General features: G+C 64.9%; 39 protein-coding genes and 3 rRNA genes (1 of these 42 running past the window's edge). 25 read left to right on the forward strand and 17 right to left on the reverse strand.

Annotated elements, in window-relative coordinates; genetic code table 11:
- The first annotated feature begins 175 nt into the window (after window positions 1–175).
- From KHZ24_03215 to KHZ24_03230, 4 genes are all read left to right on the forward strand, one after another.
- Window positions 176–1,551: ribosomal RNA gene (locus tag KHZ24_03215) — 16S ribosomal RNA — on the forward strand.
- Window positions 1,552–1,818: 267 nt separating this feature from the next.
- Window positions 1,819–4,632: ribosomal RNA gene (locus tag KHZ24_03220) — 23S ribosomal RNA — on the forward strand.
- Between the two features lie 129 nt (window positions 4,633–4,761).
- Window positions 4,762–4,878 (forward strand): 5S ribosomal RNA (rrf, locus tag KHZ24_03225).
- The 16S, 23S and 5S rRNA genes sit together here, the layout of an rRNA operon.
- A gap of 291 nt (window positions 4,879–5,169) precedes the next feature.
- Entirely contained in the window at window positions 5,170–7,140 is a 1,971-nt protein-coding gene (locus KHZ24_03230) for an FAD-binding protein (GenBank protein MBS5450208.1), read from the forward strand.
- Between the two features lie 82 nt (window positions 7,141–7,222).
- Here the strand turns inward: KHZ24_03230 and brnQ are convergent, their stop codons facing one another.
- Complete coding sequence (brnQ, locus tag KHZ24_03235; GenBank protein MBS5450209.1) at window positions 7,223–8,605, reverse strand: branched-chain amino acid transport system II carrier protein; 1,383 nt, start codon at window positions 8,603–8,605, stop codon at window positions 7,223–7,225.
- 165 nt (window positions 8,606–8,770) lie between these two features.
- Between brnQ and KHZ24_03240 the strand changes: the two genes are divergently transcribed.
- Complete coding sequence (locus KHZ24_03240; GenBank protein MBS5450210.1) at window positions 8,771–9,112, forward strand: ArsC family transcriptional regulator; 342 nt, start codon at window positions 8,771–8,773, stop codon at window positions 9,110–9,112.
- 164 nt (window positions 9,113–9,276) lie between these two features.
- Window positions 9,277–9,984: a ferric reductase-like transmembrane domain-containing protein gene (locus KHZ24_03245; GenBank protein MBS5450211.1), complete on the forward strand. Its 708-nt coding sequence runs from the start codon at window positions 9,277–9,279 to the stop codon at window positions 9,982–9,984.
- Between the two features lie 298 nt (window positions 9,985–10,282).
- Here KHZ24_03245 and KHZ24_03250 read toward each other — a convergent pair whose 3' ends face one another.
- From KHZ24_03250 to KHZ24_03265, 4 genes are all read right to left on the reverse strand, one after another.
- On the reverse strand, window positions 10,283–10,708 hold the full coding sequence (locus tag KHZ24_03250; GenBank protein MBS5450212.1) for a hypothetical protein: 426 nt from the start codon (window positions 10,706–10,708) through the stop codon (window positions 10,283–10,285).
- Between the two features lie 148 nt (window positions 10,709–10,856).
- Entirely contained in the window at window positions 10,857–11,756 is a 900-nt protein-coding gene (locus KHZ24_03255; protein ID MBS5450213.1) for a DUF364 domain-containing protein, read from the reverse strand.
- A 116-nt stretch (window positions 11,757–11,872) separates the two neighbouring features.
- A complete protein-coding gene (locus KHZ24_03260) occupies window positions 11,873–13,066 on the reverse strand; it encodes an ABC transporter substrate-binding protein (GenBank protein ID MBS5450214.1) in 1,194 nt (397 codons plus the stop codon).
- A gap of 535 nt (window positions 13,067–13,601) precedes the next feature.
- Entirely contained in the window at window positions 13,602–15,431 is a 1,830-nt protein-coding gene (locus KHZ24_03265) for an FAD-dependent oxidoreductase (GenBank protein ID MBS5450215.1), read from the reverse strand.
- Between the two features lie 223 nt (window positions 15,432–15,654).
- On the opposite strand from KHZ24_03265, the gene KHZ24_03270 reads away from it, so the two are divergent.
- Window positions 15,655–17,118 (forward strand): helix-turn-helix transcriptional regulator, encoded by a 1,464-nt coding sequence (locus KHZ24_03270; GenBank protein MBS5450216.1) that lies wholly within the window; start codon window positions 15,655–15,657, stop codon window positions 17,116–17,118.
- 94 nt (window positions 17,119–17,212) lie between these two features.
- On the opposite strand, the gene KHZ24_03275 is transcribed toward KHZ24_03270, so the two are convergent.
- Window positions 17,213–18,637, reverse strand: coding sequence for an amidophosphoribosyltransferase (locus KHZ24_03275; protein ID MBS5450217.1), 1,425 nt, complete (start codon window positions 18,635–18,637; stop codon window positions 17,213–17,215).
- 580 nt (window positions 18,638–19,217) lie between these two features.
- On the opposite strand from KHZ24_03275, the gene KHZ24_03280 reads away from it, so the two are divergent.
- Entirely contained in the window at window positions 19,218–20,315 is a 1,098-nt protein-coding gene (locus KHZ24_03280; protein MBS5450218.1) for a hypothetical protein, read from the forward strand.
- Between the two features lie 33 nt (window positions 20,316–20,348).
- Here KHZ24_03280 and KHZ24_03285 read toward each other — a convergent pair whose 3' ends face one another.
- The gene (locus KHZ24_03285) at window positions 20,349–21,968 is read right to left on the reverse strand and encodes a hypothetical protein (protein MBS5450219.1); all 1,620 of its coding nucleotides are present in this window, start codon (window positions 21,966–21,968) and stop codon (window positions 20,349–20,351) included.
- 236 nt (window positions 21,969–22,204) lie between these two features.
- Here KHZ24_03285 and KHZ24_03290 point away from each other — a divergent pair, with 236 nt between their 5' ends.
- From KHZ24_03290 to KHZ24_03340, 11 genes are all read left to right on the forward strand, one after another.
- Window positions 22,205–24,166 (forward strand): FAD-dependent oxidoreductase, encoded by a 1,962-nt coding sequence (locus tag KHZ24_03290; protein ID MBS5450220.1) that lies wholly within the window; start codon window positions 22,205–22,207, stop codon window positions 24,164–24,166.
- 669 nt (window positions 24,167–24,835) lie between these two features.
- Window positions 24,836–26,908 (forward strand): acyltransferase, encoded by a 2,073-nt coding sequence (locus KHZ24_03295; GenBank protein ID MBS5450221.1) that lies wholly within the window; start codon window positions 24,836–24,838, stop codon window positions 26,906–26,908.
- A gap of 172 nt (window positions 26,909–27,080) precedes the next feature.
- Entirely contained in the window at window positions 27,081–28,040 is a 960-nt protein-coding gene (locus KHZ24_03300) for a magnesium transporter CorA family protein (protein ID MBS5450222.1), read from the forward strand.
- 111 nt (window positions 28,041–28,151) lie between these two features.
- The gene (locus KHZ24_03305; protein MBS5450223.1) at window positions 28,152–28,904 is read left to right on the forward strand and encodes a hypothetical protein; all 753 of its coding nucleotides are present in this window, start codon (window positions 28,152–28,154) and stop codon (window positions 28,902–28,904) included.
- 9 nt (window positions 28,905–28,913) lie between these two features.
- Window positions 28,914–29,135: a helix-turn-helix transcriptional regulator gene (locus tag KHZ24_03310; GenBank protein MBS5450224.1), complete on the forward strand. Its 222-nt coding sequence runs from the start codon at window positions 28,914–28,916 to the stop codon at window positions 29,133–29,135.
- A gap of 234 nt (window positions 29,136–29,369) precedes the next feature.
- Window positions 29,370–31,163 carry an ABC transporter substrate-binding protein gene (locus KHZ24_03315; GenBank protein MBS5450225.1) on the forward strand — a complete coding sequence of 598 codons (1,794 nt, stop codon included), beginning with the start codon at window positions 29,370–29,372 and terminating at the stop codon, window positions 31,161–31,163.
- A 192-nt stretch (window positions 31,164–31,355) separates the two neighbouring features.
- On the forward strand, window positions 31,356–31,715 hold the full coding sequence (locus KHZ24_03320) for a YccF domain-containing protein (protein MBS5450226.1): 360 nt from the start codon (window positions 31,356–31,358) through the stop codon (window positions 31,713–31,715).
- 1 nt (window position 31,716) lies between these two features.
- The gene (locus tag KHZ24_03325; GenBank protein ID MBS5450227.1) at window positions 31,717–32,295 is read left to right on the forward strand and encodes a GNAT family N-acetyltransferase; all 579 of its coding nucleotides are present in this window, start codon (window positions 31,717–31,719) and stop codon (window positions 32,293–32,295) included.
- Window positions 32,296–32,484: 189 nt separating this feature from the next.
- A complete protein-coding gene (gene ettA / locus KHZ24_03330; GenBank protein MBS5450228.1) occupies window positions 32,485–34,164 on the forward strand; it encodes an energy-dependent translational throttle protein EttA in 1,680 nt (559 codons plus the stop codon).
- 591 nt (window positions 34,165–34,755) lie between these two features.
- The gene (locus KHZ24_03335; protein MBS5450229.1) at window positions 34,756–36,381 is read left to right on the forward strand and encodes a hypothetical protein; all 1,626 of its coding nucleotides are present in this window, start codon (window positions 34,756–34,758) and stop codon (window positions 36,379–36,381) included.
- Between the two features lie 300 nt (window positions 36,382–36,681).
- Window positions 36,682–38,760, forward strand: a complete 2,079-nt coding sequence (locus KHZ24_03340; protein MBS5450230.1) for an FAD-binding protein — start codon at window positions 36,682–36,684, stop codon at window positions 38,758–38,760.
- A gap of 112 nt (window positions 38,761–38,872) precedes the next feature.
- Here KHZ24_03340 and KHZ24_03345 read toward each other — a convergent pair whose 3' ends face one another.
- Entirely contained in the window at window positions 38,873–40,828 is a 1,956-nt protein-coding gene (locus KHZ24_03345) for an FAD-dependent oxidoreductase (GenBank protein MBS5450231.1), read from the reverse strand.
- Between the two features lie 262 nt (window positions 40,829–41,090).
- Here KHZ24_03345 and KHZ24_03350 point away from each other — a divergent pair, with 262 nt between their 5' ends.
- Window positions 41,091–42,572 (forward strand): hypothetical protein, encoded by a 1,482-nt coding sequence (locus KHZ24_03350; protein ID MBS5450232.1) that lies wholly within the window; start codon window positions 41,091–41,093, stop codon window positions 42,570–42,572.
- Here the strand turns inward: KHZ24_03350 and KHZ24_03355 are convergent.
- The 4 genes from KHZ24_03355 to KHZ24_03370 form a co-directional block, all read right to left on the reverse strand.
- Window positions 42,559–43,911, reverse strand: coding sequence for a hypothetical protein (locus KHZ24_03355; protein ID MBS5450233.1), 1,353 nt, complete (start codon window positions 43,909–43,911; stop codon window positions 42,559–42,561). The two genes, KHZ24_03350 and KHZ24_03355, sit on opposite strands and share 14 nt — an antisense overlap.
- Entirely contained in the window at window positions 43,908–44,402 is a 495-nt protein-coding gene (locus KHZ24_03360; protein MBS5450234.1) for a sigma-70 family RNA polymerase sigma factor, read from the reverse strand. Before KHZ24_03360 ends, KHZ24_03355 begins: the two co-directional genes overlap by 4 nt.
- A gap of 730 nt (window positions 44,403–45,132) precedes the next feature.
- Window positions 45,133–46,140, reverse strand: coding sequence for an ADP-ribosylglycohydrolase family protein (locus KHZ24_03365; GenBank protein ID MBS5450235.1), 1,008 nt, complete (start codon window positions 46,138–46,140; stop codon window positions 45,133–45,135).
- Between the two features lie 166 nt (window positions 46,141–46,306).
- Complete coding sequence (locus KHZ24_03370) at window positions 46,307–47,269, reverse strand: carbohydrate kinase family protein (protein MBS5450236.1); 963 nt, start codon at window positions 47,267–47,269, stop codon at window positions 46,307–46,309.
- Between the two features lie 401 nt (window positions 47,270–47,670).
- On the opposite strand from KHZ24_03370, the gene KHZ24_03375 reads away from it, so the two are divergent.
- The 5 genes from KHZ24_03375 (at window position 47,671) to KHZ24_03395 (ending at window position 52,629) form a co-directional block, all read left to right on the forward strand.
- Window positions 47,671–48,114 (forward strand): hypothetical protein, encoded by a 444-nt coding sequence (locus KHZ24_03375; GenBank protein MBS5450237.1) that lies wholly within the window; start codon window positions 47,671–47,673, stop codon window positions 48,112–48,114.
- Window positions 48,102–48,650, forward strand: coding sequence for a PIN domain-containing protein (locus tag KHZ24_03380; GenBank protein MBS5450238.1), 549 nt, complete (start codon window positions 48,102–48,104; stop codon window positions 48,648–48,650). Before KHZ24_03375 ends, KHZ24_03380 begins: the two co-directional genes overlap by 13 nt.
- 149 nt (window positions 48,651–48,799) lie before the next feature.
- Window positions 48,800–49,330 carry a hypothetical protein gene (locus KHZ24_03385; GenBank protein MBS5450239.1) on the forward strand — a complete coding sequence of 177 codons (531 nt, stop codon included), beginning with the start codon at window positions 48,800–48,802 and terminating at the stop codon, window positions 49,328–49,330.
- Entirely contained in the window at window positions 49,327–50,265 is a 939-nt protein-coding gene (locus KHZ24_03390) for a hypothetical protein (protein MBS5450240.1), read from the forward strand. Before KHZ24_03385 ends, KHZ24_03390 begins: the two co-directional genes overlap by 4 nt.
- Window positions 50,266–51,261: 996 nt before the next feature.
- Window positions 51,262–52,629 carry an ATP-binding protein gene (locus tag KHZ24_03395; GenBank protein ID MBS5450241.1) on the forward strand — a complete coding sequence of 456 codons (1,368 nt, stop codon included), beginning with the start codon at window positions 51,262–51,264 and terminating at the stop codon, window positions 52,627–52,629.
- Window positions 52,630–52,649: 20 nt separating this feature from the next.
- Here the strand turns inward: KHZ24_03395 and KHZ24_03400 are convergent, their stop codons facing one another.
- From KHZ24_03400 to KHZ24_03420, 5 genes are all read right to left on the reverse strand, one after another.
- Window positions 52,650–53,954, reverse strand: coding sequence for an amidohydrolase (locus KHZ24_03400; protein MBS5450242.1), 1,305 nt, complete (start codon window positions 53,952–53,954; stop codon window positions 52,650–52,652).
- A 167-nt stretch (window positions 53,955–54,121) separates the two neighbouring features.
- Window positions 54,122–55,087, reverse strand: coding sequence for an ABC transporter ATP-binding protein (locus KHZ24_03405; protein MBS5450243.1), 966 nt, complete (start codon window positions 55,085–55,087; stop codon window positions 54,122–54,124).
- Window positions 55,088–56,230, reverse strand: coding sequence for an ABC transporter ATP-binding protein (locus KHZ24_03410; GenBank protein ID MBS5450244.1), 1,143 nt, complete (start codon window positions 56,228–56,230; stop codon window positions 55,088–55,090).
- On the reverse strand, window positions 56,231–57,169 hold the full coding sequence (locus KHZ24_03415; protein ID MBS5450245.1) for an ABC transporter permease: 939 nt from the start codon (window positions 57,167–57,169) through the stop codon (window positions 56,231–56,233).
- A gap of 52 nt (window positions 57,170–57,221) precedes the next feature.
- Window positions 57,222–57,671, reverse strand: partial view of an ABC transporter permease gene (locus KHZ24_03420; protein ID MBS5450246.1) — the end only. 525 nt of this gene lie beyond the right edge of the window; 450 of the gene's 975 nt are visible here — the last part of the coding sequence; its start codon lies off the right edge, out of view; it ends in the stop codon at window positions 57,222–57,224.

The raw sequence follows: 57,671 nt of genomic DNA on the forward strand, positions 1-57,671 counted from the left end.
TCGCGCAACGGCGGGGCCCACGGGCACCGCGGGGCGCGGCGAACCTTGAGAGCCGGATACTGCGAGAGCAGAAGGTCGATTTAGACGACGGTAAGGAAGCTAGCTTATTTGCTTGCGAAGCCCGCCGGGAGGCCCCTCGGGGCCGCGGCGCGGGGGAGGCCCCCCGCGAGACGCTCGAACGGAGAGTTCGATCCTGGCTCAGGACGAACGCTGGCGGCGCGCCTAACACATGCAAGTCGAGCGGTGACCAGCCCCTCGGGGCTGCGATCAGCGGCGAACGGGTGAGTAACGCGTGGGCGACCTGCCCCCCTCACGGGAATAGCCCGGGGAAACCCGGGGTAATGCCCGATGCCCCCGGGAGAGCGCATGCCCTCCCGGGGAAAGCCCAGGCGGAGGGGGATGGGCCCGCGTCCCATCAGCTAGACGGCGGGGTGACGGCCCACCGTGGCGACAACGGGTAGCCGGGCTGAGAGGCCGGACGGCCACATTGGGACTGAGACACGGCCCAGACTCCTACGGGAGGCAGCAGTGGGGAATATTGCGCAATGGGGGAAACCCTGACGCAGCGACGCCGCGTGCGGGACGAAGGCCCTCGGGTCGTAAACCGCTTTCGGCGGGGACGAAGTTGACTGTACCCGCAGAAGAAGCCCCGGCTAACTACGTGCCAGCAGCCGCGGTAATACGTAGGGGGCGAGCGTTGTCCGGATTCATTGGGCGTAAAGCGCGCGTAGGCGGCCCGGAAAGTCGGCGGTCCAAACCCGGGGCCCAACCCCGGGGCGCCGCCGATACTTCCGGGCTCGAGTCCCGCAGGGGATGGCGGAACTCCCGGTGTAGCGGTGGAATGCGCAGATATCGGGAGGAACACCGGTGGCGAAGGCGGCCATCTGGGCGGGCACTGACGCTGAGGCGCGAGAGCCGGGGGAGCGAACAGGATTAGATACCCTGGTAGTCCCGGCCGTAAACGATGGGCGCTAGGTGTGGGGGGCAACACCCCCCGTGCCGAAGCCAACGCATTAAGCGCCCCGCCTGGGGAGTACGGCCGCAAGGCTAAAACTCAAAGGAATTGACGGGGGCCCGCACAAGCAGCGGAGCATGTGGCTTAATTCGAAGCAACGCGAAGCCGCCGCGTGTTGCCATCAGGCTATGCTGGGCACCCGCGCGGGACCGCCGGCGTCAAGCCGGAGGAGGGTGGGGACGACGTCAAGTCATCATGCCCCTCACGGCCGGGGCCGCACACGTGCTACAATGGCCGGCACAGCGGGCTGCGACGCCGCGAGGCGGAGCGAATCCCACAAAGCCGGCCCCAGTTCGGACCGGGGGCTGCAACCCGCCCCCGCGAAGCCGGAGTTGCTAGTAATCGCGGATCAGCACGCCGCGGTGAATGCGTTCCCGGGCCTTGTACACACCGCCCGTCACACCACCCGAGTCGTCTTCACCCGAAGTCGCCGGCCCAACCCGCAAGGGGGGGAGGCGCCGAAGGTGAGGGGGGCGAGGGGGGTGAAGTCGTAACAAGGTAGCCGTACCGGAAGGTGCGGCTGGATCACCTCCTTTCTAGGGAGCCCGCAGCGGGCGAACGAAGAAGAGAAACCAAGAACCAAAGCTTAATTGTCGACGCCGCGGGGGAGCCCCCCGCGCCGCGCCCGGCGGGCGTCCGCCGCCCGGCCTTCCACGACTCTCGCGGTACCCGGCCCTGGGGGCTCGCCCCCGGGCACCTTGAGAGCCGCATAGCGACGAGAGGGAAAGAGATCTTCTCAGATTCGACGGTCATTTTTTCAACGGCCAGGGCACATCATGTGCCCGCGGCGCCCGGCCCGAGGGGGCCGGGGTGTCACGGGCGCGCGGCGGATGCCTAGGCACGGGGAGCCGATGAAGGACGCGGCAAGCCGCGATAGTCCCGGGCGAGGCGCACACGGCCTTCGACCCCGGGGTCTCCGAATGGGGGAACCTGAGACGCGAGGGCGTCTCGGCCCGAGGCGAACACATAGCCGAGGGCTCGGCAACCGGGGGAACTGAAACATCTAAGTACCCCGAGGAGAGGAAATCAAGAAGAGACCCCCCGAGTAGCGGCGAGCGAAAGGGGGCCAGCCCAAACCGGCGGGCGCTGACAAGCGCGCGGGCGTTGCCCCGCCGGGGTTGAGGTGCGCGTGCGGGGGGACCGCGAGCCCCCCGCCCAGTCACAAAGGGCGGCGCGAGCCGAACCGGCCGGGAAGCCGGGCGCCACAGGGTTAGAGCCCCGTAGGCGAAGCGCCGCCCCTGGGCACGCGCCACCAGAGTACCGCCGGGCACGTGAAACCCGGCGGGAAGCAGGGGGGACCACCCCCCAAGGCTAAGCACTCCCCCGTGACCGACAGCGGACAAGTACCGTGAGGGAAAGGTGAAAAGCACCCCGGGAGGGGAGTGAAACAGCGCCTGAAACCGCGCGCCCACAAGCAGTCGGAGCGGCCGTAGCGCCGTGACGGCGTGCCTATTGAAGAATGAGCCAGCGAGTCGCGGCCGGCGGCGAGGCCAAGCTAGAGGCGAGCCGCAGCGAAAGCGAGTCCGAACAGGGCGACATCGAGTCGCCGGCCGCGGACGCGAAGCCGGGCGAGCCACCCCGGGGCAGGCCGAAGCGGGGGTAAGACCCCGTGGAGGGCCGAACCCACCGGCGTTGAAAAGCCGGGGGACGACCCCGGGGTAGGGGTGAAAGGCCAATCAAGCCCGGAGATATCTCGTTCTCCCCGAAACAGCTTTAGGGCTGGCCCCGGGACTTCCCGGCCGGCGGTAGAGCACCGGATCCCCTAGGGGGCCTCGCAGCCTGCCGAAGGGAACCGAACTCCGAACGCCGGCCGGCCACATCCCGGGAGTCAGGACGCGGGAGCTAAGTTCCGCGCCCGAGAGGGAAACAGCCCAGACCGCCCGCCAAGGCCCCAAAGTCCGTGCCGAGTGGCAAAGGATGTGCGCCTTCGCAGACAGCCAGGACGTTGGCTCAGAAGCAGCAACCCGTCCAAAGAGTGCGTAACAGCTCACTGGCCGAGTTGGCGCGCGCCGACAATTCACGGGGCTAAGCACGGCGCCGAAGCGGCGGGCTCGCCACGAGGTGGCGAGCGGTAGGGGAGCGTCCCGCGCGCGGCGAAGCCGTCCCGGCGAGGGGCGGTGGAGCGCGCGGGAGCGAGGATGCTGGCACGAGTAGCGAGAGCTGGGCGGGAATCCCAGCCGCCGGAAGCCCGAGGTTTCCTGGGGAAGGCTCGTCCGCCCAGGGTCAGTCGGGGCCTAAGGCGAGGCCTGAGGGCGCAGCCGATGGACAGCGGGTCGACATTCCCGCACCGGCGGCGCGCGGCAAAGACGCGAGGCGGTGACGCCGGCGACATGCGGGTCCGGGTTCTGGACGTCCCGGTCCCCGACGCGCGGGGCGGCGGAAGTGAAGCACTCCGCCGCGAGCCCCGCGCCAGGGGGGAAGCGAGTGCGCGAACCCCGCGGAAGGCCGGCCTAGAAAAGCCGCTGGCGAGCGCGCCGCCGCCCGTACCGAAACCGACACAGGTGGGCTGGCAGAGAATGCCGAGGCGATCGGGTCAACCGCGGTCAAGGAACTCGGCAAAATGGACCCGTAACTTCGGGAGAAGGGTCGCCCCCGCGAGGGGGCCGCAGCGGATGGGCCCAGGCGACTGTTTACCAAAAACACAGGACTCTGCTCAAGCCGAAAGGCGACGCATAGGGTCTGACGCCTGCCCGGTGCCGGAAGGTCACGCGGAGGGGTCAGCCGCAAGGCGAAGCTCCGAAGCCAAGCCCCGGTAAACGGCGGCCGTAACTATAACGGTCCTAAGGTAGCGAAATTCCTTGTCGGGTAAGTTCCGACCTGCACGAAAGGCGCAACAGAGGATAGGCGGGAGGCGAAGATGCCCGGGCGCCAGCCCGGGCGGAGCCGCCCTTGGAATACCGCCCCCGCCTCCCCGGCGTCCTAACCCCCGGCCGCAGATCCGGCGGGGGGACCGTGCCAGGTGGGTAGTTTGACTGGGGCGGTCGCCTCCCAAAGAGTAACGGAGGCGCGCGCAAGGTCCGCTCGGGACGGTCGGCAACCGTCCTTTTGAGTGCAAGAGCGCAAGCGGGCTTGACTGCGAGGCACACGGGCCGAGCAGGTGGGAAACCAGGCTCTAGTGATCCGGCGGCCCGGCGTGGGACGGCCGTCGCTCAACGGACAAAAGGTACTCCGGGGATAACAGGCTGATCTTCCCCAAGAGTCCACATCGACGGGAAGGTTTGGCACCTCGATGTCGGCCCATCGCATCCTGGGGCTGGAGCAGGTCCCAAGGGTATGGCTGTTCGCCATTCAAAGCGGTACGCGAGCTGGGTTCAGAACGTCGTGAGACAGTTCGGTCCCTATCCTCCGCGGGCGCAGGAGGGCTGAGGGGGGCTGTCCCTAGTACGAGAGGACCGGGACGGACGGACCTCCGGTGCACCGGTCGTCAACCAGTGGCGCAGCCGGGTAGCCGCGTCCGGTCGGGATAAGCGCTGAAGGCATCTAAGCGTGAAGCCCGCCCCGAGATGGGCCCTCCCTTCGGTAAGGCCACACGAAGACCACGTGTTCGATAGGCGGCAGGTGCAAGCCCCGCGAGGGGTTGAGCCGAGCCGCACTAACCGGCCGAGCCCCCGAGCCCCCAAGCGGGCCGAGGCGCCGCGGGCCGAAGACCGCAAGAGAAGAGAAGAAGCACGTCCCTCCGCCGCTGTGCGGCCCCCAGGGCGCCCGAAGCGGGCCCCGAGGGCGCGATCGAAGAGCGCCGCGCGCGAGCCGGCGGTCCTGGCCCCGGGGGCACACCCGGTCCCGTACCGAACCCGGAAGTTAAGCCCGTGGGCGCCGAGAGTACTGCGGCCGCAGGGCCGCGGGAGGGTAGGGCGCCGCCGGCTCGCGCGAGGCGCTGGCGCCGCCGGCTCGCGCGAGGCGCTCTGCGCGCCGACAGAGCAGAGACGCACAGGAGGGGCCCCGCGAGGGGCCCCTCTCGCGTTTCGGGGGGCTGTGCGCGAGGTCGCCCCGCCGTGCGTCGCCCCGTATTGCCTTTTGCTTCCCTTTCTCGTTATTCTTTCGTGTAAGGCAGAAATGGAGAACTTTTTGGCCCGTGCATCGAAAGGCGTTTGATACTCCTTCCGACTGGGCTGCCTTTTCATTTCTGTCCACGTCAACATGAGAAGGGGGCTTGTATGTCGTACGCTGATCGTTCTCTTACCTCTGTTTCGCGACGCACTTTTGTTCAGGCTGCTGGCGTTGCTGCCGGTGCTCTTGCTCTGGGCTCCATTGCTTCTGGCGACGCAAGGGCAGCAGAGAAATCTTCCTCAGATGACTCGCCTGCTCTGCCAAAGGACGGCACGTATACGACGTCTGCGTCGAGCTTTGGCTGGACAGGCCCGATGGTCTGCGATGTTACGTTTAAGGACGGCAAACTGACCGATATCCAGGTCGTGTCTGAGACGGATAGTGCAACCGGCGAGTGGTTTGCTTCTGCGCGCGACCTGCTCATTCCCCGCATCATTGAGAAGCAGTCTATTGCGATCGATGGCATTGCGGGCGCGACTGTTTCCTCAAGTGCCATCATGATGTGCGTTGCTGAAGCTCTTGATGCTGCTGGCTGCACGGACAATGAGGCATGGCACGGTGATTTACCTGCTGAGGAGAAGGCGACCCAGAAGCTCGACGGATATGACGTCGTTGTTGTTGGCTTAGGAGGTTCCGGCATTCTGTCGTTCTGTGCGGCAGCATATAACGGGGCCAAGGTTTTTGGCATGGAAGCCGCTGGTAAGGTAGGTGGCGACTCTGCTTGCACCTATGGGCCCATGGCGCTGAACAGCGAGTATCTCAAGGCCCTGTATACCGAGGGCAAGGACTACATCGATGAGGCTGATGTCTACGACACGTGGATGTCCTATGTTGAGTCTGATGAGAAAGCCGATGTCATCTCCGAGGCTGTGCACCGGTCTGGTTCTTCGCTCGACTTCTTTAATGAGAACTTCGGTTTCGAGTTTGAGGGGCGCGGCCTTCTCGGTAGCTTTGTTCGCCCTGACTGGGATAAGCTGTGGTGCGTCTACTCGGCGGATGACGGCAACACGTCATGGAACGCCCTGGGCCCCAACAAGACGTTCCAGTTTACGCGTGCGCTCGATAGGGCTATCGAACTGAGCCCTGACTCTTCCTATCAAACGGAGCTTCGCGCTGAGGAACTCATCATTGATGAAGCGGGTATTGTTACAGGAGTGCGTGCGACGGCATATGACGGCACGCCGTATGAGGTCTATGGCAAGAATATCGTACTTGCTACGGGCGGCTTTATAGGCAACGCCGACATGATGACCGAATATCTTGGCGCTCCTACCAATACGCTGGGCGTCACGCTCAACAACGGCGCCGGTATCCAGATGGGCCTCGCGGCGGGTGGCGCGCTCTTTGGTATGAAGGCGCTCCCGATGATCCATATCTCTCAGGTTGCGAACATCATTCGCTCCGACGAGCTGACGGCTGACCAGAAGGCCGTGCTCACCGCGCTTGCTCTGACGACCGAGAAGCCGATGGTGACGATCGCAGGCGAGCCGTGGGGCGTCCCCGGCGACGATGGAACAGCCGTAACCGATGTCGTGTATGCGCCTGGCTATCGCTATTATGTTGTATACACGCAGGCTGATATCGATGGGCTCAAGGAGAAGGGCCTGTCCGAGACGCAGGCGACCCTCACGTCGATGTTCATCAACCAGGGCGGCGCGCTCCCTGCGGCGGGGACGCCTGTCTCTGACATCGATGACATCCTTGCTGTGGGCGAGAAATACCTGAACGTTCTCTCTGGCGAGGGTGCAGCCGGTCTCGCAGGCGTGCTTGATATGGATGCCGCCACGCTTGAGGCGACGCTGACAGATGCAGGTGTTGATCCGACCGTAAAGCTCTATGCAGTAGCGTGCTGCGGGTATGCATATGCGACGGTGGGTGGTCTCAACGTCGACGCGAATATGAACGTGCTGCGGGAGGATGGAACGCCGATCGAGAACCTCTACGCTGTCGGCCAGGACTCTGAGGGCACTTGCAACGCTGACGGCAAGCCTTACACGCCTTGGGGCGGCCAGGCGCAGTCGTGGACGTTCGTTTCCGGTCAGATTGCGGGCACGAAGGCTGCGGGTGCCGAGCTATAGGAACGCGATGAAAGGGTGACGTACGAGAGCGGGGCGGTTCCCAAGGGGCCGCCCCGCTTTTGGTATCTTGCGTGTGCCGACGTTATTCCTCGCTCTCCGGCTTTGCCGACACGGGCTTTCCGCGCGAGAGCAGCATGCCGATCACCAGGAAGACGACAGTGGGGATGACCCACGCCATGCCGATGTCGGCCAGGGGCAGCGCGTCGAGCGGTGTCCACAGGCCGGGTGCGAAGGCGTCGCGCAGGGCGTTGATCACGCTGACGACGGTGGCAGCGCCTACGGCCAAGGGCCAGGACAGGCGGAATCGGTCGAACAGGCGGTGTGCCATGCCCATGAGCACGAGCACGATGGCCGGCGGATACAGCGCGCCGAGCAGCGGCATGGAGAACGCCAGGATTGCGTCGAGTCCCAGGTTCGAGACGAGGCAGCTGAACGCCGCGAACCCGATGGCCCAGGCGGCGTAGGGCACGCGCGAGAATGTCTCGGCAAAGTATGAGGCACAGCAGCTGATGAGTCCCGTGCACACGTTGAGGCACGCCAGAAGGAATATGGCGGCAACGATGATGGTGCCGACAAGGCCGAAGTGCGCGTTGGCGGATGCCGTGAGCACGGCGGCACCGTTTGTGACGCCAGGCATGTCGGGCCCCATGGCGACGCCCACGAACGCGAGTCCGCAGTAGACGAGCGCCATGAGTACGCCCATGAACAGGCCGGCCTTGGCGATTTCTCGTGTGACGCCTCCGGTGCTGGTCACGCCCATCGTGCGGATGTTCTGCGCGATGACGATGCCAAATGTCAGCGATGCGAGCAAGTCCATCGTCTGGTAGCCCGTCAGAAAGCCCTGCACGCCTGCCGCGCTGTCGTATGGCGCGACGGCCGGGGTCGCGTCGGGCCGCGGCGTGAACAGGGCTGCGCCCACGACGAGCACGATCAGGATGATGAGTGCCGGCCCCGTGATGCGGCCGAGCAGGCGCGAGATCTTGCCCGGCTTCATGGCGAGTACGGTTGCCACAACGAAGAATGCCACGGAGAACGCCGCGCGCACGATTTCGAGCGGGGCCTGGTCGGGCAGTAGGGGCACAAGCATCTCAAACGACGTGGACGACGTACGGGGGATGGCGAGACATGGTCCGATGGACAGGTAGATGAGGATGACGAACACGGAAGCGAACGCTGGGTGAACGCGCCCTCCGAGCTTCGTGAGATTTCCGGCAAGGGCCGTCGCGATGACGCCCATGACGGGCAGGCCGATTCCGGCGACGAGGAAGCCCGCCGTGGCGGCGACGCTATCGGTGCCGGCTTGGGCGCCGAGCAGCGGAGGCAGGATAAGGTTGCCTGCGCCGAAGAACATCGAGAACAGCGTCATGCCGACGACGAGGCCCTGTGCGAGGGATAGCGAGGAGCGTGTGGCTGGGGTGGTTTCGGTATCCGATACTGTCTGATGAACGGGTGTTGTGCTGGTCATACGAAGCTCCCTGTCGATGCTGGCTGCGAAGGGGTGGGGTGAGTAGAGATTCGATAACGTCATGCAAAAGCGATGATAGTACAATTTCGAAGACGATGACGAGATACCGCATCTGAGCTGGGCGAAAGGCCACACGCAGGGCGGACGGATGGTGAAGGGGCAAGCGTGAATATTCAAATCTTCGGCACGAAGAAAAGTTTTGACACCAAGAAGGCGGAGCGCTACTTCAAGGAGCGTCGCATCAAATACCAGTTCATTGACCTGCGAGAGAAGGGGCTGAGCAAGGGGGAGCTGACCTCGGTGGCCCAGGCGGCGGGCGGGCTGGACGCCCTCATCGATCCCAAGGCAAAGGACGAGGACTTCCTCGCGCTGCTGCGCTACACCCCGGAGGCCATGCGCATGGAGAAGGTGCTCGAGAATCAGTACGTCCTGCGTGAACCCATCGTGCGCAATGGCCGTCAGGCCACGGTTGGCTATCAGCCTGACGTCTGGAAGGGGTGGGAGTAAGGCAATAAGCCCGCCGGGCTTCTCCCGTCGCTGTCCGATGGCATCAGGACTGGTTTTGTCGCATGACTTCGGTATACTGCACAATTATGTGTAAATGATTTGATTCGGAACCATTTTTATCCGAATATGCCGAGGTCTTGCAAGAGGCGGGAGGGGGAGTCCACATGACGTTTCTCGTGGTACTGCTGGTGACAGTGGCGCTTGTCTGCGTACTCAAACAGCCGATCAAGCGATGGCCGTTGCTGTTCTACGGGATTGCAGTTGCTCTTGTCGTGCTGTTTATTGCCGACACGTACCTGACGATTCCGCGTTTTATTCACCAAGGGCTGCTTGTTCTCATACATAGGTGCATGCTTGCGACGGCGCTGTTTGCTATCGTCATGTACATCGGGGCGCTGCCGCATGGTTCGAAGGCGCGCGGCTATCTGATGCCCATCCGCGGCGAGCTCTCTGTCATCGCATGGATTTTATCGCTGGGGCATGTGGCGATGTATATCACGCCGTACGTGACGATGGCGTCGCGCGGCCTCACGGGGGCGAACGCGCACATTTTCCTGTCTCTCGCAGTAGCCCTTATCGTGTTCGTCCTTCTCATCCTCTTGGGCGTCACGTCGTTTGCCACGGTGAAGCGTCGCATGAAGGCGCGGTCGTGGAAGCGTCTGCAGATGCTGGCCTACCCGTTCTTCGTGCTCGTGTACGTGCACCTGATGATCATCCTGCTGCCATCGGCCCTGCTGGGTGGTAGGACTGCTCAGGCAAGCGTCGTCGTGTATTCCGTGCTGTTCATTGGGTACATCGTGCTGAGGATCTACCGAGCTGTGCAGGATCGCAAGGACGCGGCCATCTCGGTGGCGGGATGCGAGGCGGCGTAATTTGACAAGGTTCAGTCGGTGGCTGCCGAACCTGAGCTCAAGCAGGCTCGGCAGCTCTTGCCATTGCCGCGCGAGCGCTGTTTTGTGGCCGAGAATCGAACTCGTGAACGAGCCTCTTGCGCGGGGCTACCCAATTCGCTGACGTTTTCCCAGGTGGCCCGTTTGGGTGCGAGGGTTTCGTGCCTCCAGGGTGCAAGCGAGGTATTCACGAGTCAGGTTTCTGGCCGTCGATGGCGCCGAGATCGGCAGCGAGCCACCTGTCGCATGCTTTGCGGGTAGGTGTCCCCGCTATGCTGGCTTACGATGAAGCGATGAGGTCGGCACGCAAGGAGCTGACGCGGTTGATTGCGGTGCCGACGTTCTCGCGTGCGGCGTTGATTTCCTGCTGAACGGCGATGTCGACAACAAAGTTGTCGAAGAGGAAGTCGGCAAGCGTGAGGAAGTCGCCCATCTCGATGTGCAGCTGATTTACCTCGGCAACGCTGGAGAGCTCGCGTGCGAACCGCTGCACGGACTCTCGTGCTCGCTCGAGACATGCGCGAGCATCGTTTATACGGCGGTGCTTCACAAACGTGCCGATGGCGCCAAGTCCCATTATGTCCGCCAGGCCCCAGCTGGAGGCGCGATCCAGCTTGTCACGGGCTTCACGAAGGCGCTCGAGGGCTTCGTCGGCAGCAGCGATGGCCTCTTTGATCCCGCCACTCCGGTCGTTAGAAACTGACAAGTCGGAGCTCGACACGGCTGGCCTCCTTGCTTTCTCGGGGGCGGTGGCCGACGCGGGCTTCTCGCACCCTCGGAAGACGGCTGTCATCGCGCTCATTATGTCGTCCCTGCAGGCGCTGCGATTATGCGGCGGGCTCTGTGCCGAGAGATTAGCGAACGGGAAGAGGGTTGGCCATTGCGCCGCGGTACCGTTCGGCAAGGGCTGCGCTGGCAAAGAGGGCGACGGGCTCGAGATGGGTCGAGAACTGCCGGGTGAGACCTCCCTCACCGGTGATGCGCTCGACGGCTTGGGCGTCGGTGACGACGTTGCCGAGGATGGCGTCGACTCCGGCGGCAAGCAGGGCAGGGCTAAGCGTGGAGCTCGGGCCCCAGACGACGGTTGTCGCGCGTTCGGACAGCTCGAGTAGCCGAGGCATTGTCTTGTTGATAAGGGCTGACGCCGTGATGAATGCGAAGTCCTGGCTGGGTAGTACATACTCGCAGGCGGGATCGGGCAAGTCGCCCTCCCTGGGTATGCGCTCGAGTATGGTGAGCTCGCATATGTGGGCGAGGCGCTCAGCGAAGGGTGCGTGACCGACGAGGCAGACGCGCCTGCCGTGCACCAGTTGCTCGAATCCGCCAAAGATGCCGGTGCGCTCGCCAACGATGACACGGGGGTTATCATTGGTGGTGGGGAATGCCTCGGGCCGGTTCACAACGGCATTTATGGCAGCAAGGCCAAGCGACGCGTCGGCGAAGTTCCAGGATTTCACGTCGGCCATGAGCTCGGTTAGGGGCGTGCCAGCAAGATTTCCGCAGCGGGTGGGATGCCTTCCGGAGGGCTCGTCGAGTGTGAGCGCGAGTCCAATGGTGCCGGCTGCAGGTGCGTCCTCTGAAAGCGCGTCCAGCGCCGCCCGAACGGTTGTCCAGATGGGGGAGATGCGAGCGGCCGTCACGGTCGGCGAGTGATTGATGGCTGCGGCTTTGTCTTCCCCTGTGGAACCCTTGGCGGGGGCGTGCGACATTTCGCGGCGTGCTGCCTCAATCAACGCGTCGTATAGCTCCCACATCGGGGGCGCCCCCTTTCGAGAGAGCGGGGCAAGGGGGCGGCTACGCGCGTCCTCGCCCCGCTCTCGGGCCTTTAGCGTTTTGGATGAGGTGGGCCGTGCCCGCCTTCTCGCTCGGCTTATTTGTTCTCGCTTGCCGGCGGCTGGTACGTTAGTACGCGCTGTGCCTCGTCGTCGGTGAGATCGTAGCCGTAGAACTCATGGAAGAAGTCCTTGACCTCGGCCACCATGTCCAGGTCTTCAAAGAGGTCGGGGTGCAGATCCTTCGCGATCTGCTCCATGAGCAGGAAACAGTCGGAGCAGTAGTCGGTCGGGCCGAGGCCGTGCAGGTTGACGAAGACGTTGCCATCCTGGACCGCCTTGATCGGCGCGAAGTTAGGATCCTCGGTGACGAGCTCCTTGTTGTCGACGCGCCCCATGACAATGTGGGAGGGATTCCACTGGATGATTTGCTCCATCGTGACATCGACCATCGTCTGGTCGAGATCCTTCGTCACGAGGTCACCGCCTGCCATGTCTACGAGCCAACGCGTGTTGGAGACGCCGCCGTGTGCCGTCGTGGCTTCCGGGCCGCGGACGTAGTAGACGGTTGGCAGATCTTCTTTGGCGATCTTGGATGTCTTGCTTGTGATGAGCTCGGCGCGCTTGTCCACCCAGTCGCACCAGCGCTTGGCACGCTCGATGGCTTCGCCGCCAAAGACCTCGGCCACGCCGGTGATCTCGTGCTTCTTGAACGTGAGGAACTGCTCCCAGTTCTGCACGCCGCTGTTGGCGACCTGCGTCGTGAAGACGGGGATGCCTAGGTCCTTGATCTTTTCGATCGTGTCGGGATAGGAGTCCCAAAAGAATACGACGTCGACGCCGGCGCTCGAGAGCTCTTCGAGGTTGGGCTCCTGCGCATTCTCAACGGCGGGAACGTTGGCATACGCAGGGCAAACGACCTTGGACCAGCCTGACTGGCCGTTCTTGTTGCCGGTGAGGGCGACTTGGTCCCACGCGCCGAGCATGATGACGGACTCAAAGCTCGGGTGCACCATGACGGCGGCGTGCTTGATGTCGACCGGCAACTCGACGTCGATGCCGGCGAGGTCGTTAACGACGTGGGTGCCGCCCGCCTGCCCGTCTTGGGCATTCGAGCCTGTGGGCGCGTCCTTGGCGTCGGACGTCGAGTCTGCGGCCACGGCGAGGGCGGGGACGACGAGGGCCGCGCCTCCGAGAGCGGCGATGCCTCCGACGAAGTTTCGCCGGCTGAGCTGGTGGCGCTGCGTGTGGCTGGCGTTGACGTGGCCGTTTTGGCTGTGCTGATTGTGCATGCGAATCCCCCTTGGACGAGGTGCTCGTCCGGCGGTTGTTTGCGGTCCCCAGAGCGAACGCCGCCGGTCATGACGCCCTGCAGTATACGACTTCTTGTGAGAACAGATATACCTTTTGGGAGAAAAGCGACCAATGGGCCAGTGCGGACTCGGTAGCAACTCTTTTGATGGCAGCGGTCAAGTTCTGGTGGCTCGGGAGGGACTCCGGTGGCTCCCGAGGCCTCTCTTTGTCGAGCCGGTGTCGTTTGGCGGGCAAGAATCGAGCTCGTGAACTATCCCCTTGTAGGAGGCGTCGCTGGCGACAGCGTTTCCCCAGGTAGCGCATTCGGGTGCGGGGCGATGGGCCTTTGCGGGCGCAGCGGGGGCGTGCACGAGCTCGCTTTCTGGCCGCGAATCGCGTCGGGATTGACGAAGCGCATGAGGATGTCGAGGGGCGCGGTGGTCGGCAGTCCCGGCTCCTGCCGGCTCACCGTCACCTCGCCCCTCGAAAGGGTCCTGCTTATGCTGTATATGCTGGCAGCTTGTCGACGTCCGTCTAGAAGCTCTGCGCGATGTGTTCGGCGGCAATGCGGCCGCTGTTGAGAGCCGTCATGATGCTGTAGCCGCCGGAATACAGCTTGGACATGATGTTGCCGCCTTCGCAAACCTCGCCCACGGCGTAGAGGTTTTCGACAGGTTCACCCGCCGACGTGACCGGCTGGCAGCTCTCGTTGACCTGCAGACCCACAAGACCGCCGATAACGCACGGAACGATCTCGCCAGCGTAGAACGGTGCCGTGCGCACGGGATACATGCTCTCGGCTGGCGTGCCAAAGACGCTGTCGGCGCCTGCCTCGCTGTCGGCGTTGTACGTCTCTACGGTTGCGACGAGTGCGTCGGCGTCGATGTCGCATACTTCGGCAAGCTCCTCGAGCGTGTCGGCACGCTTGACGTTGCCTGCCTCGACCCACTGCTCGAACGTTTCGGCGTTCTCGCTGTCGGCGTCAATGATCGCGAAGAGGTGGCCGTTCGGTGCCTGTGCGATGTTGTATGCGAACTCGAACTCGTCGCCCGACTCGTCGCCCACACGCTTGCCCAGCTCGTTAACGATGACGGCATGCCGGCCACGATATGCGTTGTTCAGCGAGCTGAAGATTCCGTTGCGCGCGTCCGTGCCGAAGTAGAGCAGGGCGCCCTCACCGCAGTGTGGGATGTCGAGGTCGGCGGTCATCGCAAAGGCATCGCCCGTAGAGCCTGCGGTGCACCAGGGGATGTAGCTTGGGATGAGCTCCCCGTTGATCTCCTTCATCGCATCGGCGTTCTGAACGAAGCCGCCGCAGGCGAGCACGGTCTTCTTTGCGTGCACGACGTAGGAGGCGTCGCCTTCCTTCACACGGACGCCCGCAACGGCGCTGCCGTCCATGACGAGCTCGGTCGCGGCCGCTCCGCAGCGGATCTCGACGCCAAGCTGGCGCAGCTTTGTCTCGAGGAAGTCCGCCAGCGCATGGCCGCCCTCGTTTGTGAGGGCACGCGTCGAGCCGTCGGGCTGGCGCAGCTGGATGTGGCCGGACGCACCGACCGTCTGGTAGCTGTGACCGGAGCGGCTCTGCACGCCGCCGGTGCTCGTCGTGAACGGGCCGCCGAACTCGACGAATTTCTGCACGGTGTCGACGCTCTTCGAGGCGATGGCCAGGGCGAGCGGCTCGTTGACGCCCCAGGAGTTGCGAACGCGCAGCAGATCGACGAGGTCCTCTGCCGTGCTGTGGCAGCCCGAGACGTCGCTTGCCCTCAGCCCGTCGATGACGGATGTGCTGCCACCTGCCAGCGCCGTCGAGCCACCGGCGAAGTCAAGCTTCTCGAGCACGAGCACGTTGAGGTCGTTCTTAACGCCGTCAAACTCGGGGCAGACGAGCTGGAGCGCGCACGTCATGCCGGCGCCACCCGCGCCGACGATGACGACATCGACGTCCTCGTCGGCGCGTTTGACGGAAGCGGTCGGGGCCTCGACGTCAAATTGGTCTGCCAGCCCGAGCCCCTCGAGTGCCTCGCGGACGGCTGACAGGATGGCGAGTGAGGTGAGCGTGGCGCCGGACACGGTGTCGACGTTGGTGGACTGTGCTTCGACGATGCGGGCGGGCATGAGCTGGATGGCGGTTTGGCCGGGGCCGCGCGACTCGATGTTGTCGCCGCACAGGATGGCAGAGATTGCTCCGTTCTCGACGACGACAGCTACGGGCACGTCGCCTTTTGCGCCAATGCCGGTGCCGAAGCCAACTTGAACGCCCGCACCCGCCTCGCTTGCCAGCGCAGGCAGGGCGGCGAATGCGGAAGCGGCCAGGCCAGTTGCGGCAAGGCCGGAGATGAGCGTGCGGCGGGTCAGTTCCATTGTTGTTTCTCCTTGAGGTAGTGAGACCGGTCGATTTTCTGGTGGCCTCGTTTGACACGTGCTCGGAGCACCTCGGATCGCCCTGCGGGGCGTGCTCGGCGCTGTCTCTGTGATACGATGAATCCCGGCTCGTCGCTGTCCGCTGAAACGGGCATTTCTATCGGCCTGTCGTGTCCTACGAAACGTTCGACAGCCTTTACCTGGGAGAATGCCAATGACAGCCATGCAAGATGTGCGAATGATTCCCGGCGAGCTACCGTTTCTTCTGGCATATGTGTGCTTGGGAGCGTGGACGGCCCTCGCTATCAACATGCAGGCCATTCTGGATCCCCTGGCGAAAGGCGCCGATTTCGGCCTGACGCTGTTGCTGGCGTGGATGTCAGGAAGGTTTGCTTGCGCTGCCCTGGTGTCCCTTCTTGGAGGACGGACGTTTTTGCGTTTCGATCGCGCCGTGCTACAGGGCGCGTCGCTTGCGTTCGTGGAGCTGGGGACGGTGATGCTGGCATGCGCCGCAAATGGGTGGCTCGGCTCGCCTGCCCTGACGTGGGTCGGGGCGGGTGTTGCCGGGGCGGGAATCGAGCTGGCAAACCTGCTGTGGCTTGAGCTTCTGTCGCGCGGGAGTTTTTCCTCGGCTCGGGTGGTCATCATCGCGGATGCAGGCTTCAAAGCGCTCGTCTCTACGATGGTTTTCGTGCCGCTCGGTATCGCACTTGCTGCGTGTCTTGTTCTGCCTGTCCTTGGGGCACTGTGTTACGTTCGCGTGCTACGTTCTCGTGGCCGCAGCGAGGAGACGGTCGTCGCAGCTGATGGGGCGCAGTATCGCCTTTCGTGGAGGACAGCAGTTCCCGTTGGGGTTGGCGTGGCGCTGCTGTACTTCGGTTCGCATGTCATGCAGGGTTTTCCGGTCGAGCCTGCACTCGGATCGATGCCCGCAGGTCTTGAGTTGTGGTCTGTCGTCGTCGGCCGGTGGGTCGCGCTTTTTGTGCTTGTGCTGCTGCTCACCTGGGCTGACGAGATGCGCTTCGAGGTGCTCTTTTCTGGGGCAGCTCTCGTTGCGATCGGTGGCTTTCTCGGCATTCTGTCCGATGCGATGCCTCAGGGCTACGCTGTGTTTTGCGCACTCACGATGGCGGCATGCGTTGTGGCAGGCAAGGCGTTCGATCTCGTCATGGTGTCGGTTTCTGGTCACGCCAACGTGCCAGCCTTGCGCGTACTCGCGTTGGGAGAGGCTGTTGTCAGCGCCAGTCACCTGCTCAGTATCGTTGCAGCAATGGTTCTGGCTGATGTCTTGACGGGTGCCGATGCGGCTGGAACGCTCCATATCGTATGCGTGGCGTGCGTTGCACTTCTGGCGGTTTCGGGTATGTGGCTGCTGCGCGATCGCGTCATCAACGCGTTTCTGTGGGAGCGCGGGGGCGCCGAGGCGGGTGAGGATACCGGCGTGGATGGATGTCGGAGCGTTGCGGAGAGCGGTTCGCGCGCTGTGGAGCGCTTGGCGCAAGAGCACGGCCTGTCTGGGCGGGAGACGGAGGTGGCAGCCCTTCTTCTGGCGGGTCGGAGCATCCCGTATGTCGCGGACGAGCTGAGCGTGAGCGAGTCGACGGCCAAAACGTATGTTGGCCGCATCTATCGAAAGTGCGATGTCCACAGCCGGCAGGACTTCATTACGCTGGCGCATTGCGGGTAGAGGGCGGCGCCAAGACGTGAAAGGGGCCGCGCCAGAGCTGATGTGCTCGAACGCGGCTCCTTTCGTGAGGATATGCTGGGTGCGCGGGGACTTCCTACTCCCGCCCGGTCCAGCAGTACGTGCAGACCCTCTCGCGGTCGATGCCGATGGCCTCGAGCATGCCGTCGAGCGACTGGTAGCTCAGCGAGTCGAAGCCCATCTGCTCGCAGATCGTCTTGAGCAGGCACTGGCCGCGCTCCGTGCGGGCGTCGGCGTACTCGTCGAGGTGCTGCTGGCCCCCGTCGCCCTCGAGCTGCTGCACGACCCGGCGCGCGATGAGGTCCATGTCGGACTTGCCGCTCGAGAAGCTCAGGTACTTGCAGCTGAACATGATGGGAGGGCACGCCGAGCGCATGTGGACCTCGGCCGCGCCGGCCCCGTACAGGAAGTCGACCGTCTCGCGCAGCTGCGTGCCGCGCACGATGGAGTCGTCGACGAACAGCAGCTTCTTGCCGGCGATGAGCTCGGGCACGGGAATCTGCTTCATCTTGGCGACGTGGTTGCGAACCTCCTGGTTGGCGGGCATGAACGAGCGCGGCCACGTCGGCGTGTACTTGATGAACGGGCGGGCGAACGGCGCTCCGCACGCGTTGGCGTAGCCGATGCCGTGGGGCACGCCGGAGTCGGGCACGCCGGCGACGTAGTCCACCTGCGGCAGCACGCCGCGCTCGGCCTCGTCGCGCGCCATGATCTCGCCGTTGCGATAGCGCATGACCTCGACGTTGACGCCCTCGTAGTTCGAGTTGGGGTAGCCGTAGTACACCCACAGGAAGGCGCAGATGCGCATCTGGTCGCGTGCGGGCGAGAGCACCTCGCAGCCGTCTGGCGTGATGCGCACGATCTCGCCGGGGCCCAGCTCGCGCTCGGTCGTGTAGCCGAGCTTCTGGTAGGCGAACGACTCGAACGCCACGCAGCGGCCCTGCTCGTCGCGGCCCACGAGCACGGGCAGGCGGCCCATCTTGTCGCGCGCTGCGATGATGGCCCCGTCGCGCGTCATGACGAGCAGCGTGAGCGAGCCGTCGATCTTGTCCTGCGCGTGCCTGATGCCCTCGACGAGGTCGTCTTTCTGGCTGATGAGCGCGGCGATGAGCTCCGTGGAGTTCACGTCGCCCGAGCTCATGGCGTTGAACTGGCTCTGTCCCGACGCAAGGCACTCCGCGACGAGCTGCTCGGCGTTGTTGATGGCGTCCACGGTCGTGAGCGCATACGTGCCGTGTTTTGAGCGGATGAGCAGCGGCTGGGGATCCTTGTCGCTGATGCAGCCGATGGCGCTTGTGCCGTGGAACTTCGCGATATCGTCCTCGAAGCGCGTGCGGAACGGCGCATTCTCGATGGAGTGGATCTGACGCTGGAAGCCGGCCGCCTGGTCGAGCACGATCATGCCCGCGCGGCGCGTGCCCAGGTGCGAGTGGTAGTCAACTCCGAAGAACTCGTCGAGCACCACGTCCTTGCGCGATGACACGCCAAAGAAGCCGCCCACAGACGCCCCCTCTCATCCGACCCGTACGGACCCCTTTGCCGAGGTTCTCGCGGGTGTGCCTCTCCTCCCGATGCGCCGGGTGAGCGAGCGCGGCTCGCCGGCACGTGAGCCGAGGAGCCGGCGACGCCACGGCGCTGCCTTGAACGAAGCATACAGGATAGCGGCTCGCAGGTGGGGGTACAGGTGGCCACGGACAAGAGCGATAGGCGCGCCACACCATTACCATTAAGATAAGGATAGTGGTGAACTAAACGGTTAAAGTTTTCTCATACGCCGAGGTGGGGCATATCGTTTTACATTGTTGACTGTCAACCGTCGTTAACGACTTTGGGATAAGGATCATGCCGACCGTATGTGTCACTCGATGCTTTGTTTTTGAGAGCGCTTCGGCCTGATAGAATCGAAAGTCTTGTTGTCTTGCATGTTTTCTGGCCGTGTGCCCGCTGCATTTTGTTGCCGTTCGACGTACTGGGGGATTGCCATGTTTACATCCGCCCCTCATCCCATAGCCGAGGCACCCGCTGCCCCACGTTCTCTGTCGAGGAGGCGTGCCCTTCTTCTGTTTGGCGCCGCCCCCCTCGTGGCGGCGGGCGTCGTGCACCGGCTAGTCTCGCCGCTTGACTCGGGTGCTCGCGTCGCGGTTGCAGAGGAGGCTACGGCTGCAGCGCTCTCGTCAGCCCAGGAACGCTACGCGCAGGTGCAGGCCCAGATCGACGACCTTGCGTGGCAGCAGCAACAGCTCAGCATCGAGCTGGATGCCACGCTCAGCGCTATCGAGGTAAAGCGCGGGGAGATCGACCAGACGACGGCTGACATTGACGTCACGCAGGGCGAGCTCCAGACGTGTCAGGACGAGCTGGCCGTTTACGTTGAGAACGGCTATAAGTACGGTGACGCCACAGCCCTGGACGTGCTGTTGTCGTCCAGGACGTTCGAGGAACTTTCGACGAACATCTTCTACCTTGCGAAGATTAACGACGCTGAGGTCGAGCTCATCAACCGGACGCGCGAAGTCAAGCGGCAGCTCGAGGAACAGCAGGCGGCGCTCGAGGCCCAATATGCCGAGCTTGACGGCCTGCGCCAGGAGCAGGAGGCGCAGCTCGCCGACATGGAGGCGCGCCAGAACGACGCTTACGTGCTGTTGAGCGGCCTTGATGCCGAAGTGCAGGCGCTGACGGAGCAGTACAACCAGGAGCTTATCGCCCAGGCTCAGGCAGCTGCGGAGGCGCAAGCCGCCGCTGAGGCGGCAGCCGCCGCAGCGGCGGGCTCGGGCGGCGGGAGCAGCGTCGTCACGGGATCGGGCTCGGCGAGCGCCGTCGTCAATGCGTGCTACGCGACGCCCTCGCCGGGGGCGGGCTACTGCGCGGCATGGGTGACGAACGTGTTCCTCAACGCGGGCATCGGCGGCTTTTACGGTGATGCGTGCGACATGTATGCGTCGTGGTGCTACAGCTCGGATCGTGGCTCGCTACAGCCGGGCATGATCGTGGCCGTCTCGTCGCACAGCCACACGGCCGCTGGCCAGGTGTACGGCCACATCGGCATCTACGTGGGCGGCGGCACGCTCATGGACAACATCGGCAGCATTCGCAGCATCGACGTTGACAGCTGGATCTCGTACTACGGCGACACGGTGACGCCCCGCTGGGGCTGGCTCGGCGGCGTCGCGCTCGGGTAGGGGTGGGGCGGGCGTTCGTCAGCCGGCTCGGACCTAGGGGAGAGCGGGGCTGCTCGCGTCGATGAGGGCTACGAGCTCCTCTCGGCTGTGGACGCTGGCCTTGCGATAGATGCGCCGCGTGTGCGACTTGAGCGTTCCGGGCGCGATGCAGAGCTCCCGCTCGATGTCGCTGGGCCCTTTGCCCTGCGCAAGCAGTTGAAGCACCTCCCTTTCGCGTGGGCTCAAGCCGATCCGCGCGGCTAGCTCCTCGCAGGCTTGCCCGAGCACGTCCTGCTCGCTGCGGCCCGCGCCACCTGTCAGCTCCTCCATGCCGAACAGCGCTGCGCCCCAGCGTGCGTACTCGCGCTCTGTCAGCAGGACGACGCTTGCGACGATGACGAGGATGACGAGCGCTACGAGCACCGCTGGGCTGTCAGGGGCCAGCGGCACTAACCCGCGATCCAGCGCCAGCCCCACGCCGTGCCCACCCAGGCTTGTGAGCATGATGAGCTCCTGGATGCTGCAAAGAAATGCTGCGGACACGCCATAGCGATGTGCCAAGTCGCACAGCAACACGGTGAGCACGAGGAACATCAGCGCGTAGCCCACGCATACGAGCAGATCGGCGACGCCGCTGCCCGTCGACAGCGAGGCAAACGTCACGAGCAGCCCGCAGCTCATAAGTACGAACGGCGTGCGGTAGAGATACGTGAAGTCAAACCGGTGCGAGAAGAAGTACACAAGGCAGAAAAGCGTCATCGATGACAGGAGCACGCCCATGGTAAGCATTCCATCGGCGAAGGGGGCGCTTGCCTGACGCACGCCAAGCACGAACTCGTAGACGCCTAGGGCAATAGCGAGGCGCCAGGGGAACTGAACGGCGTGTGTAAAGCCGCCAGGCCGCTCCGATGGGGGGATGCTTGTGAGCCCCCAGCGTAAGCAGATGTGGGAGAGAATGGGCAGCGCAAGTAAGGCCAGCGCGAGGCGCATGCCGTTCAGGCCGCCGATGAGCCATCCGAGCAGCGAGCCGAACAGAAAGCCTCCGGCGACATAGAGCACGATGAGAAACGAGCCGAAGCAACTTTGGAGCTCGGCCCACAGCAGGATGCCAAGCGCGATGCCAAACCCCACGACCAAACCGCCGATCAGGGCGAGCGGCAACGCGGCGCTTTGGGCAAGAGGTTCGCTGCCGGATGGGCCTGCCACGCTCGAAAGAGTGCCTACCGCCAGAATGAGCCCTGCCCCGGCGACCATGAGAGCCGTTGCAATCGTCGCGGCGGAGCGACGGTCGCTGAGGGGTAAGAAGCGCCGCCCCGCCGCGACGCAGGCGACGAATGCGGGCACCATGCCGATGACGACGATGTCCGGTCCAAGCCATGTGACCCCAGATATACCTGACAGGATGGTTGCGATTTGCCCGGATGCGACGTCGTAGAACGCGCGGACAAACGCAAAGCCGAACAGGCATGGAGACAGGAGGCGCAGCTCGGTGAGCCGCCGTCCGACGCGACCTGGGGCGTCGCTTCCGGGGGGCACGTTGCTGCTCACCGGTATGGCCCGCCGTTCCTGCACGGGGATCGTGCTTGCGGGCAGGCTGTCTGCCTGGGCGGGCACCGGCGAGGCGCCCCGCATGTCGACGGGGCTGGCGGGGCTTGCGGTGCTGCCGTGGCGCATGACGGTGACTCCTTTCGTGGCGCACCACCTCTGAGCTGGGCGGTTTACATCTCAGGTTACAAGGTTACCACTGGGTGCATCCCGCGTTGATGCTGACGGGACGACTGTGTGCTGCCTACTGTGGGAGCCGTACCGCAGCGGGACACGTGCGGCGCCGTTGCGCCTGCCTGACATGGTGCTTACGTCCCGTTCGCACATCTTGCCATGTATGTTGAATCGAAAGGATGTTGCCCACCATGATCCGCTCAAACCAGCTTTCGAACATCTCGCGCCGTGACCTCGTTGCCGCTTCCTCTATCGCTGGCGTTTCCGTCGCCCTGTTCGGCCTGCCGGGCCTTGCTCGCGCTGCCGAGGGTCCGGCTGCCGGCGACGCCTCGTCCTCGTATGTGCCGGGTACGTACCATGCGAGTGCCGAGGGCAAGTTCGGCCCCATTGCTGTGGACGTGACGTTTTCCGAGACGGCCATCACGGGCGTGATTGTGGGCGAGCACGAGGAAACGGCCTTCATCTCTGATCGCGCGCTCCAGGAGATTCCCGCTGCCATTGTCGAGCGCCAGACGCTTGACATCGATTCCATCACGGGCGCGACGCTGACGAGCTCCGCTCTCGTACGCGCCGTAAGCGACTGTGTTGAACAGGCCGGTGGCGATCCGGCCGCGCTCTCTGGCGCTTCGTCTGACTCGGAGCCCGCTGGCGCCGCTCCGGTCGAGCAGGAGCTGGAAGCCGACGTCGTCATTGTGGGTGCTGGCGCCTCGGGCATGGTCGCGGCGATCTCGGCGGCGCGCATGGGTGCGAGCAAGGTCATTCTGCTCGAGAAGAGCTGCAACGTCGGCGGCAACGCGCTCGTCTCCGGCGGCTACCTCGAGTACGTTAACGCTCCCGACGAGCTGCGCGAGGACATGACGCCGAGCTATGAGGCTGAGCTCGCTGACGAGCTCGCCCAAGCGCCCGACTATCTGCCGGCGGAGGATCTTGAGAAGCTGATGGCCGAGTACGAGGCGTGGAAGGAGTCGGGCAGTACGAAGGTGTTCGACAGCATCTATCTCCATGCACTGCAGTACGCGCTCCAGGGTGAGGGCAGCTATGACGAGATGCTCAAGACGGCAGAGAACATCGCCGCGCTCGACGAGTGGCTCGTTTCGGAGGACTTTGGCTTTAAGAGCCTGTGCGGCATCGTCGGTTACTCGTGGCCGCGCTGGACGTCTCCGAAGCAGGGCGTGTGCGGCCAGGGCTACTTTACGTTCTACGCTGACGAGATCGAGCGCAACGCCTATCCTGTCGAGATCTATCTCAATACGCCGGCGACGGAGCTTATCGTCGAAGATGGCACGGTGGCGGGCGTCGTGGCACAGGGTGAGGACGGTACGACGTATCGCGTGCGCGGCGCGCAGGGCGTCATCCTGGCGACGGGTGGATTCTCGGGCAGTCCGGACATGCTGCGCGAGTACAACACGATGTGGCCGTTCAAGGAGGATGAGTACATCCCGACGACGAACTGCTATGGCCACACGGGCGACGGCATCACGATGGGCCTGGCGGCGGGCGGTACCGTGGCGCTTATGGACGTGCAGATGCCGTTCCCGATGGCTGACTGCAAAAACTGGACGGACGAGACGACCGTCGGTGACGACGTCGATTGCGTCATCGTGAACAAGGAAGGCAAGCGCTTCATGAACGAGGTGCTCGACCGCTATACGATGACCGAGAACATCATGGCGCAGACCGACCAGATGATGTTCATGGTGACGGACGCCGACACGTGCCGCGTCGATGGCGAAAACAACCGCTATGGCCACAGCCTGCAGCGCCTTATTGACCAGGGACAGCTCTACCGTGCTGACACGCTTGAGGAACTTGCCGAACAGATGGGCTGTGACCCTGCCGTGCTTGTCGATACGGTCGAGCGCTACAACGAGGCTGCGCGCTCCGGCGAGGACCCCGAGTTCGGCCGCACGACGTTCTCCGAGCTGAGCCCCGTCGAGAAGGCTCCGTTCTACGCGTCTCCACGTACGTGGGCCATGCACATCACCGTCGGTGGCCTCGTCGTGGATATCCACGACGGTTACAAGGTGCTCGACGAGGCGGGCCAGCCGATTCCCGGCCTGCGCGCCATCGGCGAAACGATCGTCGGCAGCTGCGGCATTGGCGTTCAGGGCGAGGGCCTGGCCGTCGCGAAGGCGATGTTCATGGAGCGCTAAGCCACTGAACGCGGTAGGGTGCTGACGGGCACCCCGGCACAGCCTTCTGCGGCCTGCCGGGGTGCCCGCTTGTGTTTCGGCCCAACGGATCGCTTCTGCGAGGCCTTTTCGCCGTTGGACTCTTGCTTGCCCGTCATGGCGCGATGGGGGAGTTGTGGTTGTGCGCTGGCGCGTGCGGCTCGTGGTGGATAATGGAAGCGTGCCGTCCGCCGGCGTGCGGGGCACGGAATGTTGATCGAGGTGTTGACGAATATCGGCAATTGCAGAAGGGGCGTCGCGCGGCGAGGCCGCTGCCTCCCGTGCGTGTGCAATGCCGATTGCCGTGGAAGGCGGGGCGAAGGGATGACGCAGGCGGAAAAGCCGACGGTGAGGAGTCGCTACGTGGCGGCGCATGCGCACCGGGAGGAGGGCGCAAGCCAGGCCGAGACCGGGCGCTCCTCCTCTGGCGATGGCCTCTACGCTAGTCGCTCCCGCCGCTCGACGCTTTATGGCGACGAGCCCCGTCCTCGCGGCGCTCGCTATGACGTGCCCCCCGCCTCGTCTGCCGGAACGAATGCCGGCGGGGTTTCGGGCGCCCGTTCTGCGCAGACAACCCCCAACAATGCCGCTCGTCCATATGCTCGCCCCGCCGGCGGTAGTTTCACGCCGCGCGCGGGCGCCCCTGCCCCTGTGCCCGCCGGGCGCCGCTTTGCCCCGCGTGGCAGTAGCGCTCCCGCCGCGCACGCCGCTTCGGCTTCCTCTCGGCGCGTCACGTCGCTTGAGGGTCTGCGCACACTCGCCATCCTGTCGGTCGTCGCCTACCACCTGGGCCTTTCGTGGCTGCCGAGCGGCCACATGGGCGTCGTCATGTTCCTCGTGCTCAGCGGCTACCTCGTGACGTGCTCCGTCGTGCGCGGCTTCGAGCGGGCACGCGATCGTGCCCAGGCCGACGGGACGGTTTTGCGCTTCGGCGCGGGGCTCGGCGCGTTCTGGTGGCGCCGCTTCAAGCGCATCTGGCCACCCATGATCGCGATGATCGTGCTCGTCGCCTTACTGTGCATTGCGTTTAACCACGTGCTGCTCACGAAGATGCGCCCCGACATCGCGCCCGCGCTGCTGGGCTTCGAGAACATCTGGTACATCGTCCACGGCCTGTCGTATTTCGAGCAGATCGGGGCGCCTTCGCCGCTGACGCACCTGTGGTACGTCGGCCTCGATGCCCAGCTCTGCGTCGTGGTGCCCCTGCTACTGAGCGCCTTTCTGTACGCCGGGGCGAGTCGTTCGACTATTCGTCGCGTCTTCCTGGGGCTCGCCCTGGTCTCCGCCGTTCTCATGGGCGTGCTGTTCGACCCGAACGCCGACCCGAGCCGCGTGTACTACGGGCCGGACACGCGTGCTTTCGCCGTGCTTATCGGCGCGTGGCTGGGCCTCGCGTGGCCCGTCGGCGGCCTGCCGGTGGCGGGGCGCGGCGCCTTGCTGCGCCTGGGTGCCCGAGGTGTGGCGGCTCTCGGCGGCGTGGCTTTGCTTGGTCTCGTCGCGATTATGGTGTTCGTGCCGAGCGATGCGGCGTTTTTCTACTACGGGGGCATGGTGCTCGTATGCCTGCTGACGGTGGTGCTGCTCGTCGCCCTGCTCAGCCCGTCCAACCCGTTGGAGCGCCTGTTCTCGCTGAAGCCCCTCGCGTGGCTGGGCGCGCGCTCCTATGCGCTCTACCTGTGGCACTATCCCCTCATCTACCTGGTGGGGGCAGACGGACCGGCTCCGTGGTGGCTCAAGCTGCTTGCCGTGGTCCTGTCGGTGGGCGCTGCCGAGGCGACGTGGCTGCTCGTGGAGCGTCCCCTTTCCGGCGGGCGTGTGGCGGCCGGTGTCACGCAGTTTGCTGGCTGGGTGCGCCGAGGCCCGCTGCCTGCCGCGGGGACGTTTGCGGCGACGGGCGTCTGCGGTGCCGTGACGCTTGCGGCGCTCGTGGGATGTCTTGTCGTGCCCGACAAGGTGCTCGTTCCGAAGGACGCCATCGTGAGCACGGGCGAGGCGGCGGGTCGCGGCATGGACCTTTCCGATCGTGCTCCCGGGGCGGCTGACGATTCTGCTGTGGACGATGCCGGCGTCCCTGTCGCGGAAGCGCCAGAGGCCACGCCCATCGTCGAGGCACCTATCGCCCCCGACGACGTCGTGCTGCCTGACGGGTACTTCTCGCTGCAGGCGTCGGACGGCGAGCAGACGGCCGGTCAGTACGACCCCGTGCTCGTCGGTGATTCCGTGCCGGGCGACACGAACTTCTACGACGTGTTCTTTGGCGGCTTCATCGACAGCTACATCGGTCGCCACCCGTTCCAGGCCGTCGACGTGCTGCAGGACTACCTCGACCAGGGTGTCGTGGGCCACGTCGTCGTGCTCGCTGTGTTCTCAAACAGTCTGGCGACGGCGGAGCAACTCGACCAGCTCGTGGCCGAGGCAGGCCCTGATCGCCAGGTTTACCTTGTGGGCACCGTGAACCCTGACGGCTTCCAGGACGAGGCCAACGCCGCGCTCATGGACTGCGCCTCGCGCTACGACAACGTGCACTACGTGGACTGGCCGGCCGTGTGCGCGGGCTATGAGGACGTCTACCTCTACCCCGATGGCACGCACCTCACGCCCGACGGCGCCCCTGTCTACCTCGACATGATCGCGCGCGCCATCGCCGGCGACGTCGTGGCTGCCGGCGGCTCGATCATCCCGTGGGACGACCCTGCAGCTGAGGATCCGGCTGCGGTGGCATAGCGCGGGGCAGTGAGTTCGCTGCTCGGCATGGCATGGCAGGGATTATGCGCCTCTGTTGGGGTAGGATGAAACGTACTGCCGACGTCTTCCTTGTGCGCTGCCGATCGGGTGCGCGCGCAACGGCGTTGGATCCGGCGAGGGACCGCACGCGACCGCAACCAGGGGGCACCGCATGATCGAATATTACAAGACGAGCCTCACGGGCGTTACGGAGCGCGTCACTTCTCCGGAGCGCGGCTGCTGGATCAATGTCGTCCAGCCGACGGAGCGAGAGCGCGCCTGGCTCCAGAACGAGGCGGGCATCGTCCCTGAGTTCGTCCGCTCGGCACTCGATGAGGAGGAGAGCTCGCACATCGACTACGATGACGATGCCGACCAGGTGCTCATCATCGTGGACTGCCCCTCTGTCGAGGACGAGCAGGAGAAAGAGACACCCACGCTCACGCAGTACGACACGCAGCCCCTCTCGGTGCTGTTCCTGCGCGATAAGGGCATGCTTGTCACGATCAGCCTGCACGGCAGCGTCATCGTTGACGACTTCGCCGCGGGCCGCGTGCGCCAGATCGACACGACGCGCCGCGCCCGCTTCCTGCTGCAGTTGCTTTTGCGCATCTCCCAGCAGTACCTCGTCTACCTGCGCAGCATCGACCGCCAGTTCTCCAAGGCCGAAAAGCAACTGCACGCCACCATGCGCAACGAGGAGCTCATCAAGATGCTCGGCCTCGAGAAGTCGCTCGTCTACTTCTCCATCTCGCTCAAGGCTGACGAGACGACACTCAACCGCATCATGGGCGGGCGCATCATCAAGCTCTACGAGGAGGACCAGGAGCTACTCGATGACGTCCTCATCGAGATCCACCAGGCCATGGAGATGTGCAAGATCTACTCGGACATTCTCACGAAGACGATGGACGCGTTCAGCAGCGTCATCAGCAACAACCTGAACAACGTCATGCGCGTGCTCACGACGATCACGATCGTCATGGCCATCCCCACGATCATCTTCAGCTTCTACGGTATGAACGTGGGCGACCTGCCCGAGTCTTCGACGTGGCTGTTCCCAGCGCTGCTCTCGCTCGTGCTCTGCGTTATCGCCGTCGTGTTCTTCTGGCGCAAGAACATGCTCAAGTAGGGAAGCCTGTTCCGAGGGCTTGTGCTCTGGATATGTCTGTTGGTCTTGTAGTTTAACGATAAACGATATATTCTTATCGTGTACCGATAATCATTGACGAGGAGGTGCACGATGGCCGACAGGTGGAGCAAGGCGTTCGGCGACATGCCAAAGGGGCGCGGCCCGGTTGTGGCTCGGCTCAAGAAGACGTGCACGCTGATGCAGGGGTTCTGCCTGACACTGTTCATCATCAGCCTTCTGGGGGTCTTTGCTGTCGCCTCGACAGCTCGGGATATGCTGATGGGCCCAGGGCCCGACATGGGGGGTCGACCCGCGACGCTCGTCGAGCGGCTCTACCTGAGTGACGAGTCCAATCGCGGGACGACGAACATCGTGGACGGCATGGCCTCCATGGACTTCGGCGGCTCCGCTCAGGCCACGCGCGGGGATGTGGCGCAGTCTGGGCAGGTGGGCGATGCGGCGTCCGGACAGGGGGCGACGCCCACCCCTGTCATCACGAACGACAGCGCACCCGTCCTGCACATCGTGCGCAACCTTTCGATGACTGCTCTATTCATGGCGATGCTGTGGGTCGGCGCGCGGTTCTTCGGACGCATCGGCAAGACGGGCGAGCCGTTTCGCCCCGAGCGAGCGCGTGATTTGACCACGCTCTCCATGCTGATGATGAGCCTTGCCGTCGTTCCGGGCCTGCTCGAGGCGGGTACCCTCGCTGTGGGCATCGTCCTGCTTCCCGACGTGAGCTACGATGTGACGTGGGGCGTGTTCAACTACCTGTTTATGATGTGCTCCATCCTTGTCACGGCGTTCTCGCGCATATTCGCATACGGCTGCCTGCTTCAGGACCAAGACGACGAGCTCGTGTAGGGGGCGGCCGTGATTGTGCTGAGACTCGACCGTGTGCTTGCCGACCGTAAGATCGCCTCGCGCGACCTGGCGCAACTCGTGGGCATTTCCGAGGTGAACATCTCGCGCATCAAGACGGGCAAGGTGAGTGCTATCCGGTTCTCGACGCTCGACGCTCTCTGCCGCGAGCTTGGCTGCCAGCCCGGCGACTTGCTCGAGTATGTGCCTGACACCGAGGGTGGGGAGGGCTAGGGCGCTGCTTTTAGACATCTGGGGACGTTGCTGGCCCCCCAATGCCCATACGATGCCCTGACAATGTGGAGGTACTATCCCGCCCGGCCAAAGGCGAGCGGTTTTCTTCGGGATACTCCCTACAATGCCCCTTTAACCTGAATAGCCACGGGGCAGTTATACGTTCGGGCGAATCAGCTCATGCCTCTTCGCGCGAACGTGCGGCCCCCGTCACGATGGGATGGGTATACATTTATGGCTCGCTTTGCTGATTCATCTGCGGAGTCGCAGGCTCGCAGCACGATCTGTGCCCCCGTTCCCTCCGCCCGTATGGGCCGGCGTGCCTTCGTTGCCGGGGCGCTGGCGACGGGTGCGATGCTGGCGCTGAGCGGCTGTGGCCAAGCTCAGGCTCCCGCGGCTTCCTCTGACGCCGCAGACACCTCTGACGGGGCGACTCTTTCCGACGGTGAAGTGAGCGCTGCCTCGTCCTCTGCCGACGCCGACGCTGCCCACCGCGGCGGCTCGTTCGAGTTCGCGATCACGAACCCGGTTGCTATCGATCCGTACAACACGAACGAGAACCAAGGCTCGCTCGTCTCGGGCTTGCTGTTCGACGGCCTGACGACGTACGATTTCAAAGCGGGCAAGCTGGTGGGCGCGGCCGCCGAGAGCTGGGAGGGCAACGACGACGCGACGCAGTTCACGTTCCACCTGCGCCCCGGCATGACGTTCCATAACGGTGACCCCGTCGACAGCGCCTCGTTTGCCCGCGGATGGAACCGCTTGTGCAATCCCGGCACCGATTCGACGAACCCCTCGACCGTGAGCTCGTACATCTCGATGGTGGGTGGCTACGACGACGTGATGTCGGGCGCCTCTGACACGCTTGATGTCGAGTGCCCCGACGACCTCACGTTCGTCGTGAACCTCTCGTACTCCTGCGCTGAGTTCCCGCTCATCTGCTCGCGCGCGCCGCTGGCGCCCGTGCCCCAGGCCGCGCTTGACGACTACGACTCGTTCCGTGTGGCGCCCATCGGCAACGGTCCGTTCAAGATGGACGGCGAGTGGGTCGACGGCCAGTACATCAACCTGGTGCGCTTCGATGACTACTACGGCGAGAAGCCGCTGATCGACGGCGTGAACTTCCACATCTTTAAGGACGAGAACTCGGCGTACGTCGAGTGGCAGGCCGGCAACCTCGACCTGACGACCGTGCCCTCGGGTCAGGTGAAGGTCGTGCAGTCCGAGGTGGGCACCGCTGACGACGGCTACACGGTGCAGCCCGGCGCGCAGGTCGCTGACGGTCCGGCACTCGGCACGTGGTTCATCGTGCTGAACAACGAGGACGAGAAGCTCTCCGACCCTACGCTGCGCCGCGCTCTGTCATGCGCCATCAACCGCCAGGCCATCTGCGACACGGTGTGGGAGGGCGTGCGCGAGCCTGCCGTGGGCATCGTGCCGCCGACGATCGGCGGGGCAGAGCGCTGCGGTTGGGACGACTGCGCGTATGACAAGGATCGCGCGGCCGAGCTGTTGGACGAGGCTGGCTACAAGGCTGGCGCCGACGGCAAGCGCGACCTGAGCCTCTCGCTGTCGTACAACACTGGCGGCGGCAACGAGACGATCATGCAGATGATCCAGGCTGACCTGGAGGCGCTGGGCATCACCGTCGAGGCGGAGGGCATGGAGATGGCCGCCTACCTCGACGAGCTGCGCGCCGACTATCAGGTGGGCCGCCTGGGCTGGGACGGCGGGTACCCGTCGCTCGACTCGTTCTTCTACTCGCTGTTTGACTCGAAGTCCGAGAACAACTTCTCGCGGTACCACAACGACGAGGTGGACGAGAAGATCGACGCGGCGCGCGCTATCGCCGACGACGAGAAGCGTGTGGATGCCTACGTCGAGATCAACGAGCTCGTGGCCAAGGACATGCCGGTTATCCCGATCGCGTACTACAACCTGAGCTACGTGAGCTCGGCGCGCGTGCATGACCTGTACATGAAGCCGTCATTCTCGACGGACTTTGTGGGGGCGTGGATCGAGAAGTAGCTTTGCGCGCGAGGGGTTCGTGCACGTGAGATGGGGGGCGGCGAGCGCGGCTTGGATAGCGCTCGCCGCCCCTTTGCTCTGTCACGCTAGGGGAGCGCTGGGGTACAAGAACGGTGTCGAGCAAGTTCGCCAAATGCGTCGCCTGCTGGGTTTGGCGTGGCCGTGTCAGCCCCTGCTAGGAGGAGCCTCGTCATGAGCGTCATCGCGAACATCCTATGGATCATCCTCGGCGGCCTGCCGCTCGCCATCGTGTGGACGATCGTTGGCCTGTTGTGGTGCGTCACGATTGTGGGCATTCCCGTGGGCGTGCAGTGCCTCAAGATCGCGCGTTTGGCGCTTGCACCGTTCGGTGCGGAGGTGCAGTACGGGGGAGGTGCGCCGTCGCTCATCCTCAACATCTTGTGGTTGATCTTCGGCGGCCTTGAGCTGGCACTTATCGGTGTTATCTCGGGTGCCATCCTGTGCATCACGATCATCGGCATTCCTGCCGGCTTGCAAGCGTTCAAGTTCGCACAGCTTGCTCTGATGCCGTTTGGCGCCAAGGTTGCCTGAGATGGGCTGCGAGAAAATCCTATTCGATGGCGTGGTGCAGCTGCGTGCGTTTCGCGAGAGCGACGCTGAGGCGATGTATCGCAACTGGGCAAACGATCCCGAGGTTACGCGCTACCTATCGTGGGAGCCGCACCGCGACGTGGGGGAGTCGCGCGAGCTCGTGACCCGCTGGGCGGCGGAAGGACTCGCCATAGACACGCCTACGTGGGCTATCGTGCTGGAGGGGCCCATAGAGGGCGTGCCGTTCTATCCCGATGAGCCCATCGGCTCCATTGGTATCGTTGCCTGGGACGCGGCTCACGAGGCGCCTGAGATCGGCTACTGTATTGGACGACCGTGGTGGCACCACGGTGTCATGTCGCGGGCGCTGGCGCTCGTGGTGGAGGATTGCTTCGAGCATAGGGACGCCCAGCGTGTCGAGGCTATTCACGACGTGGATAACCCGCGGTCCGGCCTCGTTATGCAGCATTGCGGAATGGTGCGTGCATCCGAGGAGTGCGAGCTCCGCAACGGGCGTGCGTACTTGCGCTACGGCATTACGCGTGCCAGGTGGGAAGCGGTGCGCGGAGGGCTTGGGTAGACGGCGTGGGGCGGGTCGTTTTCGCGGGTGTGCCAGCGCTCCGGTGGCATGTCTGCGCGCTTCACGAGCTGCCCATGACGTTCTGCCATAATGCTCGCCACTGGCTTTATCGTGGCCCACCTGCCGCTTTGCGCGGCGAGCTGGCGGTGCCACTCCCATCCGCCCCGTTTCCCAAAGGACGGCAAAATCGTGGCAGAGTTTATCTACCAGATGTATCGCGCCCGCAAGGCGCACGGTGACAAGGTCATCCTCGACGACGTCACTCTGAGTTTCTACCCGGGTGCCAAGATCGGCGTCGTTGGCCCCAACGGTATGGGCAAGTCGACGCTGCTCAAGCTCATGGCCGGCATCGAGGAGGTCTCGAACGGCGAGGCCCGCCTCACGCCGGGCTACACCGTCGGTATCCTGCAGCAGGAGCCGCCGCTCGACGAGGACAAGACGGTCCTCGAGAACATCGAGCAGGCGTTTGGCGACGTCAAGGCCAAGATCGACCGCTTCAACCAGATCGGCGAGGAGATGGCCGCCCCTGACGCGGACTTCGACGCCCTCATGGCCGAGATGGGCAAGCTCCAGGACGAGATTGACGCCGCGAACGGCTGGGATCTCGACTCGCAGCTCTCGCAGGCCATGGACGCGCTGCAGTGCCCCGACCCTGACATGCCGGTTAACGTGCTTTCCGGTGGCGAGCGTCGCCGCGTCGCCCTGTGCAAGCTGCTGCTCCAGGCTCCCGACCTGCTGTTGCTCGACGAGCCGACGAACCACCTCGACGCCGAGTCCGTGCTGTGGCTCGAGCAGTTCCTCCACAAGTACCCCGGCGCCGTGCTCGCCGTGACGCACGACCGCTACTTCCTCGACAACGTTGCCGAGTGGATCTGCGAGGTCGACCGCGGCCAGCTTTACCCTTACAAGGGCAACTACTCCACCTACCTCGAGACGAAGGCCGCCCGCCTCGCTGCCCAGGGCCAGCGCGAGGCCAAGCTCGCCAAGCGCATGCAATCCGAGCTTGAGTGGGTGCGCAGTTCTCCCAAGGCGCGCCAGGCCAAGAACAAGGCGCGTCTCGAGCGCTACGAGCAGATGGAGGCCGAGGCGCGCGCCGGCAAGCGCGTCGACGTGTCCGACATCACGATCCCCGTAGGCCCGCGCCTGGGTGCCAAGGTGCTCGAGGCGCACAACCTGTGCAAGAGCTTCGGCGACCGTGTGCTCATTGACAACCTGTCGTTCAGCCTCCCGCGCAACGGCATCGTCGGCGTCATCGGCCCCAACGGCGTGGGCAAGACGACGCTGTTCAAGACGATCGTGGGCCTGGAGCCGCTGACGTCGGGCGAGCTCGAGATCGGCGAGACGGTCAAGCTGTCCTACGTTGACCAGATGCGTGGCGGCATCGATCCCGACAAGAACGTGTGGGAGGTCGTGTCCGACGGCAACGACGTCATCATCGTGGGCGAGAGCGAGATCCAGAGCCGCGGCTACGTCGCAGCATTCGGCTTCAAGGGCCCCGACCAGCAGAAGAAGGCCGGTGTGCTTTCCGGTGGCGAGCGCAACCGACTCAACCTGGCGCTGACGCTGCGCCAGGGCGGCAACCTGCTGCTGCTCGACGAGCCGACGAACGACCTGGACACCGAGACGCTCGAGAGCCTCGAGGAGGCGCTGCTGGCGTTCCCGGGCTGCGCCGTGGTGACGTCGCACGACCGCTGGTTCCTCGACCGCGTGGCGACGCACATTCTGGCCTGGGAGGGCACCGACGAGGAGCCCGGTCGCTGGCACTGGTTCGAGGGCAACTTCGACGACTACCAGAAGGACCGCATCGCGCGCCTCGGCGAGGAGGCCGCCCGTCCGCATCGCCTGCATCGCAAGCTGACGCGCGACTAGGCTGGGCGCGGGCGCGTCCTGCCCGAGGCGCGGCGCGGGGCTCGGCCGATGGGACGAGGCATCCTGATCATGATGACGCAGGGGCGACGGCACACGATGCTGCCGCCCCTGCGTTTTTCGCATCCAGGGTGCGGCGCCTTTCTTTCGGGCCGAAAAGACCGCACGGGCTGCAGCAAAAGACGGCAATCCGAGACGTCCCTGGGGGATGGGGCCTGGTGCGCTGCCAGAGCAGGAGGAGTTGGGCCTGCTTTGGTCAAAAGGGTGCCGCTTTGCGAGGATTTAGGGTGGGCTTCTCCCACCGTACGTTTTTTGTGCCGCGCTTACCTGGGGGTTTGTGGTGCCGTCGGGCGGAGATGAGGCGGTGATCCTCGCAAAGCAGGGGTGTTTTGACCATGCGAAGGCCTTTCGGTGCGTCTTTGGTTCAAGATGGGCGGTTTCGCCGGAAAGGATCGCTGGCGTCGACCCATCTGCACGGCCTGACATCTGGGCTTAGACCCGCTCGCTCCGACTTTGCGAGAAAAGAAGGCCTGCCCGTGTCGCCCCATCCCGGTAGAATGGCGCCAGGGAACGAGCGCAGAAATGAGGGCAGGCATGGGGATGGGAAAGACGCGGGCGATGCGTTTGGGATCGGCACCGACGGTGGGCGAGGATGTCCGCGAGCAGACGGGCCCGAGGTCCATGGGCGGTACATCGTTGCCGAGCCTCGTGGCGCTGGGCGTGGGCATTGGCTGCATGTGGCTGCCGATCCACTACTCGTTCTACCGCTATAGCATCGTCGGCGAGGGCCCCATCTACGCGTTGGCGCTTGCCGTCATGGCGCTTGCATGCGTGCTCGCTATCGCCCTGCGCTCGCGCCTGTCCGCCTGGCTTGCTCGCCGGCCCGTGCTCGTCGTGGGCGCCTCGCTGCTGACGCTCGCGGGCAACGGCTTGCTGCTCGGCCTGCCTTACCTGCCGCTGCCGCCGGGGCCTGCCGTCGCCATCCGCGTTGCGGCCGTCTCGCTGTACGCCGCGACGTTCGTGCTGCTGTTCTTTGCCTGGGTGCAGCGCATGGCTGACCTGATGTTCCAGGTGCCCATTGTCACGAGCGTCGGCGTTGTTGGGCTGTCCGTTACGGCGGTGTTCCTGCTGGTCAACCTGAGTTACGGAACGCCGCTCTACCAGGGCGCGGCTCTCGTGTGCCTCGCGGTGTCGGGCGCGTGCTGGCAGGCGTGCGCCATCGAGCCCGTCGAGGTCTCCGGCGGCCTGCGCCTGTTGCCGGCCGGTCGCACGATGCGCGAGTGGTCGCTGCTGTTCGTCGCGTTTCTGCTCGTGACGCTGCTTCACTCGGTGACGTTCTCGGCGGGCGGCCAGAGCGCGGAGCAGTCCGACTTCCCGACGCTGATGTTGCATCTCGTGCTCGTGCTGTTCGCGATGCCGTTCGCGGCGCTGCTGTGTGCGGGCCGCATGCGTGCTATCTCGCCCCAACGCTCCCTGTCGCTCGTTGTCTCGCTCATCGTGGCATCTTACCTGGGGCTGCTGTGCGCGACGGCCATCCCGGGTGTCGTGACAGACGAGGGGCATCTCGCTGCGCTGACTGTCGTTCTGCGCACGCTGCGCATCTTCATCTTCGTCATGCTCATGACGATGTGCTACCAGGATGCCGCCGCTCCCGCCTCGACGTTTGGCCTGCTGTTCCTGCTGGTGGAGATCGTTGCCAACGCGCTGTGCTACCTCGTGGCTCCCGTCGTGTTCGCTGCGATCCCCGCCGAGCCACACGACGTGTTCGTGCCGACATCGAGTGCCGTGGCGCTCGTGCTCATCGTGGTGCTAGGCGGCTTCTTGATGATGTACTTTGCCGGCAGCGGGCGCTTCGCGGCAGAGACGGATGCGCGTTTGCGGGATGCGAGCCGCCTGCCGGAGGAGCCTGAACCCGCGGGCTCCGATGCCGGCACTCCCTCTGAGACGCCTGCGACCGAGCCGGCAGGGGAGACGGGGCCGTCAGATCGCGGCTCCCTGCGTCGCGAGCGCTGCCGAGAGATTGCGACTGCACACGGCCTGACGGAGCGCGAGGCCGACATCATGTACTACCTGAGCCTCGGCTTCTCGGTGAAGAAGATCGCCGACATGCTCGTCATCTCCGCAAACACCGTGGCGACCCACTCGGCGCGTCTCTATCGCAAGCTCGATGTCCATGCGCGCCAGGAGCTCATCGATCTCGTCGATGGGGCGGATTTGTAGCTGTTCGTCGTAAAAGCCATCATTTCCGCAGCTCAAATGTGTCAAGTATCACCCTCATATTCGCGTACATGATTTCATGTGATGCGATCTTCATGGACGAAAAGCCCCTCGGATCATGGATTTCCGAGGTCGGCGTACGGTGGCGTTCGGCGTAGATTTCGACTCGTCAACGCGGAGCAGCCGCGGGGCACGCAAGCGAGCGCACGACATGCGCAGGCTTGCCCCCGCGGACGCATCCGACATACGTACGACGTCCGAGCGGGCCGGCGCCCGCCGGGCATGACGAGAAGGAGAGTCCCCATGAACGCCACCACCTCCACCCCCAAGCTCGAGCGCACCCGCCGCCAGTTCATCAAGACGGCTGGCGCCACCCTTCTGACGAGCGCCGCCGTCGCCGCCATGGCCGGCACCGGCTCGCAGGCCCTGGCCGCCTCGAAGTCGGCTGCAAACGACACGGCCACGAGCGTCGCTGACATCACGTGGGACGAAGAGTGCGATGTCCTCGTCGTTGGCGCTGGCCTGGCCGGCACGACGGCCGCCATCACGGCGGCCCAGAACGGCGCGAAGGTCCTGCTGCTCGAGAAGAGCCCGTGGATGAATGGTGGCGGCAACTCCAAGTACAGCTCGGGCTGGGCGCTGTTCACGTACAACGTCGAGGGCACGGCCACCTATCTTAAGAACTGCCGCGGCGACTTCGACGCCTCGCCCGACGCCATCTACGAGGCCTTCGCTGCCAACCTGGCCGAGAGCGACGACTGGGTGCTCGGCCTCAACCCGCCCGAGAACAACATGGGCTACTCCGCGACGCCCGAGGCCTCCTCTGACTACGGCGAGTACAACGAGCACGAGGGCTCGCAGTGGAACGCCTGCATCTGCATGCAGCCTATGAACAAGCCGGGCACCTATCGTCACCTGCAGTTCTTCCTGATGGACAAGATCCGCGACGACTTTGCCGACCTCATCACCGAGAAGGTCAGCGCCCCTCTGACGGCCCTGGTGCAGGACCCGCAGTCCAAGGCGGTCATCGGCGGTGTCTACGAGTTCGAGGGCGCCTCGGTCTACGTCAAGGCCAACGCCGGCGTCGTCATGGCCTGTGGCGGCTTCGAGGCTGACCGCACGATGTGCCAGGACTATCTCTCCATGCCCGTGTACCATACGGTCGCTGCTCCGTTCAACACCGGTGACGGCCACCGCATCTGCGCCAAGCTGGGCGCCGACATGTGGCACATGAACTCGCTGGCCGGCGGCTGGACGAACTGCGTTGCGCTCGACGGCAGCAGCCACGGCACGTATCGCTGCCTCGAGAAGCAGATGGGCATCACCGTGGGCATCAACGGCCGCCGCTTCTATATGGACTGGGACGGCTGCACGACGTACGACTACGACTTCGGCCCTGGCTCCGACGCCAGCGTGCACGTGGGCTGCCGCCACGGCCACCAGCAGTTCGGCGGCGAGTTCACGCACCTGCCGATGCCCGGCGTGACGTGGTTCGTCTACGACTCGGCGGCTGCTGCTGACGAGAAGACGCCGGCCTACCACAACATGAGCGGCGACCCCGTGGCCGACGGCTACGGCTACGTGGCCGACACGCTCGAGGAGCTCGCCGAGCAGATGGGCGTGCCTGCCGAGGAGCTCACGACGACGGTGGCGCAGTGGAACGAGGCCGTCGCGGCTGGCAAGGACCCGTACTACTTCCGTCCCGATCACACGCTGACCCCCATCGAGACCGCCCCGTTCTACGCGGTGAAGTGCGAGCCCGAGCTGCTGAACACCGACGGTGGCCCCCGTCGTGACGAGCATGCCCAGATCCTCGACATCGACGGCGAGCCCATCCCCGGCCTGTTCTCGGCTGGCGAGTTTGGCAGCGTGTGGTGCCGCGACTACCAGGGCGGCGGCAACCTGGGCGAGTGCCTGGCCTGGGGCCGTCTGGCGGCTCGCAGCGCCCTGGGCATCGAGGTTGACCCGACGCAGTTCGAGCCGACGAACGAGGTCGAGGACGCCTTCCTGGCGGCCGGCGGCAAGCAGGGCGCGCTCAACCAGTACACCGACGCGTTCAAGGAGGCTCGTGCCGCGGAGCGCGAGGCCGGCGCGAAGGCTGACGCCGAGGCCACGTACAAGGACGGCAGCTACGAGGGCGTGGCGTACGGCATGGGCGAGGAGGTGCCGGTGACGGTCGTCGTGAGCGGCGGCAAGATCTCCGAGGTTACCGTTGGCGACAACCAGGAGACGGCTGGCATCGCCGACAAGGCCATCGAGCAGCTGCCGCCGGCGATCGTCGAGGGCAACGGCGTCAACGGCCTGGACTGCATCAGCGGCGCGACCGTGACGTCGCTGGCGATCATGAACGCCGTCGAGGCAGCGCTCACCCAGGCAAAGTAAGGCGCGAACTCCGGGGATCGCGAGTCATAGCGTGAAAACGGGACGGCCCCACAGCGCGACAAACGCTGCGGGGCCGTCCCTTTGTGGAGCGATAGGCTATCGGGTGGGCGGCTTACGCCTCGGCGAACATCCCCGAGCCGGCGGCGAAGCCCAGAGCCATCGAGCTCACGCCGGACATGCCTACCGTCAGCTCACCGGCGGCATAGAGGCCCTCGATGCTCGTGCCGTCCTCGCGGACGATCTGCGAGAAGTCGTCGGTCACGACGCCACCCTCGGTGATGTGAGCGGCCCACGTGCGCGGGGAGGCGTAGAACGGCGGGTTCTCGATGGGGCTGTCGGCGGTGAAGATCATGCGGCCGAAGTCGGGATCCTCGCCGTTGCGGGCGATCTCATTGTAGCGCTCGACCGTTGCCGCAAACGTGGCCGGGTCACAGCCGATCTGCTCGGCGAGCTCCTCGATGGTGTCGGCGCGATAGAGCTGGCCCTGGTCGAGCAGGCGCTGGATGTCGCGGCCGTAGTAGTTCTTGTCACCCTCGACGCGGCAGGTGTCCTTGTCGCTGATGAGGTAGAGCACCTGGTCCGGCTGCTGCATGAGGGCCTCGGTCATCGTGTAGCGGTCGAGCGTCTCGTCCATGAAGCGCTCGCCGTTGGCGTTCACGAGCAGGCAGTCGGTGTCGGCGCCCACCGTGGTCTCATCCGTGCCGTTCTTCACGTCAGCGAACGGGAACATCATGAGCGAGTCCATCATGGCCAGCGCTGCGCCCTCGCCCTGCGCCAGCTTGATGCCGTCGCCCTGGTGGCCGAACACGTTCGTCGTGGGGATGATGGTGTTCTCGTCCCACGGCCACATCGTGTTGTACTCAAGCAGCATGTCGGGGTTGCCCGAGAAGCCGCCCGTTGCCAGCAGCGCGCCGTGCGTCGCGCGGATGTTGTACGTCGTGCCGTCGTCGGCAACGGCCTTCAGGCCCACGACGCGGTCGCCGTCCTTGATGAGCTCGGTCGCGGGCGTGTCGAGCATGATCTCGATCGGGTAGTCGTTCTGCTCGATCTGGCGCTCGAAGAAGTCGAAGTAGCCCTGGCCGCAGACGCCCTCTGCCGGCGCGGACCAGTGCGGCCACGGATAGCCGACGATGCCGATGCACGGCTTCCACTCAAAGTTGTTCTCGTCCAGGAACGCGTCGAAGTCCGAGACGCACTGGGCAAAGCTCAGCGAACCGTAGTAGCCGTCGGCGCCGTAGAGCAGGCACTCCTGCAGCGCCATGAGCTCCTCGCAGTCGAACAGCGTCGTGTCGCCCGAGGCCAGGTACTCGTCGTATTTCTTCTGGATCTTCCCGAGCTCGTCGGCGGGGATCTCCTGGGCGATGGGGTTGGCCAGGTCGGACTCGAGCTGGTTGGTGAGCTCGGGCGTCATGGGAACGCGCAGCTCGGTCGGGGCGTTCACGTACTCGAGGTAGCCGCCGGACACGAGGGCGTTGCCGCCGACATTGCTGCCCTTCTCCAGGACGATGACCTTGCTCGCGCCGTTCTTGGCCGCGCCAAGGGCGGCGCCCATGCCTGCCGCGCCGGCGCCGGCAATGACGAGGTCGCACTCGAGGTCAACAACGTCGGTCGACTTCTCGGGGCGCACGTAGTTGGCCTTCATGGCCTCGACGTCGCCACCGGCCTGCTCGACGCAGTCGGCCACGGCCGTCATGATGGCGGCACACGTGATCGTGCAGCCCGTGATCGTGTCGATGCCCAGCGCCTGCTGCTCGATGATCGTGGCGGGGATCTCGGCGAAGGCGCGGTCAGACACGCGCTCCGTCTCGGCGTGGTCCTTGACGACGATGTCGGTCAGCTCGCTGTCGGTGAACGTCACCTCGAGCGTGAGGGGGCCGAACTTGCCCTGGCCCGTGCCCGTGTACGTTCCAGCGGTGAACGTCAGCGCGTTGGCCGGCGCGGCGTGGGCCGTGCGAACGGGGGCAATTGTCGGCAGGCCGAGGACGGCCATCCCCACGCCGGCAAGCGTGGCTCCGGCAACGAACGTGCGGCGATTCATGCCCGTGACCTGCGCGATGGAATCCTTCATGGTGCAAGCTCCTCTCTACAACCTGTTTTCAGGATGTGCTGCGTGCGGTGCACGGTCATTAGATTCGTCACAATGGACGTTCGAAGCATCCCACGGGTGGAAAGTCAGGGTGTAACCTTGTAACCCGACGGTGTAACCCAATCCTCTGAGCTGGGATAACGATGTTTTGCGGGGAATGGGGCCACGCGCTGTACACCGGGCTGAGAAGTGGTGTACCCCTAGTACCTTGAAGCGCTGAGGTCGTGATGGTATAACGCCTTACATGGATATCACGGGGAAAGATAGGGGCGAGTCGGCCGCGACGAGCAGCGCGTCGGGGATCCTTGCGACGTGGCGCGCGAGGCTGTCCGCCCCGCACCCGATACGCCCACTTTTCTTTGGCTTTGCTTTCAGCCGGGCCGCCAACGATCTGCTCGGCCAGGGGTTCCTGACTGCGAGGCCCGCTGATCCCATCTGGGGAGATGACCTCTACTCGGGGTTCATGCTCCTCGCGTTTCTGACCTTTGTCGTTCTTGCGCGCAAGATCGCACCGCTGTACAACCGCCGCCCGGCCTTCGTCGCCATGCTCGCCCTGTCTGTCGCGGCGGCCATCGCGGATTTTCTGGGCGGCATGTTGGGGTACCCGCTGCCGCTCGTTGCCACGGCGGCCCTACTCGCGGGGTTTTCCTCGGCGCTCTCTATCTTGTTGTGGGCGGAGTTTCACAGCTGCCTCGAGCCGTTCGACATCATCTTCTACGTCTCGGGCGCCTTTCTGCTCGGAGGCCTGGGTTCCTGGATGCTCGGCGACGCGACTGGCCTGCGCAGGCTCGCGATACTGCTTGTGCTGCCGATGCTGTCGATCATCTGCCTGAGGCACAACTTCGCCCGCATGAGTCCGCTGGACCTGCCACATCCTGCGTGGGGTCGGATGCGCATCCCTTGGAGCCTGATCGCCGTCCTGGGCATCTACGAGTTCACGTTCGGCATACAGGAGACGTCCATCGAGTTCTCGAGCGGCGCCTACACGTGCGGGACGCTGCTGGCTCCCGTGATTTCCCTGCTGTTCCTGTGCGTCCTCTCACGCAAGATGAGCTTCACGGCTATCTATCGAACGCCGTTTGCGCTCATGCTGTGCGGGCTTGCCCTTACGCCGCTGTCGTCCCCGCTTGCGGGGCCGTTCCCTGACCTGCTTGTCTCGACGGGGTATTCGTTCATCTTCCTGCTGCTGACGTTTCTCATGTGTGATCTCTCACGGCGTTACGGGGTATCGGTTCTTCTGCTGTGCGGCATAGAGGAGCTGACGGCGGCGTTTCGCTTGCTGGCGCATCGCGTGCCCGGCCTCATGCAGGGGGGCGCGTTGCCGCCATTCGTGGACGAGGGGTTCGTCTCCGCCGCGCTGACGTTGGGCATCGTCGTGGCGAGCGTCGTTTTGCTAGCGGACCACCGCGCCTCGGACAGCTGGGGCGCCTCGTTCATGGGTGTGCACGTCAAGGGCCAGGACGGGCGTGACGAGGCGTGGCTCGTGCAGAAGTGCGCCGAGCTCGCCAGGGCATACGGCCTGAGCCCCCGCGAGCTCGAGGTGCTCGAGTACATCGCGCGTGGCAAGACGTCGGCGTACATCGAGGACAAGCTCGTCATCGCGAACGGCACGCTCAAGTCGCACACGCGCCGCATCTACGCCAAGCTGGGCGTCCACAGCCGAAAGGAGCTACTCGGCATGATCGAGGCACACGAAGAGGATGCGGCTGCCCCTAGCGTGTCGTAACGGGGATCTCGATGCTGCCCAGCCTGACGGCGGTTATACGGGTGACGTCGACGATTCTTGGAGTGTAGCGCGCGATCTGCACCTCGCCGACGCCCTCGGTGTCGAGTGAGGCGGTGCCGCTCGAGCTCAGCGAGGGATAGCGTGCGTTGCCGGGGTAGGATCGCGCGATGTCGATGGCCTCTCCGCTGTCCAGAACGAGCGAGACCGGAAGGTCAAGAATCCTGTGGAGCTCCTCGAATGCATCGGGGCCTGTCTTGTCTGATTCGGTATACGCGCGCAGCTCAATGCGCACTGAGACGGGAGACACGCTCAGCGAGGCCACGGTTATTTTGTAGGGTCCGTTCGAGAACGTCTGGTCTGACGTCTCGACATCAAGCGTGTGATCCTCGTAGTTGAGCGGGAAGGAAAGTTCCCACGTGCCGTGTATGACGGTTCGCCTGATGAACCTGTCGCCCGATCCGTCTGTGGAGGGGTCGCGCTCGCCCATGGCGGCGAGGTCGACGAAGCGGGCGTTGACCGTTGCGCCGACGAGGGGGCTCTCCGTGTGGATGGCGCAGATGAGCTGGAGCGCGTTGTCGTTCGGGTCGGCGTCGTAGGTTGTCGTCATGTAGCCCCAGTTCTGCATGGCCGCCTCATCGTCGAACGTGATGTTGCTGCCTTGGAAGAGGAGCTCGGGCGAGCCAGGCATGCTGTCGATGCCCAGCTCGTCGAAGGGCGAGCCGTCGTCCTTTGCCGCGGTGAACACGATGATGGCGACGTTGCGGTCGCCAATGACGCTGTCTGCCGTGATGGTTACGCCGCCAGAGCTGGCACCGACGCCGATGGGCGCACCGGGGAGTTCGTCGGAGCTGCCCGCGGTTGCCGCAGCGTCTTGCGCGGGATCGGGGAAGTAGACCGGTGCGCCGTCGGGGCCGACGGGGCCGCCGGGAATCTGGGAACGCGAGAAAACCCGTGCAATAAGGTCGGGGACGTCGACGCTGGTGAGGCCGGTCGCTGCGGCTATCCCCGCGGCTGCTGCGGTGAGCGTGGCAGCCGCGGCAAGGCCGACGAACGCGCGTCGGGAGACGGCGGAGTGCGTGCGAGTGCGTGAGGCTCGTGCGGCGGGGGTGGGGGAACTGCTTTTTTCGGGAGAGGACGGTTGCGCGGAGGAGTGGTTCTGTGGGGAGACGGCTGCCCCGGCGGAGAGATGCTGCGCGACGAGGGTGTTCACGAGGGCCTCCTTCTCGGTAGGGGAGAGGCGCAGGGCGCTCATGGCGCGGACGTAGGGTGAGGCGGAGCTGGGGGAGTGCGATGCGTCTTGCTGATTCGACTTGGGGTGCGCCTCGGGGGCTGTGCTCATCGGGAGCCTCCTTCCAGCAGGGTGCGGAGCTTTGCACGGGCTCGGCTCAGGTGTTTGGCGACGGTGCCTTCTCGCTCGCCGGTGAGGGTCGCGATATCTCGTGCGGAATACCCCTCGTAGTAGTGCAGGTAGATGGCCTGTCGATAGGCTGGCGAGAGCGCGCTGACTGCAGCGAGTACGGAGGGGTCGGGCTCACTGGCCGCTACGCTCTCCACGGGCTCAAAGCCGTCGCGCTCGCGCAGCTCATCGAGGGAGTCCACGCGCCCGCACCAGGCGGAGCGACGCAGGTCGATGCAGGCGTTGATCGTGGCCCGAATGACCCATGCCTTCTCGTGCTCCGCGTTGCGGAATTGCACGGCACCGCCCTTCGAGGCGTCCAGCAGCTTGAGCAGCACGGTCTGACAGATGTCCTGGGCATCGTCGGATGATCCGAGACGCGCATAGCTCAGCCGAAGGATAAGGTCGGCATAGACGGTGACGACGCGCTCTATGTATGCGCGCGCGGTGTCGGCGTCGCACGCCGGGTGCGGCTCGACTGGGTTGGCGCCCGGGATGTCCGGCGCCGCCGGCTGCGGCGACGGCCCTTGCGATGCCTCGCGGCTATCGTGTACCACGATGCCTCCCTTCCGCGCCACCGGTCGTGCCTCCTCGCGGAGCCACTATGCCTTGCCCGCGCTGTTGTACGCCTCGGACTTTCCTTCATTGCTAACACGAATGATGGGGCCCCATTCGGACAGCCCGAGAGAGGTTTTTTGACTTTTTGGGCGAGGGGGAAGTCGCGCGATGTGCCAGGTGGCTGGCGTGTTCAGAAGCGGCGGGTCTGCGAGGATTTGCGAAATGGTGCGCTCGGGATGGACGCGAATTGCGGCTCTGCGAGGATTTGCAGGGAGGCGTCCTCGGAATGGGCGCGAATTGCGGGCGTGTGAGGTTTGCGGGGGAGTTCGTGTTACGAATTTCAGGCATGGCGGGAGGGCTTGCTGGCCAGGGGCGCGTTGGTAACACCTAGCAAGAATGGATCCTAGCAGTTTGCGCGCAAAGCTCGCACAGCCGTGATTCGAGGCCGCGCGGGATCCCTCGTGTTGCAAAACCTTGCACAAACGTGATTAGGGGCCACCCGGGGCCCGCGCGCAGCAGAATCTCGCGCAGGCGCAGGGGGCCGAGGCGGCGCCCGATCCTCTGCCATCGAACGCGCGCTTAGAATCCCGCACTCGGCGCTTGGCCCTACTCTCCAGCCCGTGCTTCTCGCTCACGCACTGCTTTCTCGATTGCGATGAGCTGCTCGGCCAGTGCGCCGAAGTTCAGGCCATTTACCCGCTCGATGAGCGCGACATCTTCCGGGTCGAACGCGTCCTCGCCGCGCAGGCCGCCGCAGATCGCGCACGCCATGGAGGCGACGGTGTCGGTGTCGCTGCCGGCAGCGGTCGCCATACAGGCGCACACGCGTGGATCGCCGCCCGAGAGCTGCACGAACGCCAATGCCGCCGGGACGCTCTCGCATGCCAGCGGGGAACAGCCGATGAGGTCGCGCACGTCCTCGGGGATGCTCAGGCCGCGGGCCATCTCGATGCGAGCTGCCACGGAGGCCGAGGCGAAGTCGACGCCGCGTAGCTCGCCGAGGTCGGCCGCGTCGCCGGCGGCGTCGAGCACGCTGTTCAGCTGGGCCCCGCGCACGGCGGCACCCACGGCGGCTCCGATGGCGCTGGCCGCCGCGATGGCGACGCCGGTGTGGTGTGTCGGCAGGCTGATGGCTTCGGCGGCGTCCACGATGCGCTCAGGGCGGGCCGGGTCGCCGAACACGATGCCGAGCGGGGCCATCTTCATCGCGCCGCCGTTCGTGTAGCCGCGCGAGCCCGTCTGCTCCATCGGCACGCCTGCGTCGATCTGCTCGAGGGCGCGCCGTGTGCTCGGCCCGAGCACGGCGGTGGACTTGGGACAGGTTGTGGCCCAGCGGCGCAGCTTCTCGAGGAAGAGCCGCGCGTCGACGCGTCCGCCCGTCTCGGCGAGCATCTCGATGACAAACAACGTGTGCATCGTGTCGTCGGTGACCTCGCCGGCCGCGAGCCCGCGCGAGATGTCGTTGTCGGGCATACCTGGCATGAGATGGTCGACGAGGCCGACTTCGCGCACGATGCGTCGCGCGCTCCATCCCTCGACTGGCATGCCGAACGCGTCGCCGTACGCCGCGCCGATGAGCGCCCCGCGCACACGGGTGTAATCCAGCTCTGCCATCCCGCCGCCTACCTCTCCGGCTCGCATGCCTCGCACCCACGCATCGAATGCGGGCTGATGTGGGCCTTTCAGCAACCTGAACGTCATAACCGCAGGGAGATAATCCCCAAACGAGGTATCATCGCGAAAACACCCGCGAGCCAGCCTTCACTCGATGGAGCGCGGGCTATGCCGGGTCGCCTGCCTGCTCGGCTCGCGCGGCCATTTCGGCTTGCACCTGCGCGAGCGTCGGCGAGAACCGCGCACCCAGCCCGCTCACCGTGTGGGCTGCGCACGCGGTGGCGAACTCCATGGCGTCGCGTAGGCCACGGCCCTCCAGGCAGTACGCGTGCGTGAACCCACCGAGATACGAGTCGCCGGCGCCTGTCGTGTCGACGGTCTCCACCGGCAGGGCTGCCACGTCGACGTGTGTTCCGTCCGGCGCGTAGGCTACGGAGCCTGCCGAGCCCAGCGTGAACAGCAGCGTGCCGGCGGCCCCGTGGCGGCGCAGGTAGGCGGCGCACTCGTCGGGATCCTCGCTGTCGCACAGCGCGAACAGGGCGGCGCGGCACGGAGCAAACACGTCGATGAGTGGCAGCGCGGCGAGGATGTCGGGGGCCTCGAAGCCGAAGCCCTGCATCGTCATGAGGTCGACCTGCACGTTGACGACTGTCGTGACGCCTGCCTCGCGTGCGGTGGCCAGCGCAGCGAGGGCTGGCTCCTTGGGCAGCAGGTCGGTGTAGAGCACGCGGGCGTGTCGCAGCTGCTCGAGGTCGATGTCGGCGCTGGTCAGGGCCGCGAAGGCATCGCCCAGGTTCAGCATGATGAACTTCTCGCCGCCGTCAGCGATGACGATGTCGGTGTGCAGCGTCTCTCCGCCGGGGCGCACGACCATCGGCGTGGTATCGACGTCCTCGCCCGCAAGGCTGTCGAGCACGGCGTGCCCCAGTGCGTCGTCGCCGACCTCTCCAGCGTAGGAGCAGGCGTCGCCGAGGCGCGCGAGCTGCACGATGACGTTCGTCCCGCTGCCACCGGGCTGCTTCGTCGAGCTCTTGACGACGCAGAAGCCGTCGGCCGCGGGCAGGTGGTCCACGCGGATGAGAACGTCGGTCGCAAGCGTGCCCAGGCCAAACACGTCGATGCCGCTCATGGGGCTCCCTTCTCAGGTGGGCGGGTGCGCTGCGGTGCCGTCTGGTCTTGCGGCGCCGGGGACAGTGGGGCTCGCCCACAGGTATGTTCACCGTCATCCTAGTCCCAAATCGAGCGAATCGGACGTACGAAAGAGACTTTGCGTCGCGCCCCCCTACGCGATCCTGCACAACGGCGTCGTGGCCGAGTGGGACGCGTGGCGGACTCCTTGCGGCCGGCAGTGCATTTGCGGGGATGGTACGCCTGCAGGGCGTCTCTACCGACTGGGGCCCACGACCGCGACGTACGTTTCTGGGTGCTTTTGCATGTGCGCCCACGCCAATTGCCAACGCCGAACGCTTTACTGCTTTACTTTTGTTACAACACGTGCTAGCCTCAAGAAAAAGGGGAGATGGAGGTTCCATGGCGCGAACCACGTCAACGACGCTTCTCGAGGCGCCAGGGCACGCCACCGCTGCAGCTGCAAATGCCTCGGGGGCTGCGCAGATCAACGTCCGCATCGACGCCGGCCTCAAGAGGCGGGGCGATGCCGCGCTGGCCGCCGCAGGCCTCACACCGTCGCGGGCTGTTCGTGCGCTCTGGGAGCTCGCCGAATCCCATGCTGCTGAGCCGGAGTCTATCCTGCGGGCCATCATGCCCAGTAAGGCATGCGCTGTGGAGGAGGAGCGTGCCGCTCGGCTCAGACAACGCGAGGAGGCGTTTGCTCGTGGTCCGCGCGTCGTCGAAGAGGCTTATCGCGCGGCGGGGCTGTCGTGGCCGGCATATGAGGACGCACCCTCGTATGAGAAGCTCCAGGAGCGGGCCTACGAAGAGCGCTACGGCGAATTGATGGGGTGGACATCGTGAGCGTCGACGCCTCAAGGGCGGCACGGCGCCTCTCGCTCCTGCTGGATACAAACGTGTGGATCGACTACTACCTTGGGTATCGCCCTCTCCACAGGCAGGCGTGTGAGTTGGTGAGGCTGGCCGTCAGACTTGACGCCGATGTGCTGTACGCTGTCACTTCGTCAAAGGACTTGTTCTTTCTTATCGCGGCAGACTTCAAGCGGGAGTATCGCCGCGTGCACGGCGGGATGCTCGATGCCGAGGGCGCTGCCTCGGCGGATGCGGTGGCGTGGGGCTGCCTGGAACACCTGACCGAGAATGCCACGGCGGTGGGCTGCGACCTCTCTGACATCTGGTTGGCGTGCAAGCAGCGTCCCCTTCATGCGGACTACGAGGACAATCTCATCGTTGCCGCTGCTCAGCGCGCCAAGGCTGACCTTCTCGTTACGAGTGACGAGAGCCTGCTGCGCCATTGCCCGGTCGCGGCGCTCGACATCCCCGACGCCATCGCTGCGTTGCGCGTGCGCGCGAGTGACGCGGAGGAGCCTGAGAACTAGGTTTTCGGGGGACTCGCAAACCGATCGCCTCCCGTTCGCACCTCTGATGCCATTCCATTTAGTTTAATACAGCTTACATAAACGTATAGCGCGGCGCTCGGTGCTGGGCCATCCCTATGCTCCGCCCGGGTCGTCTGGAGGAGGCTGGCGTGGCACTTGAAAGGGACACCGTCCAGCACACGCTATGTATTCCGCTGTGGGGCCGTGCAATCTCCGCGCAGCGACAGCCGGATTTCTTTCCCGACCCCGACGCCGCGCGCATTCTCAGCGAGCTGGGAGAGCCTCGGCTGGCGAGCCTGTTCTACCGGCTGGAATATCCCGGGTTGCAGTGCATCGTGCGCCAGTACGATATGGCGTGTGAGATTGAGGGCTATGTGCGTGAGCATCCTGGGGCCTGCGTCATCGAGCTGGGCTTCGGCCTCTCGTGTCTGCGCCGGCAGATGACGGCTGGCCACGCGCTCCTACTTTTCGCTCGAGGACCCGGTGCGCGAGGTCCCTCTGGGAGCCCCCATATCGTCGGGGCATCCGAATGCGACTACCTGAGTGTCTACGCAACACCGGGCGTGACGTATCGAGCTGGTTGGCTCACCCGCCGCATCATGACCCACATGCGCCGCCGTCATCTGGGCTTTATCGTCCACGTGGACTTTGCGGAGCCGGGGGCGGGAGGCGCGCGATGAGGGTGCTCGTGTACGGGGCGGGCGTGCTGGGCTGTCTGCTGGCGCATCGACTGCAGACGTCAGGCTGCGCTGACGTCACGCTGCTGGCGCGCGGAGCGTGGGCGGACGTGCTTGAGCGCGACGGCCTGACCATCCGGAATATCCTGCAGCGCCGCACGACGACCGATCGTGTGCGCATCATTCGCGAGCTGGTACCGGACGACGCCTATGACCTCGCGTTTGTCGTGATGCAGGCGAGGCAGGTTCCTGACGTTCTGCCCACGCTGGCGGCTGCGAGTGCCGTGCGCCGTGTCGTGTTCGTGGGCAACAACGCCGACGCGCAGGGCACGGCCGCGCGTCTTACCGAGCTGAAGGCACGGCGGCCGTCTGGTGCCGGTGGGGTTGTGTCTAGCCCGCGCGAAATCGCATTCGCCTTCCAATCGACGGGAGGGCGCCGGGAGGCCGGACGGGTCATCAGCGTGTACGCGCGGCTGGGCATGACGCTGGGCGGGGCCGACGTCGCTCTCCGAAGGGTTTCGCCGCGAGGTGGAGGGGCTGCTTGCCGCTGCGGGCTATCGCGTAACGCGCGAGGACCAGATGGATGCCTGGCTCAAGTGCCATCTTGCCTTCATCCTGCCCATCGCGTTTGTCTCCTATACGTGCGGCTGCGACCTGAGACGCTCGACAAGGGCCCAGCGCCGTGCCATCCTCGATGCCTGTCGCGAGGGATATGCACTGCTAGCGGCCCGGGGCATCCCGATTCGCCCCGCCGGCGACGAGGTGTATCTGGAGCCGGGGCCCCGCCGCCCGCTCCTGGCAGCGATGGTATACGCCATGGCGAAGACGCCGCTCGGCCGCCTCGCCGTGACGGATCACTGCGCCCATGCCGTCGCCGAGATGCGCGACCTCACGCGAGTCTTCGAACGCCTGCGCGTGGCCCTGCCGGCGCCAGATGAGCCGCCACGGTCCAACCACATGCGCCCGGTTTCGTTCGCGATGCCAACCTGGGACACCCTACGCGCCCAGATGCCAAGTTGGGATGACCTGTTGGCCGACCCGCGTTGTTCATCCTGTAGGAACGGCTACTAGGAACAGTGTTCTCCCGCTGTTTGCACGGGAGCTTGTGGGCAAAGAAATTCATCGCTATTATTAGCAATGCTTTTCCCTTATAGGATGGAACATGCTCTTTGTCGTTTTTATTAGGTAAATCAAAATAATATGTATTTTTATAAATTATTAGTTTTGATAATAGATTATCTCTACTTAATTTCATTATATCATAACATTTAGTAATATCAAAACTTCATCTGATGCTTTGCATGCATTCGCAAAGCAATACCGAACTTCAATATCATTCCAAGTATCATCGGATATCGATGATTTGCTGGCGTATTCGGGCCACGCTTTCTCTATTTCACGTAACCGTCTATTTTCATAAAAGAAAATCCTCTGCTCTGCCTGTGAGTTTTCGCTACCGCTTACACCATGGTCTTTGATATAGAGATCGCGAACATAGTCATCTCTCGTATACGCCATTATTCGTCTCCTTAAAGCAGTAATTTACCTATTAAAATTATAGATAATATGTAGGCCGCGTAGCTATTTTGCAAGCGGGGGGTGTCAATGCCTCTTCTGATATTCGCAAAACTCGATGCAAATTTGCTTTGTGTGATGGGTTGTCAGAACACCTTCTATCCACCGAATGCTTCGACGCCCTGCATGGCGGACGTCGGCACGGGTCTTATGAAGATACGTGGGGCCAAGTGCGCTCGATCACCAGTCGGAGACTAGGGTGGATGGACTTTTGCCCGCCGAGTAATATGCGCTTCTCTCCAGGGGTGAGAAGAAGTGCCTGCAACTTCTCGCGAATGACGAGAAGTTTTGGTAGAATCTTCTTGTGAATAACACGAAGTATGGCTATGCCGAATTATGCCAATCGGAGGATGACCCTTATGTCGCCCACGATGCACGACTATGCCGAGCTTGTTCGAGAGGCTCGCGCGTTTGTGTTTCCTCATCCCAGCGAGCGCATCGATGTCATACGGGAGCTGCCGGCTCCTGCCCTGTTCAACCTCGTCCACATCATTACGGGCGTGCGGCGCTGTGGTAAGACGTTCTATGCGTTTCAGCTGATAAATCGCCTGCTCTCCCAGGGTGTTTCCCGTGACAGCATCCTGTACTTCAACTTTGCCGACGATCGACTGAGGCCCGCGTCGCCCACGCTGCTGAGCGACGTTGTCGAGGAGTACTGGCGACAGGTTCCTTCCGCGCGCTCCCAGGGCTGCTATCTGTTTCTCGATGAGGTCCAGGAGGCGGAGAACTGGCAGGGCGTTTGCCAGCGACTTGCGGAGCACGAGCGCGTGACGCTAGTTATCACGGGATCGTCGTCAAAGCTGTCGGCCGACGAGATCGCCTCGACGTTTCGCGGACGCTCTCAAGAGCATCCGATGCGCCCCCTCTCGTTTCGCGAGTACTGCCTCTTTCACGACATCGAGACGCCGTCTGCCGAGGAGCTGCGAGCCGTGGGCGCGGTGCCGCCCGACATGCGAACGCAACTTGAGGGGGCGTTCTCGCGTTATCTTGTCATGGGTGGCTTCCCTGGCGTCCAGCACATGGGCCCGGAGGAGCGCACCATGATGCTGCAGGCGTACATGCGCGACGTCGTGGCGCGCGACGTTGTCGAACGCTACGGTCGTGCAGACATTGCGCTGGCTACGCAGGTGGCTCTGTTTGGCTTGCGCAACACGGCGTGCGACCTCTCGGTGAACAACCTGGTTGAGAGCCTGCGCACCGTGGGCTACCGGACTTCGTGGGAGACCGTGAACGAGGTGGTCCGACTGTTCTGCCAGGCGCACCTGTTGAGCCTGCTGCCCGAATACGCCACCTCTCTAGCGCCGAGTACGGCCGCCTCCAAGGTGTACGCTGTTGACACCGGTCTAGCCCATGCGACTGCCCGGGCGAGCCAGCAGGACGTGGGAAAACGTTTGGAGACTGCCGTCTTTAGCGAGCTTGAGCGTAGAAGAGCCGGGAGCCGGATTGAAACAATAACCTCATACACCGCCCCAACGTCGCGTCGCGAGAAGGTCGACTTCCTGGTGGGCGATGCGTTGGCAAGTGAACCGTACGAGCTTATCCAAGTCACAGCCGACATGAGCGCCGAGAAAACGCGTCGGCGAGAGATTGGCTCTCTCGAGGTGGCGATGACCCAGACGGGGGTTGCTGCCGGCACCATCATCACCTTGCGTGAGAACGGGTCTGTCACGAACGACGGGGGCACCATTCGCATTATTCCAGCATGGAAGTGGGCGCTCGAGGCGTAGGACGTACGGCAGCTGGTGGTCTACTCCCCGAAGCCGCGGGCGAGGAACTCGGTCGTGTACGCGAGCGTGGCGGCGACGCCGAGGGCCAGCGCGTCCTCGTCGATGTCGAACTGCGGGGTGTGGTGGGGCGCGCCAGTGCCTGCGGCCTCGTTGGCGATGCCGACGTGGGCGAAGACGCCGGGGTAGCGCCGCAGGTAGTGGCCGAAGCTCTCCGAGGCGTACCACGGCGCGCACGCCGAGACAGCGCCCTCGGGCAGCACGTCTGCTAAGGCTCGCTTGGCCAATGCGGCGGCGCGGGCCTCGTTCACGACGGGCAACGCGAGGTCGGCTGTTCCCCGAACCTCGGCCGTGCACCCGTGCATGGCGGCCGTATGCTCGGCAACGCTTCGCACGATAGCAAGTGCTTGGCGCCCAGCTCCTTCGTCGAAGAAGCGCATCAACCCGGTGATGCGCGCCTCGTCGGGGATGACGTTGAACGCCTGGCCGCCGCTGATCGTCGTGGGTCCCAACGTGACGGGCGTGTTGGGCGCGATCTGGTTCACCCAGGCAACCGCGAGGTTGTTGAGCAGGTTGGCCGCGACGAACGTGGGATTGCGCGCCATGTCAGGCCGCGAGCCATGGCCGCCGAGGCCGTGAATCGTGACGTCGAGGTCGGCCGCGCCCGCCATGCGAGGGCCGGCGTCGACGCAGATACGCCCGGAGGCGAGCCCCGCGTAGAGGTGGATGCCCCACACGGTCTCGATGGGGTAGCGCTCGATGGCTGCCAAGACGTGCGGGAAGCCCGCCATCGTCTCTTCTGCTGCCTCGAAGCATAGGATGACGGTGCCGCTGAGCCGTCCCTCGTCGCGCAGGCGGGCCATGGCGCGGGCGGCGCCGAGCAGCATGGCTGTGTGACCGTCGTGCCCGCAGGCGTGGGAGGTGGTCCCCGTGCTCGAGACGCAGGCGCGTGGCCCGGCGAGGTTGCACGGATCCTCGGAGACGGGTAGCGCGTCCATGTCGGCTCGCAGCGCGACGCAGCGGCCTGGTCGGCCGGTCTCCAGTACGCCGATCACGGAGGTGCTTGCCGGCGTGGCGTCCGAGGCTGAGGTTGCCGGCTCGCCCGTGCTCCCGACGGCCTCGTTCTTAGCAGTCTTGCTCCTGATGCCGTCGCTCGCCAGATAGTTCTCAATTCCCAGCGCATCGAGCTCGCGGCGCACCAGCGCGCTTGTCTCGAACTCCTGCCCGCTGAGCTCGGCGAGCCCGTGGATGCGTCGGCGCATCTCGACGACGTACCCCGTCCCTTGGCACACGAGCTCCCGAATCTGCTCCGTGCTTGCAGGTGCCATTGTGGTGGAGTCGAAAGTCGAAGATGTCTGCGAGGCGGGGGAATGCGGCATGGGGGCTCCTCGGGTTGGCGGCGTACGGCCTGGCGGTGTGCCAGCGGGGATGTACCGTGCATTCTACGGACGTTTCCTCGAAAGAGGGCGACAATGCACGCGACAGGCGGCTCCCTCTACTCCTCGTACAGATGGCATGCGACCGTGTGACCGGGGGCGAACTCGCGGATGGCGGGCTCGACGCGCGCGCAGACGTCCATGCGACGTGGGCACCTCCCGCAGAAGCGGCAGCCGGGCGTGGGGTTCACGGGACTCGGAGCGTCGCCGCTCAGCACGATGCGCTCCCGTTCGTGTGCGAGCTTGGGGTCGGGGATGGGCGCGGCGGCGAGCAACGCGCGGGTGTAGGGGTGCAACGGCTCGCGGTAGAGCTCCTCGGCCGGCGCGTGCTCCACGAGCTTGCCCAGGTACATGACGCCCACCTGGTCGGAAATCTGCTTGACGACAGCCAGGTCGTGCGCGATGAACAGCATCGTGAGCCCGCGCTCGCGCTGCAGTCGGATGAGCAGGTTCACGATCTGCGCCTGCAGGGAGACGTCCAGCGCCGACACGGGCTCGTCACACAGCAGAAACTCCGGGCCCACCGACAGTGCCCGCGCGATGCCGATGCGCTGACGCTGCCCGCCCGAGAACTCGTGCACGTTGCGCTCGGCGCACTCGGTACCCAAGCCCACCTGGTCGAGCAGGTTGAACACCATCGTGCGCTCCTCGGCCCGGCTGCGCGCCAGCTTGTGAATGCGGATGCCCTCGGCCACGATGGCGTAGACCTTCTGCTGTGGGTCGAGCGAGGCATAGGGGTCCTGGAACACCATCTGCGCCTGCCGCGTGAAGGCGAAGCGCTCGCGGCGCCCCATCGTGTGGACGTCGGCGCCGCGGAAGCGCACCTGCCCGTCCGTGCGGCCCAGCACGCCAAGGCACGTCTTGCCGCATGTCGTCTTGCCGCAGCCTGACTCGCCCACCAGGCCGAGCGTCTCGCCGCGCCGAATGGAAAACGACACGTCGTCGACGGCCTTGAGCAGCTGGCCTGCGCCAACGGGATAGTACTTCTTGAGGTGCGACACCTCGAGTTCCACGTCGCCGGCCATCTACCGGCCCTCCTTCGTCGTGCCCGCCGCCAGATAGCGCGGGTCATGCAGCCAGCACGTGACTTCGTGGCGCCCGCCGGTTGCGGCTAGACCACCCGTGCCGGTTTGCCCGCCTGCTGCTGTCTCGCCTGCTGCCGGACCGCCCGCCGTTTCGCCCGCGAGCTCTACCGTGGCGGGCATCTCCTGGGCGCAGATACGCATCGCATGGGGGCAGCGCTCGCAGAACGCGCAACCGGTCGGTTCGCTCGTCGGGTCGGGCAGCGTGCCCTCGATGGCGCGCAGCCCCTGCTTGGCCGGTGCGTCCAGACGCGGCACGCTGGCGAGCAGCGCCTCGGTGTAGGGGTGCGCCGGTCGGTAGAAGATATTGTCGCGCGGGCCCTGCTCCACGATGCGCCCCGCGTACATGACGACGACGCGGTCGGCCACGTCGGCCACGATGCCCAGGTCGTGTGTGATGAGCAGCACGGCCGTTCCAAACTGCCGCTGCAGGTCGCCCATGAGTTGCAGCGTCTGCTGCTGCACGGTGACGTCGAGCGACGTCGTGGGCTCGTCGGCGATGAGCAGCCGCGGGCGCGCCACCATGGCCGAGGCAATCATGACGCGCTGGCGCATGCCGCCCGACAGCTCGTGGGGGTAGCGCCGCATGCACGCCTCGGGGTCGGGAATCTCCGTGAGCCGCAGCGTCTCGATGGCGCGCCGGCGCTTCTCGGAAGCCGAGAGTTCGGGGCAGTGGTTGTCGAGCGCCTCGATGAGCTGGCGGCCGACGCGCATCGTCGGGTTGAGCGAGGCCAGCGCGTCCTGGAAGATGAGCGCGCAGTCCCGCCCGCGAAAGTCGCACCACTGGCGCTCCGAGAAGCCCAGCACGTTCGTGCCGTCGAAGCGGATGATGCTGCCCGGCTCGATGAGGCCCGGTGCGCGCACGAGGCCCATGACGGCTTTGGCGCTCACCGACTTGCCGCAGCCCGACTCGCCGACCAGTGCGCACGTCTGCCCGGCGGCCACCGAAAACGTCACGCCGCGCACGGCTCGCACGACGCCGCCCACCGAGGGGTAGCTCACTCGCAGGTTCTCGATCTCGAGCAGCGGCGCTCCACCCGCGCATCCCGCGCCCGGCCGCCCGGCTCGTATCTCCTTCTCGCTCATCTACCTCGCCACCTTCGGCGCCAGCGCGCTGCGCAGCACGTCTCCCAGCAGGTTGAACGCCAGCACGGTGATCAGGATCATCAGTCCCGGGTACACGGCCAGCATCGGGTGGCTTAGGATCTGCGCCTGGGCACCCTGTAGCATGCTGCCCCACGACGCGTAGGGAATGGATACGCCCAGCCCCAGAAAGCTCAGCGACGACTCCGACAGGATGGCGCTGGCCACGCTCAGGCTTGCCGCGACGCTCACCGGCCCTAGGATGTTCGGCAGGATGTGCAGCACGGCCATGCGTAGGTGTCCCGCGCCTAGCTGCCGCGTCGCCACCATGAAGTCGCGCTCCTTGAGCGAGAGCGTCTCGGCGCGGGTGATGCGGGCGACCGACGCCCACCCGAACAGGCTGAGCACGGCGATGAGCGTTGGGATGCTCGGTCGCAGAAACGCGTTGAGAATGACCATGAGCAGCATGCTCGGCAGCGCGAGGAACACGTCGGTGAAGCGCATGAGCAGCGTGTCGAGCTTGCCGCCCACATAGCCCGCCGCGATGCCGATGAGCGAGCCCAGGGCCACCGTCAGCAGCATGGCGCAGAAGCCGACGAGCAGCGAGATACGCCCGCCGTACAGCACACGCGTGAAGTAGTCGCGGCCGTACTCATCGGTGCCGAACCAGTGCGCCGCCGAGGGCCCGAGCAGCTTGGACTTGACGTCGAGCGCGTAGGGGTCGTAGGGCGACAGCGGCGCCAGCAGCGTCGCGATAATGACGACCAGCAGCAGGATCGTGCTGACGAGCGCGAGCTTGTTGGCGACGAGCTCGCGCAGGAACGTTCGCGCGAAGCCGATGGCCTTGGGAGGCAGTTGCGTGCGATCGCGCTTCTCGAGCCGCTCGAACGCGCCGGCCTCGAACTCGAGCCGCGGCAGCGCCCGGCCCTGGGCAGCTGGCATCTCGGCCTCGTCCTCGGTGGCAACGCTTCCGGCCTCGATGACGTACCCAGTCCTAGCCACGGTGGCCCCCCTTCTCGGCGACGAGCTTGATGCGCGGGTCGACGACGGCGTACAGCACGTCGGCCAGGAAGTTGCCCACGACGAGGATCGTGCCCGACAGCATGATGTAGGCCATGATGACTGTGTAGTCGCGCGCCCCGATGGCGCTCATCGCCAGCGTGCCTACGCCGGGCCAGCCGAACACGGTCTCAATGATGAACGAGCCGCATACCAGCGATGCCAGGTTCATGCCCAGCAGTGTCACGATCGGCAGCAGCGTGTTCTTGAGCACGTGCTTGAACAGCACCTTCACTCGCGGCGTGCCTCGCGACTCCGACGCCAGCACGTACTCCTCGCCCAGCTGGCCTATCGTGTTGGCTCGGATGTAGCGGATGTAGACGGCCACCTCGCCCAGCGCCAGCGCCAGCGTCGGCATGATGAGGTGCCGCAGCGTGTCCAGGGG

Source organism: Coriobacteriia bacterium (assembly GCA_018368455.1).
Classification (GTDB): domain Bacteria; phylum Actinomycetota; class Coriobacteriia; order Coriobacteriales; family UMGS124; genus JAGZEG01.

Bases quoted from the DNA above. Each gene is read 5' to 3' on its own strand.
- KHZ24_03245 (MBS5450211.1), top strand. From the start codon at position 9,277: ATGACGTTTCTCGTGGTACTGCTGGTGACAGTGGCGCTTGTCTGCGTA.
- KHZ24_03315 (MBS5450225.1), top strand. From the start codon at position 29,370: ATGGCTCGCTTTGCTGATTCATCTGCGGAGTCGCAGGCTCGCAGCACG.
- KHZ24_03370 (MBS5450236.1), bottom strand. From the start codon at position 47,269: ATGAGCGGCATCGACGTGTTTGGCCTGGGCACGCTTGCGACCGACGTT.
- KHZ24_03415 (MBS5450245.1), bottom strand. From the start codon at position 57,169: ATGCCAGCTGCCCAGGGCCGGGCGCTGCCGCGGCTCGAGTTCGAGGCC.
- KHZ24_03285 (MBS5450219.1), bottom strand. From the start codon at position 21,968: ATGCGCCACGGCAGCACCGCAAGCCCCGCCAGCCCCGTCGACATGCGG.
- brnQ (MBS5450209.1), bottom strand. From the start codon at position 8,605: ATGACCAGCACAACACCCGTTCATCAGACAGTATCGGATACCGAAACC.
- KHZ24_03355 (MBS5450233.1), bottom strand. From the start codon at position 43,911: ATGAGCACAGCCCCCGAGGCGCACCCCAAGTCGAATCAGCAAGACGCA.
- KHZ24_03410 (MBS5450244.1), bottom strand. From the start codon at position 56,230: ATGAGCGAGAAGGAGATACGAGCCGGGCGGCCGGGCGCGGGATGCGCG.
- KHZ24_03350 (MBS5450232.1), top strand. From the start codon at position 41,091: ATGGATATCACGGGGAAAGATAGGGGCGAGTCGGCCGCGACGAGCAGC.
- KHZ24_03305 (MBS5450223.1), top strand. From the start codon at position 28,152: ATGGCCGACAGGTGGAGCAAGGCGTTCGGCGACATGCCAAAGGGGCGC.
- KHZ24_03255 (MBS5450213.1), bottom strand. From the start codon at position 11,756: ATGTGGGAGCTATACGACGCGTTGATTGAGGCAGCACGCCGCGAAATG.
- KHZ24_03400 (MBS5450242.1), bottom strand. From the start codon at position 53,954: ATGGCACCTGCAAGCACGGAGCAGATTCGGGAGCTCGTGTGCCAAGGG.
- KHZ24_03300 (MBS5450222.1), top strand. From the start codon at position 27,081: ATGATCGAATATTACAAGACGAGCCTCACGGGCGTTACGGAGCGCGTC.
- KHZ24_03290 (MBS5450220.1), top strand. From the start codon at position 22,205: ATGATCCGCTCAAACCAGCTTTCGAACATCTCGCGCCGTGACCTCGTT.
- KHZ24_03265 (MBS5450215.1), bottom strand. From the start codon at position 15,431: ATGGAACTGACCCGCCGCACGCTCATCTCCGGCCTTGCCGCAACTGGC.
- KHZ24_03320 (MBS5450226.1), top strand. From the start codon at position 31,356: ATGAGCGTCATCGCGAACATCCTATGGATCATCCTCGGCGGCCTGCCG.
- KHZ24_03390 (MBS5450240.1), top strand. From the start codon at position 49,327: ATGAGGGTGCTCGTGTACGGGGCGGGCGTGCTGGGCTGTCTGCTGGCG.
- KHZ24_03395 (MBS5450241.1), top strand. From the start codon at position 51,262: ATGTCGCCCACGATGCACGACTATGCCGAGCTTGTTCGAGAGGCTCGC.
- KHZ24_03375 (MBS5450237.1), top strand. From the start codon at position 47,671: ATGGCGCGAACCACGTCAACGACGCTTCTCGAGGCGCCAGGGCACGCC.
- KHZ24_03345 (MBS5450231.1), bottom strand. From the start codon at position 40,828: ATGAAGGATTCCATCGCGCAGGTCACGGGCATGAATCGCCGCACGTTC.
- KHZ24_03335 (MBS5450229.1), top strand. From the start codon at position 34,756: ATGGGGATGGGAAAGACGCGGGCGATGCGTTTGGGATCGGCACCGACG.
- KHZ24_03365 (MBS5450235.1), bottom strand. From the start codon at position 46,140: ATGGCAGAGCTGGATTACACCCGTGTGCGCGGGGCGCTCATCGGCGCG.
- KHZ24_03325 (MBS5450227.1), top strand. From the start codon at position 31,717: ATGGGCTGCGAGAAAATCCTATTCGATGGCGTGGTGCAGCTGCGTGCG.
- KHZ24_03340 (MBS5450230.1), top strand. From the start codon at position 36,682: ATGAACGCCACCACCTCCACCCCCAAGCTCGAGCGCACCCGCCGCCAG.
- KHZ24_03270 (MBS5450216.1), top strand. From the start codon at position 15,655: ATGCAAGATGTGCGAATGATTCCCGGCGAGCTACCGTTTCTTCTGGCA.
- KHZ24_03230 (MBS5450208.1), top strand. From the start codon at position 5,170: ATGTCGTACGCTGATCGTTCTCTTACCTCTGTTTCGCGACGCACTTTT.
- KHZ24_03405 (MBS5450243.1), bottom strand. From the start codon at position 55,087: ATGGCCGGCGACGTGGAACTCGAGGTGTCGCACCTCAAGAAGTACTAT.
- KHZ24_03260 (MBS5450214.1), bottom strand. From the start codon at position 13,066: ATGCACAATCAGCACAGCCAAAACGGCCACGTCAACGCCAGCCACACG.